Source organism: Streptomyces sp. NPDC042638 (assembly GCF_040647235.1).
Lineage (GTDB): Bacteria > Actinomycetota > Actinomycetes > Streptomycetales > Streptomycetaceae > Streptomyces > Streptomyces rameus.
The window spans coordinates 58,790-116,460 of record NZ_JBEZBT010000005.1; the positions used below are offsets into that span (position 1 = coordinate 58,790).

Sequence of the window (57,671 nt, forward strand, 5' to 3'; positions counted from 1 at the left end):
CGCCCGTCGAGCCGCCGCCGGTGGTGCCCCCCGTCGGGCCCGTGGTGCCGCCGGTCGAGCCACCCGGCGTACCGCCGCTCGGCGAGCCGCTCGATCCCGACGGCTCGGGCGGCTCGGACGGTGAGCCGGAGGGCGAGTGGGGGCCGGACGGGGCGACGCTCTCGGACGGCTGGGCCGTGTCCGCCGGCGGCGGCGGGTCGTCGGCCGTGCCGTACGTGCCGTCGGCCCCCGGCGAGGTCGGCCGGACGGCCGCCGTGCCGGCGCCGCCGTCACCGCCGGTGCCGGTCGGGTCCGCGCCGGAGCCGCCGTCTTCCAGGCCCTGCTCCGCCGAGGGGTTGACCTCGACCTTGCCCGCCGGGTTCCGCTCGCCGTCCGGGCCGGACGCCATGCCGAGCGTGATGACCGTGCCGAGCACGGCGGCGAGCAGCGCGCCGGAGCCGACCGCCACCAGGTTGCGCCGGACCATGCTCCGCAGGCCGCCGCTCCGCGCCCCGGCCCGCGGCAGCTGCTGGGTGACGCGTGCGTCGCCCGCGGGGGCGTACGGCATCGGTGCCGGCTCGTCCTGCCCCACCTCCGGCACTTCCTCCGCCGTCAGCGCCGGCATCCCGGGCGCCTCGCCGGCGCGGTCGGCGAGCAGCGCCAGGGCCCGGCGGCCGGCGACCGCGCCCCGTTTGTCGGCGAGGGCGCCGCGCAGGGCGCCCGACGCCTCCAGCTCGGCACGCGCCCGGTCGAGCTGTCCGGCGCAGAGCGCGAGGATGCCCAACTCGTGGTGGAAATAGGCTTGATCAGACACCTCGCCGGACAGCCGGGAGGCCTCCGCGCCGGACCGCAGGGCCCGCTCCCAGGCACTCCAGTCGAGTCCGGCGGCGAAGGCGGGCGCGGCGGTGCGGGCCAGTCGTACGGCGCCGCTCTCCTCGCCCTCGGCGGGCGGCTCCGTGCGCGGCACCACGGCGGCCAGCGCGGCCAGCACCGCGTCGGCCTCGGCGCACACGCGTTCCGGGGTGACCGAGGGGTGCGCGGCCCACCAGGCGTAGTGCTGGGCCGCGGCGAGGGCGTGCTCGGCGGCGTCGGCGGCGTATCCGGCGGCCTCCAGCTGGGTCAGCACACCGGCCGCGAGCCGGTAGCGGGAGCCGACCGGGGAGACCAGGCCGCAGCCCGCCAGCTCGCCCAGGGCGGCGTCGGCGTGGGTGTCGCCGACCAGCGCGGGCAGGTGCGCCTGGTGGGGTATCTCGCCGCCGAGGGCGACCGCGAAGCGGAGCGCGGCGCGGGCGGAGGGGGTGAGCCGGGAGGCGAGCAGCGGGGCGGGGGCCGCGGCCTCGCCGAGGGGCGGCAGCGCGACGTCCTCCCCCGGCTCCGCGGACACGGCGGCCTCCAGGTCCGCGGGCAGGTCCGCGGCCGGGCGTACGACCTCGAAGACGCCGTACTCGTCCACCGCGCCGGTGCCGGCCCGCAGCCGGTCGCGCTGCCGGAGCAGGGCGCCGGCCTGGACGAAGCGCAGGGGCAGCCCCTCGGACTCGAACCACAGGTCACCGGCCCAGTTGGCCTCATCCTCGGTGAGCACCCGGCCGACGGTGCGCTCCAGGATCTCCACGCCGGCGGCGCGGTCGAGGCCGGCGAGGAAGACCTCCTCCACCTCCGACTCGGCCGAGGGCGCGGGCACGTCGGGGGTGGCGCCGAACAGGAACGCGCACTCGGGGGTGGCGTCGAGCAGTTCGTCCAGGGCGGCGCCGCCGAACTCCAGGTCGTCCAGGACGACCACCGCGCCGATCTCCCGGACGCCGGCCATGAGTTCGTCCTGGTCCGGGCGGTACCGGGGGGCGTCGTGGACGGCGTGGAACAGGTCGTGCAGCAGATCGCCGGGGGCCCGGCGGAAGCCGTTGAGGCGGACGACGCCGTCGGGGGCGAGGTCGAGGCAGTCCTCGGCGACCAGGTCGAGCAGGGCGGTGCGGCCGGAGCCGGCCGGCCCGGTGAGGCGGACCGAGCGGCCGCGGGCGAGGAGGCGGGCCAGGCGCTCGCGTTCGTCCTGGCGTTCCAGCAGGGGCTGTGCGGGCCGTGCGGGGCCCGGCGGCACGGGCGGGTGGGCGGCGCGTCCGGTCTCGGCACGCTCGTCGGCGGTGCGCTTGCGGGGCCTGCCGGGGCGCTCGGCCGGCGGGCAGGGTTCTATCTCGCTGCCGTCGACCGGGTTGACGGTCAGCTGGAGGTCACCGGCGACGAGCTGTGCCATGCGGGCGGGCGCGGGCGAGCCGGTGGCGAAGTCGGAGGTGAGGGATTCCCGGGGCGAGCGTCGGCCGTGCGCCTGGCCGTGCGCCTCGGATCCCGCGGTGATCGGGTCGATCGGGTCCATGGTTCCAGCCCCCCAAAGAGCGTCGTGTGCCCGTGTTCCGGCCCTCCCGGCCTTGTCGCACACGGTGCTGACGCTGCTGGTCCGGGCCCGCTCGGTCGAGGGTTGCGAGGTGGCGGGCGACCGCACCCTAAACCTTCGCTCAGTGTCTCCGACAGGGCGGGGTGCCGTGCGGTCCGAGACGTCACGGTCTCAGGAGGATTGCCCCCGCGCGTTTCGGTGTGCGCCGGCTCCCGCGTCGCCCGGCGCACCGCCGGGTACGCCCTACACGCGGGGCAGCGACTCCACCCCGATGCCGCCCTCGATGGCGAGGATGCGGTGCAGCCGGGTGGCCACCAGCAGGCGCTGCATCTGCGGGGGGACGCCGCGCAGCACCAGGCGGCGCCCGCAGCGGCCGGCCCGCCGGTGGGCACCCATGATCACCCCGAGTCCGGTGGCGTCCCAGGAGTCCAGTTCGGACAGGTCGAGCACCAGGTCGCCGACTCCGGTGTCGACGGCCGAGTGCAGGGCCGTACGGGCGTCCGCCGCGCTGCGGACGTCGAGGCGGCCCCCGACGACCAGCTCGGCGTGGTCGCCCCTGATGTACATATGCGCTCCCCGTTGAGTGCGGTTGGCGTACTCGGTGACGGTGCTGTGCAACGTCTGACTGTGCGGGTGGCGGTGCGGTTGCTGTTTGTAAGCGAACCGATACCGAATTCACCCCTGGGAGTGACACTCCTGGGATGGTCGTGCGTGGACGGGTTGACTCAGTACGTGTAGAAGCCCTGCCCGCTCTTGCGGCCGATGTCACCGGCGTCCACCATCCGGCGCATCAGCTCCGGCGGGGCGAACTTCTCGTCCTGGGTCTCGGTGTAGATGTTGCCGGCGGCGTGCAGCAGGATGTCCACACCGGTGAGGTCGGTGGTGGCGAGCGGGCCCATGGCGTGGCCGAAGCCCAGCTTGCAGGCGACGTCGATGTCCTCGGCGGTCGCGACACCGGACTCGTAGAGCTTGACGGCCTCGACCACGAGGGCGGAGATCAGCCGGGTGGTGACGAAGCCGGCCACGTCGCGGTTGACGACGATGCAGGTCTTGCCGACGGACTCGGCGAACTCCCGCGCGGTGGCGAGGGTTTCGTCGCTGGTCTTGTAGCCGCGCACGAGTTCGACGAGCTGCATCATCGGCACGGGCGAGAAGAAGTGCACACCGACGACCCGTTCGGGGCGCTCGGTGACCGCCGCGATCTTGGTGATCGGGATGGCGGAGGTGTTGGAGGCGAGCACGGCGTCCTCGCGCACGAGCTTGTCGAGCGCGCGGAAGATCTCGTGCTTGACCTCCAGCTTCTCGAAGACGGCCTCCACCACGACGTCCGCGTCCGCGGCGGCGTCCAGGTCGGTGGTCGGGGTGATGCGCGCGAGGGCGGCCTCCGCGTCCTCGGCCGCCAGTCTGCCCTTGCCGACGAACTTGTCGTAGCTGGCCTTGATTCCGTCGGTGCCGCGCCTGAGCGCCTCGTCGGTGACGTCCCGCAGGACGACCTCCCAGCCCGCCTGTGCGGCGACCTGGGCGATGCCCGAACCCATGAGACCGGCCCCGATGACGGCGAGCTTCCGTGCCACTCCGACTCCCTCGAACGCGCTCCAAGTCTGCTTCTCCGGCGGACCCTAGCGCTCCGGCGGCGCTGTGTGAGCGGTTAGTAACGCGTGTCACGGTCTCGGGGCGTGAGACACCGGTCACGTCTCATTTGACGGACTTGGCCGCCCTTGCGCCGGCCGGCCCGGCGGGGCTCCGGCGACGGCGGCGACGGCGTCCGGAGCGGCAATGCCTCGCGCTCGCACGTCGGTTGACGTCCCATGAGCCCGGACCGGCGCGTTCGGGGCGCCACCGGACAGCGTAGTGCAGGACCCTTTCGCCCGGCAGGTCCTCGATGCCGTCGAGGAGGGCGAGTACCTCTCGTGACACTTCGCCCGGTTCGCGGCCCTTGACCATCTCGCGCCCGATGACCGCCATGACCGTGCCGTGGACCCAGCCGATCTGACCAGCCATCAGGTCCGGCAGCTCGTCGCCGCCCGCGGCGCGGGTCTCCTCGCGCGGCGCCCGCGCCAGGTCGGCCTGGACTTCCTGGGTCACCGCCCACACCCGGGAGCGCAGGACGGGCGCCTCCTCGACGACCTTCATGAAGGCGGCGTGTCCGGGGAACAGGCCGACCCGCGGCGAGACGGCCTCCACGTCCTCGCGCGGCTCGTGCAGGACCGCGGCGGCGGCCGGCTCCCCGTCCGGACGGCCCCGGACCCAGCTGGGCCAGCCGGCCGGCCATGCCGGCCGGCCGGTCGAAGAAGACGCCGGGTCAGCGGCTGTGTCGCCCCGGCCGGCGGGGCCGACCCGCGGATCACCGTCCGGGAGGAACTGGTCACCCCGGGGCGGATGTACCGCCTGCCCGGGGCCGAGGCGGTCGCACGGGCCGGGGAACCGGCCCGGGAGCCGGACCTCACCGGTCTCCCGGACCACGGGACCGGCGCGCTCTCGGGCGCTCGGCGCCGCCGGCTCGACATCGCGACGGCCCTCACCCACCGCCCGGGGGCGCTGTTCCCGGACGAGCCGACGACCGGCCTGGACCTGATCACCCACTGCCTGGACGCGGCCCACGCCCTCGCCGACCGCCTGGTGATCGTCGACCGGTCCGCCGCCGTACAGGGCCGCGAGAACACGCTGCCGGCTCGCCCTGCTGCCCGGCCGGGTCCCGCGGGACGCCACGGTGTTCGTCTTCCCGTCCGGGCTGGTGCCGGCCGCGCTCGTGACGGGCCTGCGCGCGCCGCCGGCCGGTGTGCCGGTCGGCCTCGTCTTCGTCGCGCTGCTCACGCTCTCGCCGGCCTCGGTGTCGTACGCGCCGTGTCGACCGGGACTCGGGTGTTCCGGACGGCCGGGACGTAACTACGCTGACCGTATGGTCAATCTGACGCGCATCTACACCAGGACCGGCGACCAGGGCACCACCAGCCTCGGCGACATGAGCCGGGTACCCAAGACGGACCTGAGGATCTCCGCCTACGCGGACGCCAACGAGGCCAACGCGGTGATCGGCACCGCCCTCGCGCTGGGCGGCCTGGAGGCGGAGATCGTCGCGGTCCTCACCCGTGTCCAGAACGACCTGTTCGACGTGGGCGCGGACCTGTCGACACCGGTGGTCGAGAACCCGGAGTTCCCGCCGCTCAGGGTGGAGCAGTTCTACGTCGACCGGCTGGAGGCCGACTGCGACCGCTTCAACGAGCGGCTGGAGAAGCTGCGCTCCTTCATCCTCCCGGGCGGCACCCCGGGTGCGGCCCTCCTCCACCAGGCGTGCACGGTCGTACGCCGGGCCGAGCGCTCCACCTGGGCGGCCCTGGAGGTGCACGGCGAGACGATGAACCCGCTCACCGCGACCTACCTCAACCGCCTCTCGGACCTGCTGTTCATCCTGGCCCGCACCGCCAACGGGGAGGCCGGCGACGTGCTGTGGGTGCCGGGCGGGGAGCGCTAGGGCTCCCCGCCCGGTCAGTCGCCGGTGCGGCCGTCGGCCAGTTCGCGCAGGATGTCGATGTGGCCGTTGTGCCGGGCCGTCTCCTCGATGAGGTGCAGCAGGATCCAGCGGAGGTCGACCGGCTCGGCGTCGCCCCGCCCGCGCCGCGCCTTGGTGTCCAGGGCGTGCGCGGCGATCAGCTCGTTGTGCCGGGCGGTCTCCGCGGCGTACTCGTCGAGCAGCCGGGACAGCGGGAAGTCGACGGCGATGCGCATCTCGCGGTCGGGGTCCTCGTCGGTCCAGGGGCCCTCGTCCTCCTCCCCGAGGAAGACGACCCGGAACCAGTAGTACTCGACCCAGCGCAGATGGTTGACCAGTCCGCTCAGGGTCATCAGCGGCGAGCCGGGGAGCGGCGCCTTGCGGGCGTCCTCGTCCGAGAGTTCCTCGCACTTGGCGCGCGCGGTGGCGCGGACGTAGTCGAGGAAGGTGGTCAGCTGGGTGCGCTCGTCCCAGGCGGGAGGCATGTCTGTACGTGTCATCGACGCGATGGTCTCCCGGCGCCCGCCTCGGTGTCGACCGTATTTCCGTCACCGCCGCCCCCGCCCCCGGGCCGGCGCCCGGGGAAGAGGGTGTAGCTGACGGCGATGACGACGTTGATGCCGATCAGCCACAGCATGCGCTGCTGCCACGCCCGCAGCGAACCGGTGTCGCCGGCACCGCCGACGTACCAGACGGCGCCCTGGAGCAGGACCAGCGCGACAGCCGAGGCGAGGATCCAGCGGCCCGCCACCTTCCACTCGTGGACGGTGCGGGCCGTGCCGTACTTCGGGGGCTTCGCCGGGGGCGGGCCGCCGGCGAAGCGGTGGGCCACCCGGGCGTCGGCCCACTTGACGGTGGAGTGGCCGAGACCGACGGTGAAGCCGATGTAGACGGCGGCGAGGCCGTGCCGCCAGTCGGGCTCGGCGCCGTTCTTCAGGTCGATCGCCGTGACCGTGAACAGCACGATCTCCAGCAGCGGCTCGCACAGCAGCAGCGCCAGGCCGGTGCGCGGCATCCGCAGTCCGTACCGGAAGGCCAGTCCGGCTGCCAGCAGCACCCAGAACGCCACCTCACAGGCGATGATCAGTCCGACGATCACGGTCCGCTCCCCTCGTCCACCCCTCCAGGCTCCCGGCCCGCCGGGCCGGTTTCGTCGTCGGCGCAGACGAACCCGCCGTAAGCGAAAGTCGCAGTCGGCCCCCTCCCCCGGGACCAGGCGGGCCGGCGTGGAGCCGTGTTGGATGGGGGCATGGCCCGTGCCCTTCCCCGCCCGCACCGCGACGACCTGTGGATCGCCGTGGGCGGACTGCTCGGCGGTGTGCTGCTGTGGGCGCTCGGCGTCCGTCCGCGCCTGCCCTCCGACAGCACCGTGCTGTGGGCGGCGCCCTGGGCCCCGCTGCTGCCGCTGGCGGTGACCGCCGCCTGCGAGCCGCTGCGCCGCGTCCGGCCGCGCACCGGCCTGCTGCTCGGCACCGCCGCGCTGGCCCTGGACACGGTGACCCTCGGCAGCATCGTCACGCTGGTGCTCTACACCGACCTGGTGTACGCGGCCGTCCTGTACGGCACCCCGGCAGCGGCGCGTCGCATCCCGTGGATCGCCGGGATGCTGACGGTCCTCAGCGGCGTCGTCCCCGCGGCCCTGCTGCGCGATCCGCAGGGGCTGCTGATCGGGGTGGGCGTCGGGGTCGTCGCACTGGCCCCCGCCAGCACCGGCGCGCTCGTGCGCAACCACCGCGACGCCGCCGAGGCCGCCCGGCTGCGCGCCGACCAGACCGCGCTGCTGGCCGAGATGGACCGCACGCACGCGGTGGCCACGGAACGGACGAGGGTGGCCCGGGAGTTGCACGACATGATCGCCAACCATCTGTCGGCCATCGCCATCCACTCGACGGCCGCCCTGTCCCTGGACGACCCGAAGACCTCCGAGCAGGCGCTGACGGTGATCCGGGAGAACAGCGTGGCGGGGCTGGACGAGATGCGGCGGCTGATCGGCATCCTGCGGGACGGCTCCGGCGACCGGCGGCCCATGGCATCGCCCACTCTCGACGGCCTCGCCGCCCTGGCCGAGGGGTTCCGCGCGGGCGGCCTGGACGTCCGGCTGGACGCCGGGCACGGGCAGGTGCCCGCGCCGGTCGGGCTGGCCGTGTACCGGATCGTGCAGGAGTCGCTGACCAACGCGCTCAAACACGCGGCGGACGGCCCGGTGCTGGTCGGTCTGCGGCAGGACGGCGACTCGCTGTCGGTGCGGGTGACCAGCCCGTACCGGCCCGGTGACCGGCCGCGCGCCCCGGGCTCGGGCGCCGGGCTCACCGGGATGCGCGAGCGGGCCGCACTGCTCGGCGGCCGGTTCGAGGCGGGCGCCGAGGACGGTGCGTGGTGCGTACGTGCCGAACTCCCGCTCACCGGGGGAGATCCCGCATGATCCGTGTCCTGGTCGCCGAGGACCAGTCCGCCGTACGCGCCGGGCTGGTGCTGATCCTGGGCAGCGCGCCGGACATCGAGGTGGTCGGCGAGGCGGAGGACGGCGAGCGGGCGGTGGAACTGGCCCGTGCCCTTCTGCCCGACCTGGTGCTGATGGACGTTCAGATGCCCCGTCTGGACGGGGTGACCGCGACCCGGCGGATCGTCGCCGAGCGGCTCGCGGACGTCCTCGTGCTGACCACCTTCGACCTCGACGCGTACGTGTTCGGGGCGCTGCGGGCGGGGGCGGCCGGGTTCCTGCTCAAGAACACCGAGGCGCGGGATCTGCTGGAGGCGGTGCGGACGGTGGCGCGCGGGGAGGGGATCGTCGCACCGGCCGTGACCCGGCGGCTGATCGCCGAGTTCGCCGCGGCGCCCGCACGGGGGGCGGAGGCCGATCCGGCCGTGCTGGAGAGCCTCACCCGGCGGGAGCGGGAGGTATGGGCCCGGGTCGGCGAGGGGCTGTCGAACGCGGAGATCGCGGCCCTGCTGGACATGGCGGAGGGCACGGTGAAGACGCACGTCAGCCGGTTGCTGGCCAAGCTGGGACTGCGCAGCCGGGTGCAAGCGGCGGTACTGGCCCGGGAGTTGGGGCTGTAGCGAGACGGCATCCAGAGTGGTCCAGACCTATTGACCTGTGGTCCAGACCTTTCTACCCTCGCAGCACCGTGGGGCGTGAAGGCTCAGTCATGCCCCTGACACCTCCAATGACGAGGGAGGCGCAGCATGCGCTTCAGACACAGAGCCGCGGCAGGGTTCGCGACCCTGCTGCTCCCCCTGGCCGGCCTGGCCGGGCTCGAGAATCCCGCCCAGGCCGCGACGTGGGGGTCCCCCCGCTCGAGCGCAGCCGAGAGTGGGGGAGCCACGGCGAGCTTCACCAAGACCAGCGACTGGGGAACCGGCTTCGGTGGTCAGTGGACCGTCAAGAACACCGGCTCCAGCAGCATCAGCTCGTGGACCGTCGAGTGGGACTTCCCCTCCGGCACCTCCGTCACCTCCGCGTGGGACGCGGACGTCACCGGTTCCGGCACCCACTGGACCGCCAAGAACAAGTCCTACAACGGCACCATCGCCCCCGGTGCCTCGGTCTCCTTCGGCTTCAACGGCGCGGGACCCGGCTCCCCGTCCAACTGCAAGCTCAACGGCGACAGCTGCGACGGCACCACGGTCCCGGGTGACGCGGCCCCCTCCGCCCCCGGCACCCCGACCGCCTCCTCCGTCACCGACACCTCGGTCAAGCTCAGCTGGGGCGCGGCCACCGACGACAAGGGCGTCAAGAACTACGACGTCCTGCGCGACGGCACCAAGGTCGCCACGGTCACCACCACCTCGTACACCGACACCGGCCTGACCGCCGGCACCGACTACTCCTACACCGTGCAGGCCCGCGACACCGCCGACCAGACCGGTCCGGCCAGCGGCGCGGTCAAGGTGCACACCACCGGCGGCGGCACCACTCCCCCGCCCACCGGCGACAAGGTCAAGCTCGGCTACTTCACCGAGTGGGGCATCTACGGCCGGAACTACAACGTCAAGAACCTGGTGACGTCCGGCTCCGCCGCCAAGATCACGCACATCAACTACGCCTTCGGCAACGTCACCGGCGGCAAGTGCGCGATCGGCGACTCCTACGCCGACTACGACAAGGCGTTCACCGCCGACCAGTCGGTCAGCGGCGTCGCCGACACCTGGGACCAGCCGCTGCGCGGCAACTTCAACCAGCTGCGCGAGCTGAAGGCCAAGTACCCGAACCTCAAGGTGCTGTGGTCCTTCGGCGGCTGGACCTGGTCCGGCGGCTTCGCGGACGCGGCCAAGAACCCGGCGGCCTTCGCCCAGTCCTGCTACGACCTGGTCGAGGACCCGCGCTGGGCCGACGTCTTCGACGGCATCGACATCGACTGGGAGTACCCCAACGCCTGCGGCCTGACCTGTGACACCAGCGGCGCGGCGGCCTACAAGAACCTGATGTCCGCGCTGCGGGCCAAGTTCGGCTCCGGCAACCTGGTCACCTCCGCCGTCACGGCCGACGGCTCCGCCGGCGGCAAGATCGAGGCCGCCGACTACGCGGGCGCCGCCCAGTACGTCGACTGGTACAACGTGATGACGTACGACTTCTTCGGCGCCTGGGACGCCAAGGGCCCGACCGCCCCCCACTCCCCGCTCACCTCGTACAGCGGCATCCCGAAGGAGGGCTTCACCACCGCCGACGCGCTGGCGAAGTTCAAGGCGATCGGCGTCCCCGCGAAGAAGCTGCTCATCGGCATCGGCTTCTACGGCCGCGGCTGGACCGGCGTCACCCAGGACGCCCCGGGCGGCACCGCCACCGGCCCGGCCGCCGGCACCTACGAGCAGGGCATCGAGGACTACAAGGTCCTGAAGTCGTCCTGCCCGGCCACCGGCACCGTCGCCGGCACCGCGTACGCGCACTGCGGCAGCAACTGGTGGTCCTACGACACCCCCGCCACCATCGCGAGCAAGATGGCCTGGGCCAAGAACCAGGGCCTCGGCGGCGCGTTCTTCTGGGAGTTCAGCGGCGACACCAGCAACGGCGAACTGGTGAACGCCATCAGCAGCAACCTGTAACGACGCTCTGGGAATGTCCGCAGTACGGCACTAGGCAACATTGACGCGCTGACCGGGCGGGGCTGCCTCCAGCCACGCGAGGAATCCGGTCAGCGCGTCTTCGCTCATGGCGAGTTCCAGGCGGGTGCCCCGGTGGGTACAGGCCAGCACCACCGCGTCGGAGAGCAGCGCCAGCTCCTCCTCGCCCTCGGGCAGCCGGCGCCCGTTCACCTCGATCTGCGCGCGCTCCAGGACCCGGCGGGGCCGGAAGGCGTAGGAGAAGACCCGGTACCACTCGATGCGGTCGCCGTTGTAGCGGGCGACGCCGTAGCTCCAGCCCTTGCCGCCCGTGTCCGGTTTCTCGGGTACGTCCCAGCGCAGCGAGCAGTCGAAGGTGCCGCCGGAGCGCTGGATGAGCCTGCGCCGCAGCCCGAACAGGAACAGCCCCACCACGGCGAGCGCGACCACGATTCCGCACACAGTCAGAGCGAGGACCATCGGCACCGACCTCCTCGTCTCCCGGGCAGCTGCGCTGCGCTTGTCACTGAGTAATGAAACCTAAAAAACACCCACATCTGCCTCAGCCGCGACCGGCACCGGATTGCTCCGGGCCGGCCGCGGCTGAGTGACGTCAACGTACAGCGCGGCTGGTTCAGCGCGCCGTCGCAGCGCGCAGTCGGACGTCCGCGCGGCGTTCGGCGGCGGCGTCGCCCTCCGCCTTCGCGCGCTCCAGCTCCCGCTCCGTGCGCTGGACATCGATCTCGTCCGACAGTTCGGCGATCTCGGCCAGCAGGGACAGCTTGTTGTCCGCGAACGAGATGAAACCGCCGTGCACCGCGGCGACGACCGTTCCACCTTCACTCGTACGGATGGTCACCGGGCCCGACTCCAGCACACCGAGCAGCGGCTGGTGACCGGGCATGACGCCGATGTCGCCGGACGTGGTGCGCGCGACGACCAGGGTGGCCTCGCCGGACCAGACCTGGCGGTCGGCGGCGACCAGCTCGACGTGCAGCTCAGCAGCCAAGAGTGGCTCCTCGGGTCACCACCCGGCGGTTCTGCCGGGTGTTGGGGTCAATTCTAGAGGGCGTGGGTGAGGGGGCGGGACGCGCCCGCCCCCTCACGCGAGCACGAGGCTCAGGAGACGCCCAGCTCCTTGGCGTTGGCCTTGAGGTCCTCCAGGCCACCGCACATGAAGAACGCCTGCTCGGGGAAGTGGTCGTACTCGCCGTCGCAGATCGCGTTGAACGCGGCGATCGACTCGTCGAGCGGCACGTCCGACCCGTCCACGCCGGTGAACTGCTTGGCGACGTGGGTGTTCTGGGACAGGAAGCGCTCCACACGACGGGCACGGTGGACGACGAGCTTGTCCTCCTCGCCCAGCTCGTCGATACCGAGGATCGCGATGATGTCCTGGAGGTCCTTGTACTTCTGCAGGATCGTCTTCACGCGCATGGCCGCGTTGTAGTGATCCGCCGAGATGTAGCGCGGGTCCAGGATCCGGGACGTGGAGTCCAGCGGGTCCACGGCCGGGTAGATGCCCTTCTCGGAGATCGGACGGGACAGAACCGTCGTCGCGTCGAGGTGGGCGAAGGTGGTGGCCGGGGCCGGGTCGGTCAGGTCGTCCGCGGGGACGTAGATCGCCTGCATCGAGGTGATCGAGTGACCGCGGGTCGAGGTGATGCGCTCCTGGAGGAGACCCATCTCGTCGGCCAGGTTCGGCTGGTAACCCACCGCGGACGGCATACGGCCGAGCAGCGTGGAGACCTCGGAGCCGGCCTGCGTGAAGCGGAAGATGTTGTCGATGAAGAACAGCACGTCCTGCTTCTGGACGTCACGGAAGTACTCGGCCATGGTGAGGCCGGCCAGCGCGACGCGCAGACGGGTGCCCGGGGGCTCGTCCATCTGACCGAAGACCAGCGCGGTCTTGTCGATGACGCCCGAGTCCGACATCTCCTCGATGAGGTCATTGCCCTCACGGGTGCGCTCACCGACACCGGCGAACACGGAGACACCGTCGTGGTTGTTGGCGACGCGGTAGATCATCTCCTGGATGAGCACCGTCTTGCCGACGCCGGCGCCACCGAACAGGCCGATCTTGCCGCCCTTGACGTACGGGGTGAGCAGGTCGATGACCTTCACGCCCGTCTCGAACATCTCGGTCTTCGACTCGAGCTCGTCGAAGTTCGGGGCCTTGCGGTGGATCGGCCAGCGCTCGCCGTCGTACTGCTCGTCGACGTTCAGCACCTCACCGAGGGTGTTGAACACCTTGCCCTTGGTGAAGTCGCCGACGGGGACGGAGATGGCGGAGCCGGTGTCCGTCACGGCGGCCTGGCGGACCAGACCGTCGGTGGGCTGCATGGAGATGGTGCGGACCAGGCCGTCACCCAGGTGCTGGGCGACCTCCAGGGTCAGCGTCTTCTTCTCGCCCTCGTTCGCCGGGTCGGCGACCTCGACGTGCAGGGCGTTGTAGATCTCCGGCATCGCGTCGACGGGGAACTCCACGTCGACGACCGGGCCGATGACCCGGGCGACGCGGCCCGTAGCCGTCGCGGTCTCAACTGTGGTGGTCATTATCGGTCACTCCCCGCGGTCGCGTCGGCGAGGGCGCTCGCGCCACCGACGATCTCGCTGATTTCCTGGGTGATTTCGGCCTGGCGGGCCGCGTTGGCAAGACGGGAGAGCGTGTTGATCAGCTCGCCCGCGTTGTCGGTGGCCGACTTCATCGCGCGCCGCGTGGCGGCGTGCTTCGAAGCGGCCGACTGGAGCAGCGCGTTGTAGATGCGGCTCTCCACATAGCGCGGCAGCAGGGCGTCGAGGACGTCCTCCGCCGACGGCTCGAAGTCGTACAGCGGGAGGATCTCCCCCTTGGGGGCGGCCTCCTCGGCGACCTCTTCGAGCCGCAGCGGCAGCAGCCGGGCGTCGAGCGCCGTCTGCGTCATCATCGAGACGAACTCGGTGAAGACGATGTGGAGCTCGTCCACACCACCCTCGGCCGTCTCCTTCTCGATGGCCTCGATCAGCGGCGCCGCCACCTTCTTGGCGTCCGCGTACGTCGGCTCGTCGGTGAAGCCCGTCCACGACTCCGCGACCTTGCGCTCACGGAAGTTGTAGTGGGCGACACCGCGCCGGCCGACGATGTACGTGTCGACCTGCTTGCCCTCGCGCTCCAGGCGCTCGGTCAGCTGCTCCGCCGCCTTGATGGCGTTGGAGTTGAAGGCACCGGCCAGACCGCGGTCGCTCGTGAGGAGCAGGACCGCGGCACGGCTCGGGTTCTCCGTCTCCGTGGTGAGCGGGTGCTTGGTGTTCGAACCCGTACCGACCGCCGTGACCGCGCGGGTCAGTTCCTGCGCGTACGGCGTGGAGGCCGCCACCTTGCGCTGCGCCTTGACGACGCGCGAGGCGGCGATCATCTCCATCGCCTTGGTGATCTTCTTGGTCGCGGTGACGGATCGGATGCGACGCTTGTAGACCCGGAGCTGGGCTCCCATGAGTCAGGTCCCTTCCTTACGTCACTTGGCGGCAGCGGCAGGGGTGTCCTCGCCGAGCAGCTTGCCGTCCGACGTCTCGAACTGCTTCTTGAACTCCGCGATCGCGTCCGCGATGGCCGTGAGGGTGTCGTCGGACATCTTGCCGCCCTCCCGGATGGAGGTCATGAGGCCCTGCTCCTTGCGGTGCAGGTACTCCAGCAGCTCCTTCTCGAAGCGGCGGACGTCGGCGACCGGCACGTCGTCCATCTTGCCGGTGGTACCGGCCCAGACGGAGACGACCTGGTCCTCGGTGGACATCGGCTGGTACTGGTCCTGCTTCAGCAGCTCGACCATGCGCTGACCGCGCTCCAGCTGGGACTTCGAGGCGGCGTCCAGGTCGGAACCGAAGGCGGCGAACGCCTCCAGCTCACGGAACTGCGCGAGGTCGACGCGGAGCCGGCCGGAGACCTGCTTCATCGCCTTGTGCTGCGCGGAACCACCGACTCGAGAGACGGAGATACCGACGTTCAGCGCGGGGCGCTGACCGGCGTTGAACAGGTCCGACTCCAGGAAGCACTGGCCGTCGGTGATGGAGATGACGTTGGTCGGGATGAACGCCGAGACGTCGTTGGCCTTGGTCTCGACGATCGGCAGACCGGTCATCGAACCGGCACCCATCTCGTCGGAGAGCTTGGCGCAGCGCTCCAGCAGACGGGAGTGCAGGTAGAAGACGTCACCCGGGTAGGCCTCACGGCCCGGCGGGCGGCGCAGCAGCAGGGACACGGCGCGGTAGGCGTCGGCCTGCTTCGAGAGGTCGTCGAAGATGATGAGGACGTGCTTGCCCTCGTACATCCACTGCTGGCCGATGGCCGAACCGGTGTACGGCGCCAGGTACTTGAAGCCGGCCGGGTCGGACGCCGGGGCGGCGACGATGGTCGTGTACTCCAGGGCGCCGTTCTCCTCCAGCGCGCGGCGCACGCCGGCGATGGTGGAGCCCTTCTGGCCGATGGCGACGTAGATGCAGCGGACCTGCTTCTTCGGGTCGCCCGAGCGCCAGTTGTCGCGCTGGTTGATGATCGTGTCGACGGCCAGGGCGGTCTTGCCGGTCTGGCGGTCACCGATGATCAGCTGGCGCTGACCGCGGCCGATCGGGGTCATCGCGTCGACGGCCTTGTAGCCGGTCTCCATCGGCTCGTGCACCGACTTGCGCTGCATGACCGTGGGGGCCTGCAGCTCGAGGGCGCGGCGGCCGGACGTCTCGATCTCGCCGAGGCCGTCGATCGGGTTGCCGAGCGGGTCGACGACGCGGCCGAGGTAGCCCTCGCCGACCGCGACGGAGAGGACCTCACCGGTGCGGTGCACCGGCTGACCCTCCTCGATGCCGCTGAACTCACCGAGTACGACAGCACCGATCTCGCGCTCTTCCAGGTTCAGCGCGAGACCGAGGGAGCCGTCCTCGAACTTCAGCAGCTCGTTCGCCATGGCCGAGGGCAGGCCCTCGATCTTGGCGATACCGTCGCCGGCGACGGTGACCGTACCGACCTCCTCGCGCGAGGCCGCGTCCGGCTTGTACGACTGGACGAAGTTCTCCAGCGCGTCCCGGATCTCCTCCGGCCGGATCGTGAGCTCCGCCATCTGGGTTCCCTGCTCTCCTTGTTGGGCCCGAAGTTTCACTTGGGGGGATGGGGACTCCCCCCATCAGGAGGTGAATCCTCTGCACGGCCCAACCGGGCCGTCGTAAGTACGTACTGCTTTTCTCGGAATATCGAGTTGCTGCTAGCTCGCCATGCGGCGGGCGGCCTCGTCCAGCCGGTCCGCGATGGAGCCGTTGATGACCTCGTCACCGACCTGCACCCGGACACCGCCGACGACCTCGGGGTCGACGTCGAGGTTGAGGTGCATCCGACGCCCGTAGAGCTTGGCCAGGGCGGCGCCGAGGCGCTCCCGCTGCCCGTCGCTCAGGGGCACTGCCGACGTGACGACGGCGACCATACGGTTCCGGCGCTCGGCGGCGAGCTTGGACAGGGACTCCAGTCCCGCTTCCAGGCTACGTCCGCGCGGCGCGGTCACAAGGCGCGTCACCAGGCGCTCGGTGGCCGGCTTGGCCCGCCCGCCCAGCAGCCGGTGCAGCAGCTCGGACTTGGCCGAGGCGTCGGCGGCACGGTCGGTGAGCGCGGCGCGCAGCTCGGTGCTGGAGGAGACGATCCGGCCGAACCGGAACAGCTCGTCCTCGACGTCGTCGAGGGTGCCCGTCTTCTCCGCGGCCGTCAGGTCGGCGATGTCCGCCAGCTCCTCCAGCGCGTCCACCAGGTCGCGGGGCTGCGACCAGCGGGAGCGCGCGGCACCGGCCACCAGGTCGGCGGTGACGCCGCTGACCTGGCCTCCGATCAGACGCTGGACCAGCTCCGCCTTGGCGTCCGCGGGCTGCGCCGGGTCGGTGAGGACCCGGCGCAGGCCGGCCTCGCGGTCGAGCAGCGCGGTGACGGCCGCCAGCTCGTCGGCGAGCTGCGCGGCATCCACGGACGTGGAGTCCGTCAGCGCGTCGAGACGCTCACGTGCGGCTGCCAGGGCCTCGCGGCTCGCTCCGTTCATCGCGTGGCCTCGGCCTTCTCCTCGAGCTCATCGAGGAAGCGGTCGATCACACGGCTCTGGCGGGCGTGGTCCTCGAGGGACTCGCCGACGAGCTTGCCGGCCAGTTCGGTGGCGAGCTTGCCGACGTCCTGGCGCAGCGCGGCCGCGGCGGCCTTGCGGTCGGCCTCGATCTGGGAGTGACCGGCGGCGACGATCTCCTCGCGCTGCCGCTGGCCCTCGGCCCGCATCTCGGCGATGAGCGCGGCACCCTGCTCCTGAGCCTCCTGGCGCAGGCGCGCGGCCTCGTGCCGGGCCTCGGCGAGCTGGGCCTTGTACTGCTCAAGGACGCTCTGGGCCTCGGTCTGTGCGGCCTCGGCCTTTTCGATACCGCCCTCGATGGCCTCGCGACGCTCTTCCAGAACCTTGTTGATGTTCGGGAGGAGCTTCTTGGCGAGGAAGCCGAAGACGATGACGAAAGCGATCAGGCCGATGACGAGCTCTGGGATCGGCGGGATGAGGGGGTTTTCGGCCTCCTCAGCCGCCAGCTGAACCAGGGGGCTCATATCAGTGCCTTTCGTCTATGTGGTGCGCGGCGGTCGGGTCAGGAGGCCGGGTAGACGAACGGCATGACCAGACCGATCAGGGCGAGCGCCTCACAGAAGGCGAAGCCGAGGATCTGGTTGGCGCGGATCAGGCCGGCCGCCTCGGGCTGGCGGGCGAGGGCCTGCGTGCCGTTACCGAAGATGATGCCGACGCCGACACCCGGGCCGATGGCGGCGAGACCGTAACCGATGGAGCCGAGGTTGCCCTTGATCTGGACGCCGGCGGCAAAGGTTTCGAGAGCGGACATGCCGGTTCTTCCTTCTCTTTCAATGACCGGTGGGGGTTGGCCACCGGATGTCTGGGTGGGAGGTCGGGGGCTCAGTGGTGCTCGGCGAGCGCGCCCTGGATGAAGCTGCAGGTCAGCAGTACGAAGACGTAGGCCTGAACAGCCTGGATGAAGAGCTCGAAGGCCGTCATCACGATGACCATCACGAACGAGACGGCGGAGTAGGCGATGCCGATGCCGTTCAGCATGTACCAGCTGGCGATCGTGAAGAGCAGCAGCAGCGTGTGACCGGCGAACATGTTCGCGAAGAGCCGGACGGCGTGGGTGAAGGGCCGCACGAGCAGGTTCGAGAACAGCTCGATCGTCATCGACAGCGGAAGCACCGCGCCGAGCGACTTGTCGTAGCCGGTGAAGTTCTTGAAGGCGCCGACGAATCCGTGCCGCTTGAAGGTCAGCGAGACCCACAGGATGTAGACGATGGCGGCCAGGGCGGCGGGGTACGAGATGATCGACGTGACGGGGAACTGGGCGACCGGGATGATCGACCAGAGGTTCATCATCCAGACGAAGAAGAACAGCGAGACGACGAGCGGGACGTACTTCTCGCCCTCCTTCTTGCCGATCGTCTCGTAGACCACACCGCGCCGGATGAAGTCGTATCCGCTTTCGGCCACCAGCTGGAGCTTGCCCGGGACGACCTTCGGCTTGGCGAAGGCGGCCCAGAAGAAGCCCACGATGATGATGGAACCGAGCAGCGCCAGCAGCATCGTCTTGTTGAAGTACACGTTGCTGTCCGCGTTGCCGATGAGCGGCTGGAACAGGAACGAGTGCAGGCCCGGAGCCGGGAAGCCGCACCCGTCGAACAGGTGACAGCTCGAGTCGAAAGCGAGCGTCTGCGTCGGGTCAGCACTCACCGCGGGCTCCTTCATCGTGGCGCATAGGTACGGCAACCTCGTTGTGTCGGCGCGGCGCGTGGCCGCGGTTCGGCACGGGACTGGTGTTACGGATGTGGGGGCGGCTGGGGGGCATCGTGCCTCGCGCTTGAGCAGGCGTCAGCTCAGATGCCCGCGCCCGCGATGCCGCAGTTGGCACCGGACGATAGCAGCATCTCTCGTGCGCCTTTATCCCGGCCCTACCTCTCACGACGAATGCCCTGTCTTCTCGGGCTTGTCGCCCTTCGACGAGGCATCGGGCTCGACGTAGAGAATCTTCGCCTTCATGTGGGCACGCGCCTGCGCGGCGATCCACGTCACGGTGGTGACCACGAGCGCGATGGCGAAAGCGCGGGGATTGAACAGCGTCGTGTTCTTGAACAGGGCGACGAAGATGACCAGCAGCAGCAGCTGGGCCGCGTAGAGCATCAGGCCCATCATCTGGAACAGCTGGGGAAAGGATTTGGCGGTGCGCTGGAGCACATAGAGGCCGATCCCCATGAAAGCGATGACCACCAGCGTCCCCACGACGGCCCCGATCGCCCCCTTCCCGCCGGCGACCACACCGCTGACGACGGCGGCGATCGCGCCGACGACAGCCGTGGGCACGGCGGTCTGGGTCAGGATCCGGGCGTCATTGGACGGCATGGCGGCAACTCCGCTTTCACAGGGGGCAGGTGTCGTCATGGACGAGCGTAGTCCCGGGCTGAGTGATCGAGACCTCACACCAATGGACCGTCGCATCACGGTCCTTCGGCTCTATCCGGGGTTCTCGTGAACCGTATCACAAACTATTTGATGAGGTCTTTACCTGCTAGGTGTGCTTGCTGTCACACATGAGAGTGACAGTGCCCGTCTGTGCAAAAACCGAGCCGTCTTGTCTGGTATTGGGGCCTTTGCTCCCCCACGACTTGGCAATGCTCTAGTCAGATTCTTACCTTGCCCGCCTTATCGGCGATCAATGAAACGCGAACGAGCGCCGATCGCGGTCGCTCCGTTGACGCCCGACACACCGGCCGTGACCGGGGCGCGCTCCCCCGCCTCCGAAGCCTCAGAGGGCTCAGAGGGCTCAGCAGCCTCAGACGCCTCGGACGACTCGGAGGCCGCGGTCTGCTCCGCCGCGGCTTCGGGAGTCCCGCGTCGGTACCGCGGCGGCACGAACCGCTGGGCCCACACCGGCACGCGCGGGGTGAAGCGCGGGAGCAGCAGCAGGATCAGCCCGACCGAGCTGAGGAAGACCACGCCCAGCACGATCCACATCGACGCCGAGTTGACGGAGTACGCCAGCGCCCCGAAACCGATCAGCCCCGACCAGAAGTACATGATCAGCACGGCCCGGCTGTGCGAGTGGCCGATCTCCAGCAGGCGGTGGTGCAGGTGGCCGCGGTCGGCGGCGAACGGGGACTGACCGCGCCAGGTGCGGCGGACGATCGCCAGGACCAGGTCGGCGGCGGGCACGGCGATGATCGTCAGCGGCAGCAGCAGGGGGATGTAGACCGGGACCGTCTGGTGGACGGCCGCCTTCTCCGAACCGGTGAACAGGGCCAGCGCGTCCGGGTCCACCTGGCCGGTGATGGAGATCGCGCCCGCCGACAGCACCAGGCCGATCAGCATCGAGCCCGAGTCGCCCATGAAGATCCGCGCCGGGTGCATGTTGTGCGGCAGGAAGCCCAGGCACATGCCCATCAGGATCGCCGCGAAGAGCGTGCCGGGAGCGGCGGCCTCGATGCCGTACGAGTACCAGATCCGGTACGCGTACAGGAAGAACGCGCCGGCCGCGATGCACACCATGCCCGCGGCGAGGCCGTCCAGGCCGTCCACGAAGTTCACGGCGTTGATCGTGATGACCACGAGCGCCACCGTCAGCAGCGTGCCCTGCCACTGGGTCAGGGCGACGTTGCCGACGCCCGGGATGGGCAGCCACAGGATCGTCAGGCCCTGCATGACCATCACGCCTGCGGCGATCATCTGACCGCCCAGCTTGATCAGCGCGTCGATCTCGAACTTGTCGTCCAGGACACCGATCAGCCAGATCAGGGCGGCACCGGAGAGCAGCGCCCGCGGCTCGTTGGACTTGGCGAAGACCTCGTTGAGGTTGGTGAGGTGGTCCGCGACCAGCAGGCCCGAGCACAGGCCGAAGAACATCGCGATGCCGCCGAGGCGCGGAGTGGGCTCCCGGTGCACGTCACGTGCCCGGATCTCCGGCATCGCCCCGGCCACGATCGCGAACTTCCGTACCGGCCCCGTCAGGAGATACGTCACCGCGGCCGTGATGCAGAGCGTCAGGAGGTATTCACGCACGGGCTTCCCCACAGGTCTCGCTGGCCATCACAGCCCCACACCCTAGCGACGGATGCATATGGATGAGGACAGCCGGGTAGCGACGATGGTTCCACGCGGGGCTGTCTCTCTCCGCGTCGCCGTGCTCCCGGCAAGGTCCACAACGGGACACACCAGGCCGTACACACCAGGCTGTACACACCAAGCTGTACACGCCAGGCTGTACGGAACCGCGCCTGTCCCCGCTCACCCGGGATACGGCGGGTACGGGCCGGTGAGTGCGCGCACCTCCTCCCGTGCGGCGGCCGGCTCCGTCCGCCCGCGCAGCACGGCCGCCAGCAGCGCCGCGATCCGCACCATCTCCGCCTCGCCCATGCCCTGCGTCGTCACCGCGGCCGTGCCCAGGCGCAGCCCGCGGCCGTCGCCGTGCGGGAGCACGCAGCAGTCCAGCACCAGGCCGGCCGCGAGGAGCCGGCCGCGCGCGGTACGGCCGTCCACGCCGAGCGGAGCCGGGTCCGCGGTGATCAGGTGGGTGTCCGTGCCGCCGGTGGTGACGACCAGCCCCTCCGCGGCCAGGTGACCGGCCAGTACGCGCGCGTTGGCGACCACCTGGTGGGCGTACACGGTGAAGGCCGGGGTCGCCGCCTCGCCGAACGCGACGGCCTTGGCGGCGATGGTGTGCATCTGGGCGCCGCCCTGGGTGAAGGGGAAGACGGCCCGGTCGACGCGCTCGGCCAGCCCGGCACCGCACAGGATCATCCCGCCGCGCGGGCCGCGCAGCACCTTGTGGGTGGTCGCGCACACGATGTCGGCGTACGGCACCGGGTTCGGCGCCGCTCCCCCGGCGACCAGCCCGATCGGATGGCCGGCGTCGGCGATCAGATAGGCCCCGACCTCGTCGGCGACCTGGCGGAAGAAGGCGTAGTCGATGTGGCGGGGGTAGGCGATCGAGCCGCAGACGATGGCCTTGGGCCGGTGGTTGCGCGCCAGGTGGCGCACCTGGTCGTGGTCGATCAGCCCGGTCTCGGCGTCGACGCCGTAGCCGACGAAGTCGAACCAGCGGCCGGAGAAGTTCGCCGGCGAGCCGTGGGTGAGATGACCGCCGTAGGGCAGACCGAGGGCGAGGACGGTGTCGCCGGGGCGCAGCAGGGCCGCGTAGGCGGCCAGGACGGCCGAGGAGCCGGAGTGCGGCTGGACGTTGGCGTGCTCGGCGCCGAACAGGGCCTTGGCCCGGTCGATCGCGGCGCGCTCGGCGACGTCGACGATCTCGCAGCCGCCGTGGTGCCGGGCGCCCGGGTAGCCCTCTGCGTACTTGTTGGCGAGCGGTGAGCCGAGGGCGGCGAGCACGGCCGGTGAGCAGAAGTTCTCGGCGGCGATCAGCTGGAGCGTCGTGGACTGCCGCGTCAGCTCCCCGAGCAGGAGTTCGGCCATCGCCGGGTCCTGCCGCCGCAGGACATCGGTCTCGTGAGCGGTGGTGACCGACATGACGGGCTCCGGGCGGTCGACGGTGACGTATCCCCAATGTAGGCCCGGGGTACGACGGACGCGCGACCGTTACGGCCGTTTATGTCGGCATATACAGGGCTCAGGTGTGGGCGGGTACGCCCGTCAGCGCGGTGACGACCGGGTCCAGCGCGTCCCGTATCTCGTCGCCGACGGACCGGAAGAAGGGCAGCGGGGCGCCGTACGGGTCGTACACCTCGTCCGCCTCGGCGGTCGGGGCGAGCAGCCAGCCGCGCAGCGCGGCCGCCGCCCGCACGAGTGCCCGGGCCCGCATGACCACACCGTCCTCCAGCGGCGGCAGGGTGGCCGGATCTATCGCCCGGACCAGGCGGGTGAACTCCTTCAGGGTGAAGGTGCGCAGGCCCGCCGAATGGCCCATGGAGATGACCTGGGCACGGTGGTCCCGGGTGGCGGTCAGCACCAGGTCGGCCATGATCACGTGCTCGTCCAGCAGCTCCCGGCCGACGAAGCCGGTGGCGTCCGCGCCGAACTCGCCGAGCACCGTCTCGGCGTTGGCCTCCATGGGCGCGCCCTCGTGTCCCCAGGTGCCCGCGCTCTCCACGACCAGGCCGCCGCCGAGCACGCCGAGCCGCTCCGCGACGAAGTGGCGGGTGAGCCGCTCGGTGATGGGCGAGCGGCACACGTTGCCGGTGCTGACGTGGAGGATGCGGAAGGTGTCGCGGGGAAACCCGAACGTCGTCGTCTCCTCCGCGCTGAAGCCCCCGCCGCCGCCTATGCCACGCATGGGGGCACCCCCTGCTCGAGCGTCGGGAGCCCGGGGGTTTCAGGGGCCGTCAATTCGCCACCTCGAGGTCGGGTACGACCTTGCGCAGCTCCTCCGCGGAGAGCGCGCCGGCGCGCAGCAGCAGCGGCACCTCGCGGGAGACGTCCACGATGGACGAGGGCACGTTGCCGGGGGTGGGGCCGCCGTCGAGGTAGACCGAGACGGAGTCGCCGAGCATCTGCTGGGCGGCGTCGCAGTCCTCCGGCGCCGGGTGGCCGGTGAGGTTGGCCGAGGAGACGGCCATCGGTCCGACCTCGGTGAGCAGCTCGATGGCGACCGGGTGCAGCGGCATGCGCACGGCGACCGTGCCCCGGGTGTCGCCGAGGTCCCACTGGAGGGAGGGCTGGTGCCGGGCGACGAGCGTCAGGGCGCCCGGCCAGAACGCGTCGACCAGCTCCCAGGCCAGCTCGGAGAAGTCCGTGACGAGGCCGTGCAGGGTGTTCGGGGAGCCGATGAGGACGGGGGTGGGCATGTTGCGGCCCCGGCCCTTGGCGGCGAGCAGGTCGGCGACCGCCTCCGAGGAGAACGCGTCGGCGCCGATGCCGTACACCGTGTCGGTCGGCAGCACCACCAGCTCGCCCCGGCGGACGGCGGACGCGGCCTCGCGCAGACCCGTCACGCGGTCGGTCGCGTCGTTGGTGTCGTATCGCCGTGCCATGTCTAACGGGCCTCCTCGTACACGTACTGCGGGGTTGAAGTCAGCGGGGTGGTCACGGCAGCGCCTTGCGGGCGGTGGCGAAGCGTGGCCGGTTGTTGAGGTCGGGGTGGTCGGCCGCGTCGGCCCAGCCCCGCTCCTCGGTGAAGATCCACGGCACCTGGCCGCCCTGGGTGTCGGCGTGCTCGATCACGACGACACCGCCGGGGCGCAGCAGCCGGTGCGCGGTGCGCTCGATGCCCCGGATGAGGTCGAGTCCGTCCTCGCCGGAGAACAGCGCCAGCTCGGGGTCGTAGTCGCGGGCCTCGGGCGCGACGTACTCCCACTCGGTGAGCGGGATGTACGGCGGGTTGGAGATGACCAGGTCGACCTGGCCGTCGAGGTCCGGGAAGGCGGAGAGGGCGTCGCCCTGGCGCAGGTCGACCCGCGAGCCGGCCACGTTCTTCCGCGTCCACACCAGGGCGTCCTCGGACAGCTCCACGGCGTGCACGCGGGAGCGGGGCACCTCCTGGGCGAGGGCGAGGGCGATGGCGCCGGAGCCGGTGCACAGGTCGACGATGCACGGCTCGACGACGTCCATGGCGCGGACCGCGTCTATGGCCCAGCCGACCACGGACTCGGTCTCCGGCCGGGGCACGAACACCCCGGGGCCGACCTGGAGTTCCAGGTAGCGGAAGTAGGCCCGGCCGGTGATGTGCTGCAGCGGCTCGCGCTGCTCGCGCCGGGCGATGACCTCCCAGTACCGGGCGTCGAAGTCGGCGTCCTTCACGGAGTGCAGTGCACCGCGCTTCACGCCGTGCACGAACGCGGCCAGCTCCTCCGCGTCGTTGCGCGGCGAGGGCACGCCGGCGTCGGCGAGCCGCTGGGTGGCCTGGGCCACCTCGGCGAGCAGCAGGTTCACGCGAGTCCTCCGTGTCGTACTCGTGCGTACGTGTGTTACGCGGCGGCGAGCTTCGCCGCCGAGTCGGCGTCGACACAGGCCTGGATCACCGCGTCGAGGTCGCCGTCCAGGACCTGGTCCAGGTTGTACGCCTTGAAGCCGACGCGGTGGTCCGAGATGCGGTTCTCCGGGAAGTTGTAGGTGCGGATCTTCTCGGAGCGGTCGACGGTGCGGACCTGGCTGCGGCGGGCGTCGGCGGCCTCCCTCTCCGCCTCCTCCTGCGCCGCGGCGAGCAGCCTGGAGCGCAGGATACGCATCGCCTGCTCCTTGTTCTGCAGCTGGCTCTTCTCGTTCTGGCAGGAGGCGACGACTCCGGTCGGGATGTGCGTGATGCGCACGGCCGAGTCGGTGGTGTTGACGGACTGGCCGCCCGGACCGGAGGACCGGTAGACGTCGATGCGCAGGTCGTTCTGGTTGATCTCGACGTCTACCTCCTCCGCCTCCGGCGTGACGAGGACGCCGGCCGCCGAGGTGTGGATACGGCCCTGGGACTCGGTCGCCGGCACACGCTGCACGCGGTGCACACCGCCCTCGTACTTCAGCCGGGCCCACACGCCCTGGCCGGGCTCGGTGGCGCCCTGGCCGCCCTTGGTCTTCACGGCGACCTGGACGTCCTTGTAGCCGCCCAGCTCGGACTCGGTGGCGTCGATGATCTCGGTCTTCCAGCCGACGCGCTCGGCGTAGCGCAGGTACATCCGCAGCAGGTCACCGGCGAACAGCGCCGACTCGTCGCCGCCCGCGCCCGCCTTGATCTCCAGGATGACGTCCTTGTCGTCACTCGGGTCGCGCGGGACGAGCAGCAGGCGCAGCTTCTCCGTCAGCTCCTCGCGCTGCTTCTCCAGGACCTTCACCTCGGCGACGAAGTCCGGATCGTCGGCCGCGAACTCACGCGCGGTCTCGATGTCGTCGCCGGTCTGCTTCCAGGAGCGGTACGTGGCGACGATCGGGGTCAGCTCGGCGTAGCGCTTGTTGAGCTTGCGCGCGTTCGCCTGGTCCGCGTGGACCGACGGGTCGGCGAGCTTCTTCTCCAGATCGGCGTGCTCGGCGACGAGTTCCTCGACGGCCTCGAACATCTTGGGCTCCTGTACTGCGGTGAAGGGTAGGGCGGGCGACCAAAAACGCCGGTCCCGGGCACACCCCGGAAGAGGGCGCGACCGTGGACCGGCGAAATGGGGCTCGCTACTTCTTGGAGCCGGCGGCCTTGCCGAAGCGGGCCTCGAAGCGGGCCACACGGCCACCGGTGTCGAGGATCTTCTGCTTGCCCGTGTAGAACGGGTGGCACTCGGAGCAGACCTCGGCCCGGATGGTGCCGGACTCGATGGTGCTGCGGGTGGTGAACGACGCGCCACAGGTGCAGCTGACCTGCGTCTCGACGTACTCGGGGTGGATCTCGCGCTTCAAGGTGTCTCCTAGATTCCGGGAGGGCGCCGGGTCGCCGCCGCGGGATGCGGGAGCGTGAACCGGAGCCGACGTACCAGTCTGCCAGGACTGGGGCCATCCACCCAAACCGGGGGTGCGGTCGTTCTATTCCTGCGGGTGAGCGGGCCCGGCCGCCCCTGGGGCGTGTCCGAATATTCCCGTCGAGGCGGACGGGAATGGTCAGACGGGCCCTAGCTCACCACGCCCTTGGCCTCGCCCGTGGCGGTGCCCTCGGTGGCCGCCTTCGGGATCGGCCTGTCGTTCTTCAGGGCGTCCCAGACCAGCTGCGCCTTGGACTTCTCCAGCAGGACGCGGTTGGGGTTGGCCGGGTCGTACTGGACGGGCATCGTCACCATCTTCATGTGGGACGAGCTGATGCCCTTGAGGCTGCCCGCGAAGTCCATCAGGGAGTTGACCGAGCCGATGTCGGAGTCGGTGGTGACGGCCTTGGTGGCGGTGTCGGCGAGGTCGAACAGCTTCTTGGGGTTCGTGAAGACGCCGACGTGCTTGACCTGGTCGGTCAGCGCCTTGATGAACGCCTGCTGGAGCTGGATGCGGCCCAGGTCGGAGCCGTCGCCCACGCCGTGCCGGGTGCGGACCAGGCCGAGGGCCTGTTCGCCGTCCAGGGTGTGCGGGCCGGCCTTCAGGTTCAGGTGGCTCTGCGGGTCGCGGATGTCCTTCGTCGTGGTGACCTGGACGCCGCCGAGGTCGTCGATGAGCTTCTGGAAGCCCGCGAAGTCGACCTCCAGGTAGTGGTCCATCCGGATGCCGGTGATCGACTCCACGGTCTTCACCGCGCAGGCCGCGCCACCGGTGGAGTAGGCCTCGTTGAACATCACGCCGGACGCGGCGGAGTGCGGGGTGCCCTTGGTGTCGGTGCACCGGGGGCGGTCGACGAGGGTGTCCCGCGGGATCGAGACCACGCTGGCCGCCTTGTGACCCTCGTACACGTGGACGATCATCGCGGTGTCGGAGCGGGCACTGCCGTCGTCCGTGCCGCCGCCGAGCTTCTTGTTCGTGCCCGCACGGGTGTCCGAGCCCAGGACCAGGATGTTCTCGGAGCCGTTGTCGATCTTCGTGGGCCGGTCGCTGCCGAGGGCCTGGTTGATGTCGACGCTGTGCAGGTTGCCGTTGAGCTTGAGGTACACGTACCCGGCACCGACCCCGCCCAGCACGACCACGCCCGCGGCGGTCCAGGCCGTCGCGCGCAGGGCCTTGCGGCCCGTGCTGGGCGCCTTGCGTCGGCGCCCCTTGCCGCTGCGGCGGGGTCCGGTGGTGCCCGGCTCGGTTATCGCGGGCTCCGGCGTGCTCTCGGCGGCCACATCGCTCCCAGGTCTCGGTGGTCGGTCTACCCCCTGCGGTCAGGGTCGGGCGCGGTCGTCACCGCTCCATCGTCGCTCCGACTGGTCAGACGGAGGAACTCGGGAAAGGGTTGCACGACGCAAAGTGCCCGTCGCGTGCAGCGACGGGCACAGTGCGTTGCCGGACGAGTCGGGCGTACCCGGCTCACCTGCGATTTCAGCCGAAGATGTCGTACTGCTGGAAACCCGTCCCGACGGTCTTGGATGTGGCAAAGATCTCGCTCTCTGCGCCGAAAGGCCGCCCCCTGTCACTCCTGTGACAGGGGGCGGCCCTCCTCTGACCTGCGGGCTCAGTCGCCGTTGCCCGGCGTCGGCGTCGTCTTCTGGATCTGCATCAGGAACTCGACGTTCGACTTGGTCTGCTTCATCTTGTCGAGAAGCAGCTCGATCGCCTGCTGCTGGTCCAGCGCGTGCAGCACCCGGCGGAGCTTCCAGACGACGGCCAGCTCCTCGTTGCCGAGCAGGATCTCTTCCTTACGGGTGCCGGACGCGTCCACGTCCACCGCCGGGAAGATGCGCTTGTCGGCGAGCTTGCGGTCGAGCTTGAGCTCCATGTTGCCGGTGCCCTTGAACTCCTCGAAGATCACCTCGTCCATGCGGGACCCGGTGTCCACCAGGGCGGTGGCGAGGATGGTCAGCGAGCCGCCGTCCTCGATGTTGCGCGCCGCACCGAAGAACCGCTTCGGCGGGTACAGCGCGGTCGAGTCGACACCACCGGACAGGATGCGGCCGGAGGCCGGCGCCGCCAGGTTGTAGGCGCGGCCCAGACGCGTGATGGAGTCGAGCAGCACGACCACGTCGTGACCCAGCTCCACCAGGCGCTTGGCGCGCTCGATGGCCAGCTCGGCGACGGTGGTGTGGTCCTCGGCCGGACGGTCGAAGGTCGAGGAGATGACCTCGCCCTTGACCGACCGCTGCATGTCGGTGACCTCTTCCGGACGCTCGTCGACCAGGACGACCATCAGGTGGCACTCGGGGTTGTTGTGCGTGATCGCGTTGGCGATCGCCTGCATGATCATGGTCTTGCCGGTCTTCGGCGGGGCCACGATCAGACCGCGCTGGCCCTTGCCGATCGGCGAGACCAGGTCGATGATGCGGGTGGTGAGCACGCCCGGGTCCGTCTCCAGGCGGAGGCGGTCCTGCGGGTAGAGCGGGGTCAGCTTGTTGAACTCCGGGCGGCCGCGGCCGTGTTCGGGCGCCATGCCGTTGACGGAGTCCAGGCGGACCAGCGCGTTGAACTTCTCGCGGCGCTCGCCCTCCTTCGGCTGACGGACCGCACCGGTGATGTGGTCGCCCTTGCGCAGGCCGTTCTTGCGGACCTGGGCGAGGGAGACGTACACGTCGTTCGGGCCCGGCAGGTAGCCGGAGGTCCGGATGAAGGCGTAGTTGTCGAGGATGTCCAGGATGCCCGCGACGGGGATCAGGACGTCGTCGTCGGCCACCTGCGGCTCGGCGGCGATCTCGTCGCGGCCACGGCGGCCACGGCGGTCGCGGTAGCGGCCACGACGGCCGCGACGGCCGCCCTCGAAGTCGTCGTCGTCCTGCGGGCCGGCGCCCCGGTCCTGACGGCCGCCGCCCTGCTGCTGGCCCTGCTGCTGGCGGTCCTGACGGCCGCCGCCCTGCTGGTCGTCGCCCTTGCCGCGGCGGTCACGGTCCCGGCCGCGCTCGCGGCGGTCGCGGCGGCCACGGCCCTCGCCGTCACCGGCGTCGCCCTTGGCGTCGCCCTGCTGCGACTGCGCGGACGTGTCGGCCTTGGACTCGTTCCTGGCCTCGGCGGCGACGGTCTCGGCGCCGTTCTGGGCCGGGCTGCCGGCATCGGCGGTGGCGCGGCGGCGACGGCGCTCGGTCGGGGCGTCGTCGGCGGGGGCGCCTGCCTGCTCGACCGGAGCCGAAAGCTTGGGGGACGGCTGGCCGGGGATCTCGATCTGCTGCTGGGCCACGGCCTTTTCGGCGGGCGCCTCGGCAGCCTTCTCGGCCTTCTTGCCGTCGTCCTCGCCGGTACGGGCCTTGGAGGTGGCCCGGCGCTTCGGCTTGGTCTCGGCGGCGTCCCCGGCGGGGGCGGACGCTGCCTTGGGGGCGGCTCCCCCGGCGGCCTGCGCCTCCTTGATGACCTCGATCAGCTGGCTCTTGCGCATCCGCGCGGTGCCCCTGATGCCGAGGCCCGAGGCAACCTGCTGCAGCTCGGCCAGCACCATGCCCTCGAGGCCGGTACCACGGCGCCGCCGGGAGCCGGCACCGGTGGCAGGCGCGGAGGCGTCCGTGGCGGGCGCGGCAGCGGTCTCCTCGACACGTGCGCCCATCAGATCGGTGGTGTCGCTCACGAAGGGTCCTTCCCTGGAGCGGACGTCGGCCTGTCTGGCTCGGCGACCGGTTGTGCTGTCCGACTACGGTCCTGTCTTCGGTGAACCGTGCCGGGGCGGTGGTCCGCCAAAGCGGCGGAAGAAATGTGCGGTGATGGCGCTTCCGCGAGTCGTGGCACTCAGTGTCACGCGGCGTGGTAGCACCGGTTCCGGAGCGCCCCCAAGGGGGGTACCCCCACCGGCGGCCCGCTCAGTGCCCGCATACGACGTACTGCCCAGGTACGGCGCAAGGAACACGGAGTGGCGCGGGAGGCTCCCGGAAGAATGTCTGTCCCGGACGGGGACACGAGGCACCTCGCCATGGTGGGGTCGGGTGCAGACTTGAGATTAACACTACCGGATCCAACAAACATTCCCCCTCTCCAAATCCGGCAACCGTGTGTCAGGTCGCAAGCGGCAGCACGCTCGCTCCCTGAACGTCCAGGTCCAGCCGGTTGGCGGCCCAGCCCTGACCCGCGAGGTGAGAGACCTTGTCGGCGCTCTCGGTGTCGGCGAGGGCCATGACGGTGGGGCCCGCGCCCGAGATCACGGCCGGGATGCCGTCGGCGCGCAGCCGCTCCACCAGCGCGGCGCTCTCCGGCATGGCCGGGGCGCGGTACTCCTGGTGGAGTCGGTCCTCGGTGGCGGGCAGCAGCAGTTCGGGGCGCCTGGTCAGGGCCTCGACCAGCAGGGCGGCGCGGCCCGCGTTGGCGGCGGCGTCGACGTGCGGCACCGTGCGCGGGAGCAGACCGCGCGCGGTCTCGGTCAGGACCGGCTTCCCGGGGACGAAAACCACCGGAACGATGGAATCGTGCGGCTCCATCCTGATGGCGCGGGCGGTGCCGGCCTCCATCCAGGAGAGGGTGAAGCCGCCGAGCAGACAGGCGGCCACGTTGTCCGGGTGCCCCTCGATCTCGTTGGCCAGCTCCAGCAGCGCGGCGTCGTCCATACGGGTCTCGCCGCCTATGGTCACGGCGCGGGCGGCGACGATGCCGGCGCAGATCGCCGCGGAGGAGGAGCCCAGGCCCCGGCCGTGCGGGATGCGGTTGGCGCAGACGATCTCCAGGCCGCGGGGCTGCCCGCCCAGCAGGTCGAAGGCGGTGCGCAGGGAGCGCACGAGGAGGTGGCTCTCGTCACGCGGGAGGGTCTCGCTGCCCTCGCCCGCGATGTCGATGTGCAGCCCGGAGTCGGCCACCCGGACGACCACGTCGTCGTAGAGCCCCAGCGCGAGGCCCAGGGCGTCGAAACCCGGGCCGAGGTTGGCGCTGGTGGCGGGAACGCGCACCCGGACGGCGGCGGCGCGGAAGGCGGGACCGGCCATCGCTCGAAGACTCTCCTTGAGCTGCGTGACGGTCGAACGGCGCTCGAGGGATCCGATGGCCGTTCGGTGGACTGCCGATGACTGACGTGCGAAGACCCGTCGGGCCGCGGAGACGGCGCGGCCTCGTGCCATACGCGAGGGCATATGCGGTAGGCGGGTTCGCTACAGCCTATCGAAGGAAGGTTCAGTGGCGACATAGGGCGCACAGGAGGCGCACGATGCGTGTCGTAAGCCCCCTGTGCACCGCGTCAGAGACGCACCGGAACCGGGGCGCTCAGGCGAGGCCGAGGCGCTCGGCGGCGGTGGCCGCGTCGACCGGCACGGTGACCGGCTGCGGGGCGCCGGCGACGGCCCAGTCGGGGTCCTTCAGGCCGTTGCCGGTGACCGTGCACACGATGCGCTGGCCCGGGTCGACCTTGCCCTGCTCGGCGGCCTTGAGCAGACCGGCCACGGAGGCGGCGGAGGCGGGCTCGACGAAGACACCCTCCTGCGCGGCCAACAGGCGGTAGGCGCGCAGGATCTCACGGTCCGTCACCTCGTCGATGACGCCGCCGGACTCGTCCCGCGCGGCCAGGGCGTAACTCCAGGAGGCGGGGTTGCCGATGCGGATGGCGGTGGCGATGGTCGACGGGTCCTTGACGACCTCACCGCGCACGATCGGGGCGCTGCCGGACGCCTGGAAGCCCCACATGCGCGGCGTCCCGGCGGCGACGCCGTCGGCGGCGTACTCCTTGTAGCCCTTCCAGTAAGCGGTGATGTTGCCCGCGTTGCCGACCGGGAGGACGTGGATGTCCGGCGCGTCGCCGAGCATGTCCACGATCTCGAAGGCGGCCGTCTTCTGGCCCTCGATGCGCACCGGGTTGACCGAATTCACGAGCGCCACGGGGTAGTTCTCGCTCAGTGCCCGCGCGAGGGTGAGGCAGTCGTCGAAGTTGCCGTCGACCTGGAGGATCTTCGCGCCGTGCACAAGGGCCTGGCCCATCTTGCCGAGGGCGATCTTGCCCTGGGGCACCAGCACGGCCGACACCATGCCCGCCCGCACCGCGTAGGCGGCGGCGGAGGCAGAGGTGTTGCCCGTGGAGGCACAGATGACGGCCTTCGCCCCCTCCTCCTTGGCCTTGCTGATGGCCATGGTCATACCGCGGTCCTTGAAGGACCCGGTGGGGTTGGCACCCTCCACCTTCAGGTGGACCTCGCAGCCCGTGCGCTCGGAGAGCACCTGCGCGGGCACGAGGGGCGTGCCGCCCTCGCGGAGCGTCACGACCGGCGTGGTGTCCGATACCGGCAGCCGGTCCCGGTACTCCTCGATGATTCCGCGCCACTGGTGGGTCATTGCTGGTTACTCTCCTTCAACCCGCATGATGCTGGCGACACCCCGCACGGTGTCGAGCTTGCGCAGTGCCTCGACGGTCCCGGTGAGAGAGGCGTCGGAGGCCCGGTGGGTGACGACGACGAGGGAGGCCTCGCCGTCCTTGCCCTGCTGCCGAACGGTGTCGATCGACACCCCGTGCTCGGCGAAGACGGTCGCGACCTGGGCGAGCACACCCGGTTTGTCCGCGACGTCCAGACTGATGTGGTAGCGCGTGACGACGTCGCCCATCGGGGAGACGGTCAGGTCGGCGTAGGCCGACTCGCCGGGCCCGGTGGCGCCGTTCAGCCGGTTGCGGCAGACCGCGACGAGGTCGCCGAGGACGGCGGAGGCGGTGGGCGAACCACCGGCGCCGGGCCCGTAGAACATCAGCTGTCCGGCGGCGTCGCTCTCCACGAACACGGCGTTGTACGCGCCGCGCACGGAGGCGAGCGGGTGCGTGAGCGGAATCATCGCGGGATGCACGCGCGCGGTGACCGACGACCCGTCCTTGGACCGCTCGCAGATGGCGAGCAGCTTGATGGTGCAGCCCATCTCCTTGGCGGAGCGGAAGTCGGCGGCGGTGACCTCGGCCATGCCCTCGCGGTACACGTCGTCCAGCCGCACGCGCGTGTGGAAGGCGATTCCGGCGAGGATGGCGGCCTTGGCGGCGGCGTCGAAACCCTCGACGTCGGCGGTCGGGTCGGCCTCGGCGTACCCGAGGGCGGTCGCCTCGTCCAGGGCCTCCTGGTAGCCGGCCCCCGTGGAGTCCATCTTGTCGAGGATGAAGTTGGTGGTGCCGTTGACGATGCCGAGCACCCGGTTGACCTTGTCACCGGCGAGCGACTCGCGCAGCGGCCGGATCAGCGGGATGGCGCCGGCGACGGCGGCCTCGTAGTAGAGGTCCCTGCCGTGCTCCCCGGCGGCGGCGTGCAGGGCGGCACCGTCCTGGGCGAGCAGGGCCTTGTTGGCGGAGACCACGGAGGCGCCGTGCTCGAAGGCGGTGGTGATGAGCGTCCGGGCGGGCTCGATCCCCCCGATGACCTCCACCACCACGTCGATGTCGCCGCGTTTGACGAGGGCGGTGGCATCGGTGGTGACGAGCGCGGGGTCGATGCCCTCGCGCTCCTTGCCGGTACGCCGTACGGCCACGCCGGCGAGCTCGACCGGGGCCCCGATCCGGGCGGCGAGGTCGTCGGCGTGCGTCGTCATGATGCGCGCCACCTCTGAGCCGACCACTCCACAGCCCAGCAGCGCCACCTTCAGCGGACGCGTACGCATCATCCGACCTCGTTTCCTCATACCGTCTACGGTTGGACCAGTCTCACTCACCGGACGGGAGTTTCTACCCTTCGTCCGGATCGTGAGACATCTATTTCATTTGTACGGGACTGGCAGACCGGAGATCTTCCGGCCCGCGCGGCGTCACCCGACGTCGAGACGCAGGAGGTCCTCCTCCGTCTCACGCCGGACGATGACCCGGGCCGCCCCGCCCTCCACGGCGACGACGGGCGGGCGGAGCACATGGTTGTAGTTGCTGGCCATCGACCGGCAGTACGCACCGGTGGCCGGCACCGCGATCAGGTCGCCCGGCGCCAGGTCGGCCGGCAGGAACGCGTCCTTCACCACGATGTCCCCGCTCTCGCAGTGCTTGCCGACGACCCGGGCGAGCGTCGGCGCGGCGTCGGAGGCGCGGGAGACGAGCGCGACGCTGTACTCCGCGTCGTACAGCGCGGTCCGGATGTTGTCCGACATGCCGCCGTCGACGGAGACGTACGTCCGCAGCCCCTCCAGCGGCTTGACGGTACCGACCTCGTACAGGGTGAACGCGGTCGGCCCGACGATGGCCCGCCCCGGCTCCACGGAGATCCGCGGGGTCCGCAGCCGCGCGTTCTCGCACTCCCGCGTGACGATCTCGGTGAGCGCCTTGGCGATCTCGTGCGGCTCACGGGGATCGTCGTCACTCGTGTACGCGATACCGAGCCCACCGCCGAGATCGATCTCGGGCAGCTCGACCCCGTGCTCGTCCCTGATGTCCCTGAGCAGCCCGACCACCCGGTGGGCGGCGACCTCGAAGCCCGACATGTCGAAGATCTGCGACCCGATGTGCGAGTGGATCCCGATCAGCTCGAGCCCGTCCAGCTGGAGCGCCCGCCGTACGGCTTCGGCGGCCTGCCCCCCGGCGAGCGGGATCCCGAACTTCTGGTCCTCGTGGGCGGTGGCGATGAACTCGTGCGTGTGCGCCTCCACACCCACGGTGATCCGGATCTGGACCTTCTGCCGCTTTCCCAGCGACTGCGCCGCGTGGGCGACCCGCACGATCTCCTGGAAGGAGTCGACGACGATCCGCCCCACACCCGCGCTTATGGCGCGGTGGATCTCCTCGCCGGACTTGTTGTTGCCGTGGAAGGCGATGCGCTCGGCGGGCATCCCGGCGGACAGCGCGGTGGCCAGCTCCCCGCCGGAACACACGTCCAGGTTGAGCCCCTCCTCGTCCAGCCACCGCACGACGGCCCGGGACAGGAACGCCTTCCCGGCGTAGAAGACGTCGGCGTCCGGACCGAACGCGGTACGCCAGGCACGGGCCCGGGCCCGGAAGTCGGCCTCGTCGAGGATGTAGGCGGGCGTGCCGAACTCCTCGGCGAGACGGGTGACGGGAATCCCCCCGACGCTGACCACACCGTCGTCGGCGCGCGTGACGGTCTGGGCCCACACCTTGCGGTCAAGGACGTTGAGGTCGGCGGGCGGCGCGGAGTAGTGCCCCTCGGGCAGGACATCGGCGTGGCGGGGCCCTGCGGGGTGGGCGGAACGGCTCATGACGTGACTCTCAGACTCTCTGTCTCTCTCCGGAGCGCATCCTCATCGGGCGCCTCAGAGGTGTTCGGGTGCGTCGATACCGAGCAGGGACAGGCCGCCGGCCAGCACCGTCCCGGCGGCTTCGGCAAGGGCCAGCCGGGCCCGGTGGGCGGCCGAGGGTTTCTCCTCGCCGACGGGAAGCACGAAGGGCAACAGCGGCAGCACGGCATCGGCAACGGTGACCAGATGCCGGGCAAGCCGGTCCGGGGCACGACGGGTGGCGGCCACGGCGAGGATGCGGGGGTGGGCGGCGAGGGCGGGGAGGAGGGGGTGGGTGGGGGTGGAGGCCGGGGTGGGGGCCGTGGGGGTGGCGGTGCGGTACCGGTCCGGGGTGGGGGTGCGGTCCGGGGCGGGGGGCGGGGTGATCGGGGTGATGCCGGGGGCGTGCGCGTGGGGGGCGGCGCCGGGGGTGGTGGCGTCGTCGGCGGCGGCGTCCGGGACGAGGGCGACGCCGGTCACGTGCACGTGAGGGACGGCGCCGGGGGTGGCGGGCTCCGGGTAAGGGCCACCGCCGGAGCCGGCGTCGGTACCGCCGCCGGGGATACCGCCGGTGGGGGCCCCGGTGCCGCGGTCGGCGGTGAGGGGGCCGGGCTCGGCAGCGAGGGGACCCGGCTCAGCGGTGAGGGGGCCGGACTGGACGGTCAGGGGACCGGACTCGGCGGTGAGGGGGCCGGGTTCGCCGGTGAGGGGGCCGGGTTCGCCGGTGAGGGGACCGGGCTCGGCGGTGAAGCCGAGGTGGGCGGCGTTGCGGCTGAGGGAACGGATGCGGGCGTGCGCGTACCGCACTCGGAAGAGCGGATTGCCCTCCCGCTGGACCAGGTGATCGGCGGTGATCCGGGGCCGGTCGTGCGGGGCCGGGTGGAGCAGGGCCCACTGGGCGGCGTCGGGCCCGAGCGGTGCGGGGTCCTCCGGGGCGGGCACGGGCCGCAGGTTGACAGGCTCGCCGTGCTCGACGGTGGCACGGCCGCCCTGGGTCCCCACGATGCGTACGACGGCGTCGGCGACGACCTCGGCCCGCACCTCGTACGGCACGCGCAGCGCGACGACCTGCCCCGCGAGGGCGTCGCCGTACCCGTACCGGGCGCCCTTCTCCCTGATCTCCCGCACCAGCCCGACGAGGGGATCGGCCTGAGCGTCGAGGCTGATGTTGAGGAACCCGGGCCCGGTGACGACGACGTCCCGGATGCCGGCGGCCTCGGCGAGGCGGGGCCGCAGGATCTCGGCGACGCGCAGGGGCGGCTGCCCGGCGGACCGGGCGAGCTGCAGGGCGATGGTGGTGGCGAGGTCCCCGCATCCGCCGGGCCCCGGCTCGGTCACCACGGCCCGGTCGGGAACGGTCACACTCAGCTCCCCGTCGTCGACAGCACGACGCACCGCGTGCAACACGGTGCGGGAGAGCTCGACGGGGGTCACGGGACAAGCGTAGGGGAGGAGGGGGGTGGGTACGCGAGCCGGTTACGCCTGTTCACTTGCCGTACGCACCGGCCTGCCCGGCGAGCGACATCCCACCCGAAACACGGCCGGGGCGCCGTCACTGCCCCGACAGCCCGCCACGCCCCTCGACCGGGCCGACCCCGGCCGAACTACCGCGCCCGGCGAAGCCGTCGTGCCCGGGGAAACCGTCATGGGCGGGGAGGTCGTCATGACCAGGGAAGTCCGCATGCCCCTGCCCGGAAGACTGGGAAGAACCGGACTGGGAAAGCCCGGAAGACTCGGAAGGCCCGGCGGAGACCCCATGCCCGGGGAAGCGTCCATGAAGGGGAGACTCCTCGCCCCCGTCGATCTCCGCGACAGCCTCCCCGTCACCACCCCCACCCCGATCTCCGCCACCATCACCGTCTCCCCCACGGCCCTCTCCCCCGGACCCGTCTCCCCCGCCGCCCTCGTGCCCGGTCTTCCGCTCGATGAGGTCCTTGACAAGCCGTACGAGCTCGGAGGGTTCGAAGGGCTTGGCGAGAAAGGCGTCGACGCCGACGTCCAGGCCGGTCTCGACCTCGAACTGCGTACACGCGCTGATGATGGCGAGAGGCAGGTGCTGCGTACGGGGATCGGCCCGGAGCCGGGCAGCGGTACGCAGCCCGTCCAGCCGGGGCATGACGACGTCGAGCGTCACGACGTCGGGCCGCACCTGGTGCACCACGTCCAGACACTCGGCACCATCGGCCGCGGTCACGACCTCCAGCCCTTCAAGCTCGAGGTTGACCCTGATCAGTTGCCGGATGACCTTGTTGTCGTCCACAACAAGCACCCGGCCCGAGGCGCCTGGCACAAGTCGAGAGTAGGTCCGGACCGGCCACCGCGTCCGGGTTTTCCCCACTTCCACCCCGTACAGGGCACCCGCCCACCCTCTCCGGCGAAACGGGTTCCTGATCACCCCCGCGGACCTGCTAATGTTCTACCCGTCGCCGCGAGCGAGAAGCTCAACGCCCGACACGCCCCCGTAGCTCAGGGGATAGAGCAACGGCCTCCGGAGCCGTGTGCGCAGGTTCGAATCCTGCCGGGGGCACCTTGGATCAGGTGCCCAAAGACCCCGACACCAGCGGAAACGCTGAGGCCGGGGTCTTCGCGTATGTGCAGGCGTGTGCGGCCCGAAGCGGCCGTACGACGGGGTCTGTGGACGAGGCGTGGACGGGATCTTGAGGCGTCTGCCCAGGTCAGCTCCGGCAAACGGCGAGGCCCCGGGACAAGTCCAGGGGCCTGAGGGTCGGTTCATCGGCGGTGCCCGGCAGTAGCCGATCTCGGTCGGCTGACCGTCGCGGTAGAGCACAGTGCAGTGGCCGCGCCTTGAGGGCAAAAAACAGTCCCCAGTAGTACTGCTCGTGTCCTGAACCTTCAGTCGTCACTGTTGCTCGGTATCGCGCCGGCTTGCTGGGGGCCTGAACCACATCCTGTCCAAGTCACCAGCCGGCTAGACGTCCTCATCGACTTTGCAACTCTTTCGGTGTTATGGCCTACTAACCACGATGTACACCAGATGCCATAAGTCAATAGCCTTTCGATAAGTTTGGAAGGAAACCTCTCCCTTGGGCGCGGTCACAGCCCGGCGTGCCAGTCCCGCTCCAGATCGCCTGGGTCGAATACGCTGCGAAGACGTCCGACCTGGCGGCCTCGACAACGCGGATGCGCGGGAATGCCGCCCGGTATCGGCTCTTCACGTAGGTCGGGGCGGCGCAGCTGTCGGATGCGGAAGGGGTGTGGCATGAGATCCCCGAGCGTGCTCCTACGGGAGATCACCGACGACAACCGCGATGCCGTCCGTGCCCTCCGCGTCCGACGTGACCAGAAGCAGTTCGTCGCCTCCGTGTCCCACTCCCTCAAGGAGGCGGCGAAGAAACCGGAGGCCAACCCCTGGTACCGCGCCGTGTACCGCGGCGATGAGCCAGTCGGCTTCGTGATGCTGTCGTGGAAACCGCCGGCTGGTCTTTACAAGGGGCGACACTTCCTCTGGCGCCTCCTCGTCGACAAGCGGTATCAGGGGCGAGGGATCGGCCGAGAGGCGCTCACGCAGGTTGCCACCCTGGTTCGCGCGGACGGCGCCACCGAGCTGCTGACCAGCTACGAGCCCGGCGACGGCGAGCCGTGGCCCTTCTACCAGAAGTTCGGGTTCGAGCCCACCGGGGAGATCGACGAGGGCGAGATCGTTCTGCGACTCACCTTCCCCGCTCGGTGAGCTGTTTACGGAATCACGGACAGTTTTGACCTGCGGTGGTCACACGACGAGAGGCTGGTGACCACCTGGAAGTCGATGCCCACCATCTCCATGTCCGCCCCAAGTGACCGTTACCCCGCATCTGGCCATTCCTTCGGAGACTTCGGCGGTTCCGGGTCCGCCTGCCGGTATCGGCAAATGAACCCGGGAGACCGCCAGGAGAAGGCCCCCAGCGCAATCTCTGATCACTCGTACTCGCGCAACAACCCCTCGACTCCGATTGACGACCTCCTGTCGACCGTCGACCCACGTGACGTAGCGACTCAGCAGGGCCTCGACACTCGACCCCACCCCGGCTCAGAAGAGTGCATGCGCGCTGGACGGCCCGGTGCTGCTGATCGCTCGCGGTGACTGTGCGCGCGGACCACTTCAGAAATCCGAGGGGCGACGTCAACTGGCTTGGCATATGCCAGTACGTTGGCCAACGCCGTAGAGAGTGGCTATGTCATCGCTCTATCAACCAGGAGACTCCGTGCCCATACGCCGCCTTGCAGCCACTGCCGTGATGGCGGTAGCAGCAACCGTCGTAGTGACCGCGCCAGCAGAGGCGGCCACCAAGTCCACTGCCACCATCACATCCTCGTCACTGTCCACGTCGGTCGGGGGAACGGTGAGCCTGGGCGGACACATCTACCCGTCGACCGGCCGTGCCTACCAGTGGCAGGAGCTCGTTTCCGGGCACTGGGTGAAGGTCGCTTCCGGGAAGACCAACTCCCATGGCGATGCCTACTTCAGCCAGAAGAACACCACCGCCGGACGTCACTCCGCTCGCCTGTTCGCGCTGAAAACCTCGAGGTACGCCTCGGCAACCTCCCGCCCCGTCTCGTGGACCGCATATGCGAAGACCACGGCTACCGCGCGTCTCAGTGCGCCGACAGTCGAGCTGGCGGCGCCGGCCACCCTGACCGTCACCCTCTCTCCTGCCGCGGTCAGGCCGGTCACCCTGCAACGCTACTCCGGCGGTACCTGGAAGACCGTCGTGAACGCCACTACCTCGTCCGGCGGGAAGCACGCCTTCTCCCTGGACACCTCATCCCGCGGCACGACCTCCTATCGAGTCGTGGCTCCCGCCGCGGGCTACGCGCGTGCAGCCACTAGCGCGACGGTCAAGCAGACCGTCACCGGGCCGTTCACCGCCCCGTACGTATTCGGCATCGACACCGCCAACGCGGCCCGCGTCGTGGCGTACTCCCCCTCCGGAGGAGCGACCCGCACTCTGTACACCGCCTCCGGCTATAGCACGACCATCAAGGCCCACGCCGCAGGCCCCGACGGCACCATGCTGTGGAGCGAACAGAGGCAGGACCACTCGTGGCAGGTCAAAGCCAAACGCCCCGGGCAGGCAGTGCGCACGCTGGCCACAGTTCCGTCCACCAGCAGCGTCACCGAGGTTGCGCTCAACCACAACGCTACCTGGGCAGCCTGGGGAACCGTGCCGTTCGCCAGTCCCTACCAGGGCAGCAACACCCAGACCATCCACGTGCAGAACCTGACGGGCACAGCGCCGGCGAAGGCCTTCACCGGCCAGCAGGATGGAGACGCCTTCGTCAACATCGTCTTCCTGCCGACGCCCGTGAACGCCGGCTCGGTCGGCCACCTGGTGACCGCCCGTGTCATCGGTGCTTACGGCGGCGTGGGCCGCGTCTTCTACAACCCGGACACCGCAGCGGCGACCTACCCGACGCTCCCGGACAGCGCGAACACCCTCAACGGGTGGGGCATGGAACCGGAGAACCTGCCAGTCCCGGACCCTGCAGGTGATGAAGTAGCGGTCTACGGAGGCAACACAAGCAATGAGGCACCGAACGGGCAGTGGATCTACCACCTGGACACCGGCGCCCTGACCCCCAACAGCGCCATTGCAGACTATGTCGGTACCCCGGGGAACCCATGGGACCCCAGCCGCGTAGCGGACCTGGCAGTGTTGTCAGCCTCCCCGGACGGCACCCGTATCGCCCACTACGCCCCGCAGCCCGACAATTCCCTGCACACCGTCGTCACCGACGCTGACGGGTTCAGCAACGCACACGACTACGGCGCGATCGGGGTCAACGGCCCCGTGCCGACGTGGTACGACAACGACCACATCTGGACGGCAGCGTCGAGCTACAACGACACACCTGCGGGCGGGTGGGAAGGCACCTGGGACGACTATCAGCGGGCGCTCTACAACCTCTCCACCGCCAAGCGTGAGTGGGTCAGCCCTGACAGTGGCCGGGTCACCTCGGATGGTGCGCGCGCCCCTTGGTGGGGATACACCATGAACGCGCTCTGATCCCCCACCCAGGCACCGACGCCGCAGGTTGCCGAGGAGAGCGGCGAGGAGTGACGGACCGGGCAATCCTCCTCCCTCATGAGGCGCCACCGCCCGATGTCGGCTGCAGAAGAGTGGGTTCCGGCCCCAACAGGTCCCGTCTGGCCTGATGTTCACGGCGGTATCGGCTCTCGTACTTGTCGGAGGCCCCGCATGCGCCACGCTCTCCGTACCGCCATAACAGGGGTGGTGACCGCTGCCACCGTTCCTGGTCTGCGGCACCGCCCAGGCCACGCCTCCGGGACCGGGGGTCACCGCCCGCGTGATCCGTCAGACCACCGTCGGTGTCCGCGGCCTCAATCATGAGAGGGAAGTCCAACACGGAGCCCGTGCCGCCGGTGAAGATGTACTCGTGCCACTCCGGGTCGCGCCACATTTCCTCGACGGCCCGCCCCTCGAAGCCGTGGTTGTCCCGCGCCAACTCGTCTTCCTGCTTCTGCCGGAACGCGGCCACCAGATCACGCTGATACGGGCCGGTATGAGTTCATGCGTTGCCACCCATACCCTTCCCCTCTCCACTCGAACTGCATGTTCAAGAGCGGAGCGTAAGAGACGGCACTGACAGGGCACCCCGCCCCGACGACGGTCAGGCCCTGGAAACCACCCACAGGCCCCGCAGGGAAGGCCGGCACCTCACTGAGACGCACCGAATCAGGCATTGCTCCAAGCTTGGCGATGGCGAGCAACGCTATACACCTGCTCCACCTGGTCGGTCGTGAGCGCGCCTGAGAGGGGAGCGAGTGCAGATAGCCGGCGCTCCTGGTACACCCGGACATCGAGCTGCGTAGCGACCACCTCCAGCTCGGTGACGCCGACGAAGACGAGCACCGGCTCCACCGGCACCGGGAAGTCGCAATAGCGTTCAAGCACTCGGGCGACCCTCTTGGCCTCCGCCCGGCTCTTGCGTGCATAGGGTGCCGGTTTCCCGTGATCGACTTTCACGGAATCGTCCCCGACCCACACGGCCCTCTTGTCGTGGTGCTTCGTATTGATGCTGAACACTCCACCAGGCCCGACCATTAAGTGATCGATATCCACTTTGTTGGCCAAGGGGATGGAGTGCAGGACGCGCCAGCCGTGGCGCCCTAGGCGGTTCAACTCGGCTCCCACTCGCCGCTCCCCCGCCAACCCCTTGCGCCAGGATTCCCATTCCGAGGGCCGCCGCAGAAGCCGTGAGACGACTCGCTCCATCAGCCCCGGGCCGGATTCGGTGAGCAGATCACGCAACGCCTGCCCGGGAGGGTTGACGGCCAGGTCGTCGGCCGGCGTCAGAGGCGGCAGTGTGGGACGCGCCTGAACCTCCGACGCCCTGTTAGGAGGGACAGGCTCGGTGAGGTTCTGTAAGTGCTTCGTGAGCACGGCGATCACGTCGTCGCGGCACTCAGCCCGCAAGACCGTGATGTCTCCCGTCCTGACGTCCGCCCAACCGACCGCGGTGCCATCGGGCAGGTTGGCGTACAGACGATCATGCCCGTACCGCTTCCAGCGCGTGACGTGCAGTTCCATGAACCCCCCCTGTGCTCACGCTTTTCGTCCTTGCCGCATATGGACTCAACGGCGTCCACCTCGACAGGATCCCGGCGTAGCGTCCAGTTGTCCGCGCCGTATTGAGTCGAGGTGTGAGGGCGACCGGCTGTCCGTCCCGACGCTGCGGTGCTTCGCTCAGTCGTCCTAGGTGGCCGAAGTGCTCGGGGCTTGCCCCTTCCCCAGGAGGGGCGGGCTTCCTCACGTTCCGGCAACAATGACACACAGGTCCCGCACGGCTGTCACAGTATCCTCACCAACTCCTGCCACTCATGAGGGGAATCGTGCGCCGCACCATCTCGGCAATCGCTCTGCTCTCCTGTTCGCCTCTCGCCGCCTGCGCGTCTCCTCACGAGCCTTCTACCGTGCCTGGGGCCCGATCGGCCTCCTTGACGCCGTCAGCCACGAGCAGCCCAGCGTCGGCGGCAGCAGGTGCCGGTGGTGGCGTCTGCACGATTTACCTGTACGGGCACGCCGCCCGTGCCGAGGTGCACAGCAGCGGGGAATCCAATCCGGCGGCCGAGTGCAGCAGGCTCGCTTCATCCTTGTCCACAGGCGGAGACTTCTGGACAACGCAAGCCGTTGCCGTGCAAGGTCTCGTACCGGAGGTGTGCGCTGTACAGAAGAACGACGTCATCGTCGTGGTCCGCGACACCAACGGCCAGATATTCGGGCAGAGCGTGTGTAGCACCTTCCTCCAAGGCGGTTGGACTGAAGACGCGCAGGCGGAGCGAATCGCGCAGCAGCAGGACCAGACGACGGTTCGTGCAAGCGCTCAGGCCAGTGCACAAGCGGCGGACCAGCAAACAGCGCAGGACGCGCTCACAACGCTTCAGGACTCCAACAGTTCCTTCAACAACGCCAAATCGGTTCGCGGCGACGTCACGACAGCCGATAAGGACCTCGCGCAGGAACGGCAAGACGCCAAGGAGGGAAACGGTGACGACTGCTACAACGTCGAGAACGTAGTCGGCTACGACGCCGAGAACGTCGTCGGGTACGACGTCACAACCACGGCCAGCTATGACGTAGATCAAGAGAAGCAGGGGATCACGGGGCTGCGGTCTCAGATCACCGCTCTCAAGAACGCTCAGACCGCCCTCACCGCTGACGGGCTACCCACACTGCCCGGTGCCAACGCCGCCATCGCTACAGCGGAAGCGCACATCACGACTGCGATCACCACCACGAACAAGGCTATCGATCACTTGAACGCCGACATGCAGACTGCGTACAGCATCGCCAACGCCCTCGGCACCGGCGACTGCGCCAACGCAGGCCCCGGTAAAGCGCCGGCGGGGCTCTCGCACATCTCGTGACTGCGCCGGCAGTACCGAGTCCAACGAAGGGCAAGCGGCACGGCTCCGCTCGCTACTTCGGATCGCCACAAGTAGGGCTCAAAATGAGGGAGGCCCCAGGCGACATACCTGAGGCCTCTCAGTGTGGTGCAGGTGGTCTCACTCGTACTCGCGAAGCAGGTCCTCGATATGCCGGTTGGCGACATCCTGACGTCCATCAAGGCACTTTGCGTACCGCGTCAGCAGTGGAATCCACTCCTGCATTGGGCCACGTCGACAGAGCCGAGTGCCGAAGGTCGTACGGCCTACTCGCGAGCGGCGAGGCCGCGACAGCCGGCGGTAGCGCCAGGAGTCGAGCCTCCTGCCACACGCGGTAGTAGGTCGAGGACGGGACTACCGAACCCTTCTCACTGAAGAAGAGCCGCCCCGCCCGGCACCGGGACCTCAGTCCGGTGCACATGCAGTTCCTGGGTGAGGTGTTCACCCTCATCCTTCACTGGCTGGTGAGCGGCCGTCAGGCGGACCTAGTAGAGGTGACGGCGCGACGGGTGCCGTGCGCGCTGCTGGCGACCAAGCGATACGGCGTCCCACAAGAATGCTTAGGCCTTGGAGAAACATATGCGCTCGCCGTCCTTGCGGCGCGCGAGGTCGGAGCAGGGCGGGCCGGTCACGGAAATTCGGGCGGATAGAGCCGCACGGTGTCCGGGGATGCCGTCGTCCACCTATTTCCGTCTCCCGTACGTGGCACAGCGTCGACAGCAGCGTGTACCGCACCGGCCCGGCCGCAGACTGCAGGTCCGAGGGGTACGGAGCATCTACGTCTACGGGATCATCCGCACCGCTCGCCTGGAGGTGACGTGCGGATCGGGCCACGCCCACGGCTCGGCCAGCGCTCCCTCGCCCTCCAGGCCATAGCGCTCGTACTCCTCCGCTACCGCTGGCCGCAGCCTAGCCAGATACTCGAGGGCGACGGTATATCCGCTGTCAGCGACAGTGCAGTACAGCCGTTCGGCCTCCTCCAGGTCCCCTGCCTCCTCTCGCATCTGCGCAACTTCCATCACGCCGTTGAGGTCCCCGCTGTCGGCGGCGGCACGGGCGAGTCGTTCAGCCTCCTCCCGGTTCCCGACCTTCCGTATCAGCGCCAGAAACACCAGGCCCGCGGTGTTTCCGTTGTGGGCGGCGGCACGGGCGAGCCGCTCGGCTTCCTCCCGGTCCCCCGCCTCCTCTCGCATCCGGAGCAGAGACAGCACAGTGGAGGTGTTGCCGCTGTCGGCGGCGGCGCGGTACAGCCGTTCGGCTTCCTCCCGATCTCCGGCCTTCTCCCGCATCTGGCCCAGATACACCAGGGCCGAGGCGTCTCCGCTGTCGGCGGCGGCGCGGTACAGCCGTTCGACTTCCTTCCAATCCTCGGCCGCCCTCGGACTGCGAGCCAGTGACAGCAGTGCCGAGGTGTCTCCCCTGTCGGCGGCGGCGCGGGCGAGCCGCTCGGCTTCCTCCCGGTTCCCGTTCTCCTCCCGCCTCCGCGCCAGTTCCACGAGGGCCGAGGTGTTTCCGTTGTGGGCGGCGGCGCGGGCGAGCCGCTCGGCTTCCTCCTGGTTCCCGGTCTCCTCCCGCCTCCGCGCCAGTTCCACCAGGATGGAGGCGTCTCCGCTGTCGGCGGCGACGCGGTACAGCCGTTCGGCCTCCTCCCTGTCTCCGCCCACCTCCCGCATCCGTGCTGCAGCCAGCAGGGCGTCGGTGTCTCCGCTGTCGGCGGCGGCGCGGTACAACCGTTCGGCTTCCTGCCTATCGTCGGCCGCCTCCCGCCCTCGCGCCAATGCCAGCAGGGCGGAAGAGTCCCCCATGTCGGCGGCGGTGCGGGCGAGCCGTTCGGCTTCCTCCCAGTTCCCACTCTCCTCCCGCCACCGCACCAACTGCCGCAGAGCCTCCGTGTCTCCGCCGCCGGCGGCGGCGCGGTACAGTCGCTCGGCTTCCTCCCGGCCCCCGGCCCCCTCTCGTAACCGCGCCAGCGCCAGGAACTTCAGGGCGGAGGTGCTGCCGTTGTCAGCGGCAGCGTGGGCGAGCCGCTCGGCTTCCTCCCGGTCCCCCGCCCTCTCGCGCATCTCTGCCAGTGTCACCAGAGCGACGGTGTCTCCGCCGTCGGCGGCGACGCGGTACAGCCGTTCGGCGCCCTCCCGGTCTCCGGCCGCCTCCCGCATCCCCGCCAGACTCACGAGGGCGGACAGGTCCCCCTTGTCGGCGGCGGCGCAGTAGAACTGTGCAGCGTGACGGTACCGGGACCGTCTCTTGGCAGCGACGGCGAGGCGGGTAAGGTCCGCCGGGGCGGTGATGTGGTCGGCGGCGGCGTCCCAGAAGGAAGCGGGTGGGCAGAGGCTCTGACGAGTGCGGCGGCCGTGCTGTTGAAGGTAGTCGGCGAGACGGAACACGCCGGGCAGCGCGCCCATTCCTGAGGGGCGGGGAACATCCTGTAGCGGCCTGGTGATCCGCTTGATGAGCTTCCGGGCGTGGGCGAGGCCCTCGTTGAACCAGGTGTCAGGATCGACGGCGGAGCGTTGATCGTCGGTGAGGTAGCCGGATGCCGCATCGTGAAGGAAGTCCCGCGGCACCGGCACCGTGACCTGGAGGCGGTGGAGGTCCATGGCCGCGCTGATTAGTGCCTTGCCGTAGATGCCGCGCGTGCCGACCGAGCGCTCGTAGTGGGTGACCAGGTCGGGTCCAGCGGCCAGGGCCTGGGTGAGGTCAGCGCCTCCGGCTTCCAGGGCCGCGGCCAGGGACGCATCGTGGTCGGCGGCACGGCGGACGGCGTCCAGGGCATCGGCGAAGGAGTCGGGAAGGTGGATGTAGTGGGCCTGGGCCAGCAGCGCCCGGGCCTGCCGGTGGGGATCGTCCGCGCCCGGGGTGGGGGCGTCGGTGAGATCCTCGTTGTAGTTCGGCCACAGGGTGGCGATCACGAGGAAGGGACCGTCGGCATCCAGACGGCGCAACAGTGCGGCCGCCACGGCCTCACCCGACGGCCCTGTCAAGTAGTCCTGGGCTTCGTTCAGCCACAGGACGCTGCGCGGCCCGAGGGCGTCCGCGGCCAGCGCAGCCAGTAGACCGTCGGCATCGGCGGGAAGGAGTAGCTGGAAGTCGTCCGGCACAGTCTGCTGAAGGGCTTCAGCGGCGGTGCGTGTCTTACCGGTGCACGACTCGCCGCACACCATCACCAGCAGCGAAGCCTCCCCTGCCACAGCGCCAGCCAGTCGTGCACGCAGTTGGGCGTCGTGGGGGCGGGGCACATAGGTCGGGACGACGAATCCGGCATCGTCAAGATCGGTGTGATGTCCCGGGATCGCCTTGTGCACCCCTAGCCGCTGTAAGGACCAGGACCGTACCGGGCGGGGACGGTCCTTCAACGCCGCCTGACGGGCACGCCGTTCCTCTTCCTCCAAGGCCTTGTGGGCCTTCTGCCGTTCCACGCCCTCCCGATCCGCCTGGATCCGAAGACGGTGCTCGGCCTCCCAACTGCGTCTCCAGCGCTCCTCGGCCAGCAGATCGGCGACCGTCTCATCCGAGCCCCCGCCTGCCGAATCCTGAAGACAGCCTCTACCTGAGGCCACTGCCCTGATCTGCCGCAGAACCGACAGCAATGGTTCCACCTGCTGCGGCAACTGATTCGCACCCAGCCACTTTCCAACAGTGTCCGGCGAAACTCCGGGCCCTCGGGACAATGCCCTGTACGACGGCTGCCCACCCAGCTTGTCCATCCTGAGCTTCGCCACTCGCCGCAGGTCCTCAAAGAAATCCGGCGTCCTGTTCATTGCCCCGCCCCGTGTGTCCCCATGTCCGGAACGGACAGCACCGGACACCGAAACTCTAGGCCTGCCACCTGCAAGCCGGCAGCAGATTCGTCCAATATGACGGCAGACAGCAGCCGGACACCCCTGTGGACAGGGAGCGTTCTACCCATCCGGTCCGCACAGCAGGCAGACCACTCACTCAAGGAGACAACCGCGATGTCCACGCTTCAGGTGCTGACGCTGTTTCTGGCGCTGTCCATGGCCCTGCACGTCGGCTGCGGCGCCGCCTTCACCGCTTGGCGTGCAGGCACCCACCCCGGCACCGCCCTACTGATCGGTGGCAGCGCCACCGGCGCAGCCTGCTCACTATTTCTGGCCGCCGTCAGCGCCTACCACTGACCACCGTCCGGGCCTCGGACACCGCCGGCCTCTTCCAGCTCACATGTCATGGCCTGCAGCTCGTGGCGCAGTTGCCGCAGGCACGCTCGTCCGTGTCCAGGCCAAGGTCGACCATCCCGGTCTCACTGCAGGAAGTCGGCCTCACTGGCACCGGCGAGGCGCGCGTGGGTTTCTGCCACTACATCGACGTACGGCGCGGTGACCCTGGTTCGGTGTCGGTGATCGACCGCCACAGGACGGCCGATTCAGCGATGGCATCCCTCGCCTCCTCCCGTCGTGAGTTCGCGACCAGCCGGGTCCTGGCACGACGGTGGGCGGCCAGGCCACGGCTCAGGGAGACCGCCCGGGCGGTAGCGCTCACGGCCTCCGCGTGCCGTCCGGCCTCGCTCAGCCGCAGGCCGTGGTGGGCGAGTGCGTCGACCAAGACCGGCTCGCCTACCGCGGCATCGGCCGCGGCCACCTGCTCGGACACCGCCAGGGCCTCCGCCGAGACGTCGATGGACTCCGTGCGCGCCGATGAACTCAGGGCCAGGAGCAGACCAACGCCGATCAGCGCCAGAGTCAGCACCCTGCCGTGGGCGGCATCGGCGTCCGCCAGGTCGCGGGCGATACCGACGGCCTCGCGGACGTGTGCCACGCCCTCGGTCGCCCTGTCCCCTTCCACGAGGTGCGTGTCCAGACCGGAGTGGGCCAGGACGCGGACGACGTCGCGTTCGCCGGTGACGAGCTGGGCGTCCGCGACGGCCCTTCGCAAGATCTCCTGGGCTTCGCGCCGGCCGGCATCGCGCTCTTCGGAGGCAACGCTTTCCTGTCCGTGTTGGTCCTCCTGGCCACTGTCATCTCCGGCAAGCCTGTCCTGCCCGCATCACACGACACCGACATCTACTTCACTGCCCTGGGCATCATCCTCAACGTCGTTTACCGCCGGGCTAGCCACCATAGCCACCTGATCGGCCCTCCCCGGCCATTGACAAACTCGCGGTGGAGACTCCCAGGCGGTCTCCAGGGTCAGGCCTCGCTCGTTTCCTTGGCATCCAGGGCATCCAGGGCATCGGCGACGGCCGCGAACTCTTCGAGGGCAGCGGTGAGATCGTCGACGATCTCGCGGGCGATCACGTCGGGAGCGGGCAGATTGTCGAGGTCCTCAAGAGACTCGTCCCGAAGCCAGAGGATGTCGAGGTTCACCTTGTCCCGAGCGATCAGCTCGTCATAGGGGAACGACTTGAACCGCTCGGACTCGACACGGTCCTCTCGGGGCTGACCTGGTTTTGCGGACTGCACGAAGTCGTCCAGGTCCCCCCTCGTCAAGGGGTTCTTCTTGGGGGTGAAGCGCTTGTTCGTTCGCAGGTCGTACACCCACGTCCTGGCTGTCCACGGGGCCTCGCTGGCCGGCTTCTTGTCGAAGAACAGTACGTTCGCCTTCACGCCCTGCGCATAAAACACCCCGGTGGGCAGGCGCAGGACCGTGTGGAGGTCGAAGTCGGTAAGCAGACGCCGGCGCAGTTTCTCTCCGGCCCCGCCCTCGAACAGCACGTTGTCCGGCAGCACCACCGCGGCCCGGCCGTTGATGTCCAGGATGGTCATGATGTGCTGCAGGAAGTTGAGCTGCTTGTTGCTCGTGGTGACCGCGAAGTCGCTGCGCTCGATCTCCCGGTCCTCGCGGGCCTCCCTGCCGTCGGCGCCCACCATCGTGATCGAGGACTTCGTGCCGAAGGGCGGGTTGGCCAGCACCACGGACCAGCGCTGACCAGGGTCGTCGAGCAGAGCATCCTTGACCTCGACGAGCGACTCGCCCCTGGCGTCGCCCATGCCGTGCAGCAGCAGGTTCATGGCGGCCAGGCGTGCGGTGCCGTCCACGATCTCCACGCCGTGCACGAACGACGCCTTCAGGTGCTGACGCTGCTCGGGGTTCATGTGGGCGGCATCCTTGGAGGCGTACTCGTACGCACCCAACAGGAACCCACCAGTGCCGCAGGCGGGATCGACCACCGTGTCCTCCACGGACGGCCGCACGACGTCGACCATCGCGGAGATGACCGACCGCGGGGTGAAGTACTGGCCCGCCCCGGAACCCTTGTCGCTGGCGCCCTTCGACAGGAGGGACTCGTAGGCGTCGCCGTTGATGTCACCGCCGCTCGACCAGGTCTCGCTGTTGATCAGGTCGTGGATCAGCCGCTTGAGGATCGCCGGGTCCTGCACGCGGTTCTGAGCCTTGCGGAAGATCGTGCCCAGCATGCCCGGCTGGCGGCCCAGCCCCTGCAGGATCAGCGTGTACTGGGTCTCCAGAGCCGCACCCTCGGTGTCGAGCAGCCGCTGCCAGGAGTACTCCTCGGGGACGATCCGCTCAGGCTTGAGCGGCCGGTTGGCACGCTCGTGCGCCATCTTCAGGAACAGCAGGTAGGTCAGCTGCTCGGTGTACTCCAGCACGCCTACTCCGGCGTCCCGCAGCACTCCCGCGTACGTCCACAGCTTGTCGACCAGCCGACGAGTGTCCGACACGTTGTTTCCTTCCCAGCCCAAGGCATACGCCCTGCGAGATGCATAGATTTCCGAGCCGGTCAGCCAGTGCTGCCGGACTCCCCGGTGCTGCCGGACTCCCCGGTGCTGCCGGACTCCCAGGAGCCGTAGGTGACGTTGTCGTCGGTGAGCCAGTTGATCCGCCCGTTCATGGACACCCGTCCAGCGATGACCGCTCCGGCGGCTGAAGGCGAGCCGAACACGACGTCACGGGTCAGGCGCGCGGTCCCGTCCGTGCCGACGGCGATCGATCCGTCCGCGACCAGGTCACGGTGCTGTCCCTGACGGACCTTGTACTGCTTGGCCGACGAAGCCTTGTAACCGTCGCGGTCCGGCATCTGCGCAGCCACTTCAGAGCCGGCCAGGACCGTGAACTCGCCATCGATCACCTGAGCCTGGGCACCTGGCATCTGCACCAGGCGGAACACCGGGGAGACCTCCACCGCACGGTCTGGCTCGGACTCGGCGACCGGTAGCGGGCCGCCGGGCCCGGCGGGAGCGGTCCACGCGGCGGAGGGAGCACCGGCAGGCGGGCGGGTGGCCCTGCCGCGCAGCACGTCGACGCCCAGGACGGGCAGCAGGATCTCCAGCTGACGGACGAACTCCTCCATGTCCGAAGCGTCCGCCTCGGGCAGGTCCGCACCGCCGGTGGGCTCGTTGCCGTTCTCCAGCGGCACGCGGCCGATCGCCTTGGCCATGCCGATGAGCTTGGACTCCAGCCAGCGCACGTGCGCACTGGTCAGGTTGGAGTCCTTCGAGGTGATGACCACGACCTCCGACCAGAAGTCCTTGTTCTGGTCATGAGTGCTCAGCCTCTTGGCGACGTTGTCCGACTGCCCTATGTACGCCTTGGTCTTCCCGGTCTCCTCGTCCTCACCCAACGGGATGTAGACACCGGTTTTCCGGGCCTCCCGGCGCTCCCGGATGCGGCCCAGGTCCTTGCGGGCGCCCTTGAGGAGCTGCCCGGTCCACGTCATGATCTCCGCGGTCGTCAGACCACCGACCTTGCCGTCCACCAGGAACACGCGTACCTGCTTGCCCGCCATCAGGACAGCACACCCGCAAGAGCCTCGGTCTCGACGGTGTCAGAGGCGATCGCTTCGGCCCCCTCGGACTCGGAGGCGGCGGCCCCGGTCAGGCGGCCGGTGAAAGCGGCGTCCAGGAGCGAACGGCGCAGCGACGAAGCCTTGCGCTGGGCTACCGAGATCTCCGCCTCGAGTTTCTTGACCGCGGTCAGCTTCATGTCGGCAATCTCTACGATGCGCGACTGCTCTTCCATCGGCGGCACCGGGAACTCGATCTTCTTCAGCCTGGCGCCGGACAGGTGAGCGATGTTCGTCGTGATCCGGGATTCCCGGGCGAAGCGGCCGGCATGCATGTGGCGACGGAACACCAGGAGCGCGAACTCGGGAAGTACGTCTTCGCGAGCCTTGAACCGTAGGAGACTGTTGGTGAAAGCAACATCCCTTGGGACGCCACGGTAGATGGCTGGACGGCCGAGCCACTCGGGGCTCTGCCCCTCGTTGAGGAGGACGTCACCGGGGTGGAGGCGGAAGCGCTCGAAAGTCTCCTCGGGCCAGTGCATCTCCATCAGAGAGCTGGTGTCGATACGGTCCTCGAAAACGTTGGCGACACGAAGATAGGGCCTCATATTCGGGCCTGAATGCCAGTCGGGATGACGTTGGCGACCGAGCTCGACGGTGCCCGCTTTCCCCACGGTTGACGACTCCCAGTGCGCTGGGTAGTCCCCGTCGTCGGGAATGAGGTCGAGCAGCACGGCCTTGGCCAGGACACGGGCGCGACGATGGGAGGCGCCGAGGTAGTCAACGCCCGCGTCCAGGCGGGAGAGGTGGTCTTCCAGCACGTCGACGATCCGCGCTTCGGCGGTTTCACCGAAGCGCGGAACCCTGAACTCCTTGATGCTCCTCAGGTTCACGTGCGGCAGCTGGGTTCCGGTGGCTGAACCCTTGAGGTGCTGCTGGAACTCACAGCTGCTGAGCCAGTGGTAGAGGTAGGTGCCGTTGACCGAGTGTGGGCGAATGCGGGCGACCCGCTGGACGAGCAGCGCGGGGAGGTCGGCGGGGCGAGCCCGGGCGAGCTTGAGACCGGAGGAGATGAGCGGGCGGTCCATCCCGAGGATGAGATCCCCCTCTTGGACCGCCAGGCGCTCATAACCTGGAAGCATCGACTCCGGCCAGGTCTTCGTCCGCGCCCAGCGCAGGGCCCCGGGTGCGATGTTGTCGCCTCGCAGGAGCCGGATTCCTTCGCCTGGTCCACCGAAGTGGGCGCTCTTGAAGGCGGGACCGGAATCGACCGCTGCGACCTCACCGACGGTCTGGAAGGCGGGCGTCACGCGGTCAGCTCCTTGTTCAGAGCCTCCAGGAGGGTGCCGGCCTGATCACCCAGATCACGAATCGCACCGTCGATGCCGCCCCGCTCGTCGAACGGGGCGCCGTCGAGCTGGTCGACGTCGATTCCGGCCGAGGAGGCGATCACGTTCGCCATGTTGTCCAGCCACCACTTCTGTGTCTCGGTGAAGACGATGCCGGCCTGCTCCTGCTGCCGTAGCCAGCCCTGGTACCGCTCGTGGACTTTGTCCGCGTACGGCACCAGCTCGTCGTCACCCGTAAGGGTAAAGCGCAGCAGTGACACCAGGTCCGTGACCTGAGCCTTTACGTTCGGCCGTACCCGGCCCTTCTCCACCTGCTCGTACGCCTCCCAGAGCCGCTGGGGAGTCCACTGGTGCGGCGGACGGGCTATCCGGTCGGCCAGCTCCTTGATCTGGGCGAACGTGCTCCCGGCCGGCTGGGTGCCGGATTCCTGGCCGTGCTGCAGGACTTGGATCGCGGAGATCTCGCTGCGGTGCTCGTCCAGGTATGCGCGCCAGTCCGTGACGATCTCACGGGCCTTGTTCTCCGCGCCGACGCCGTAGGCCTCGAGCAGGGTGTCGGGGTTGGTGTCGTCGATGATCTGGTCGTGCTGGCGGCGCAGCTCCATGATGCGCGTACGCAGCTCCGGATTGGAGGCCAGCGGGGTGATGGCCCTCTCGAGCAGGTCGTCGAGCTCCTGTTGCGGGTCCGCGCCTTCGCCGGCAGCGGCGACGGCTTCGGCCTGGTGCTCGGGGTCGCAGGCCTCGACCAGTTTCCTCACGATGTTCTCGAGGGGCTGGCCGGCGACCTTGTCGAGCTCGGCCCTCTCGGCAGCGGTGACCTGGAGCTCCAGGGCTGCCAGGCGGGAGGCCAGGGTCGCGGTCTCGTCTTCGGTGATCGTGAGGTTTCCGACCTTACTGAGGAGCTTTTCGAGGCTTATGCCCTTTTTGCGCATCAGTGGCGGATCCACGAAGTCGTGCTCGGTGACGCCGATGGCGTCGACGATGACGAACCTCGTCTTCTCCCTTGCGACCGGGCTCGTCCGGGAGTCGGGGGTGACGGCCTGGAAGTCGGGCTTGGGCATGGTGCGCGCTCCGCGGCCCTTCATCTGCTCGAAGTACTGCGCCGAGCGGACATCGCGCATGAAGAAGACGCACTCCAGTGGCTTGACGTCGGTGCCGGTGGCGATCATGTCCACCGTGACCGCGATCCGTAGCCTCGCGGAGGAGCGGAAGGCCTGCAGATGGCCTTCGGGGTCCTTGGCCTGGTAGGTGATTTTCGCCGCGAACTCGTTGCCCTTGCCGAAGACCTGCCGTACCTGTGTGACGACCTCCTCGGCGTGAGCGTCGTCCTTGCAGAAGATCAGTGTCTTGGGGACCGTGGTGCGGCCGGGGAAGATCTCGGTGAACAGCCGGTCGCGGAATGCCTCCAGGACAGTGCGGATCTGGTTTGGATTCTGCACGGCCCGGTCCAGCTGATTCTTTTTGTACTCGATGTCCTCGTCGATGGCCTCGATACGCTGGATGCGGGTGCGCCGGTCGATCTTGGGCACGAACGTGCCGGCCTCGATCTTCGCGCCGTTCTCCGAGACTTCCGTCTTGATGCGGTAGATGTCGAAGTCCACGTTCACGCAGTCGGCCACCGATTCGGTGTACGTGTACTGCGAGACAAGGTTCTGGCGGAAGAAAGCGAACGTCTGCTTGCCCGGCGTGGCCGTCAGTCCCAGGATGTGGGCGTCGAAGTACTCCAGGACGCCCTTCCACACTCCGTAGATGGAGCGGTGGGCCTCGTCCACGATCACCAGGTCGAACGACTCCGGCGGCATGTCATGGTTGTAGGCGATCTCCACCGGCTTGTCCGGCACGAAGCTGTCCAGCGCCGGGTCGTCGCCCTCGGGGACGTCCTTGCCGCGCAGCACGGAATAGACACGCTGGATCGTGGAGATCACGACATTCGAAGACTCCAGCATTCCCAGACCGGTCAGGCGCTGGACCGAGTACAGTTCGGTGAACTTCCGGCGGTCGTCCGGCGTCTCGTAGTTACTGAACTCAGCAGCGGTCTGCTTGGCCAGGTTGTTGCGGTCCACCAGGAACAGCACCCGCTTGAATCCTGCGTGCTTGAGCAGTCGGTAGGACAGGGTCACCGCGGTGTACGTCTTGCCCGCACCGGTGGCCATCTGGATCAGTGACCGGTCTGCACGCTGAGCGGCCAGAGATGCCTCGGTTTTGGAGATCGCTTCGGTCTGCGCGGGGCGGAGCCGCTCCCCGTTCAGCGGCGGCATGCGTCGTATCTTCGCCCGCCAGGTCGGGAAGTCAGGATTCTCCTGGGCCTCCCGGATTACGCGTGCGAGTGTGGCCGGCCTGGGGAAGTTGAAGATCTTCCGGGCACGCGGCTCAGGGTCGTAACCGTTGGTGAAATGAGTCTCCGAACCGGAGGCCTCGAACACGAACGGGATACGATCACCCACCGTGTGCGCACGCTTGCGATGCTCCGGCGGCAAGCCGGTGGCGTACATCGCCGACTGCCACTCGACGCCGGACAGGGTGGTCCCCTGCGGCTTTGCTTCGATGACGCCGACGACCTTCTTTTCGACGTACAGCAAGTAGTCCACCCGACCGTGGCCCGGCGCCATGACGACTTCACGCACCGCGACACCGTGCACACCGAGCTCACCGGCGAAGAGGTTCATCTCCTTGCGGCTCTGCACTGCCCAGCCTGCGGCGGTCAGTTGCTGGTCGACAAGAGCCCGAGCGCGGGCCTCCGCCGGGAGACGAGAATCGTGATCATTGCTGTTCATCGCTTCCTCAGTGTCGGTAGCGGGACGTTGCCAACGCGGTGGAACTCTGACGGTCTGCTCAGACCGAGGGCCGTCTGCGCGGTACTCGTGGCGCGTCCACGCGCGCCGGCCCTGGTCAGAGGGTTGATCGAGAGAACTCGTACACGGACGCCAACGGGCGGGCAGCCGGCCTGCTCGAGGCCCTGATGCGAGGCGCCGGGAACCACCTCAGCCTGGGCGGCTCGGTGCACCACGCCATGGGCCGGCGGCACGGCGACGCAGTCACGCGTCAGGCCGGACATCGCCTCTACCGCGGCCGGGCCGCCCTCAACCAGCGTGAACACACTGCACAGTAAAGTGCCGCCTCTTGCCAACGCCCCTGATCCCCCGTCAAGAAGCACCCGATCGCCAGGGAAGATGTCTTCGCGCTGACGGTGCGGGGATATTACAACAGCTTCACACTTGAACGACCTCGCCTGGCTCGACTGAACCCCGAGAGGGACGGCCCGGAAAATGCGGGCAAGCGCTGGTCAGGGTCCGTCCGTTTGCCAGGTGGTCTTCGGCGGTCCCGGGTCTGCTCCGGGAGGCCGGGGAGTGTCGGGGAGGGGTGGGCCGGGGGCTTGACCCTCCCCGAGCGGTGTCAGGACGACGGGTTGAGGGTCACCTCGGCCGAGTTGTTCTTGGTGCGCGGGTCGAAGGTGAAGGACGTGCCGAAGTCGGGGCGGGCGGTGACGTGGCCCGTCGCGTCAGGGACGACGCGGTCGATGCGGAGCCGGAAGGGGAAGCTGACCTTCAGGTCCGGCTTCGCCCACATCGGCAGGGTGCAGGCGTAGTGACCGATGGCCGGGTCATCGCCCTGCTTCCAGGCGGTACGGCAGGTGTCGGGCACCGACGTGGCCGTGGTGCCCTCGGGGAGGTAGTAGTCGATCACGGCGACCGGGTCGCCGGAGCTGACGTTGCCGACCCAGGCCGGCCCGCGGTTGGCGAAGCGGAAGGCGGTGGTGACGGTGTCGCCGGCCGCGCCGCTCACCGTGGTGCCGCGCACCGCGAAGTCGGCGGTGTTGTGCGCGGTGATCTGCCAGGAACGGCCGTTGTCCGAGCCGTCGAGGTCGGCGGCGCCGGTGGGCTCGACCTCGTAGTCGAACCGCTCGTACAACGCGTGCCCGGTGACGGCGAGCCGCAACGGCTCCGGCAGCTCAACGGTGGCGCCCGGCGCGACGGCGGTGTCGAAGGAGCAGGTCACGGACGTCATGGGCGTGTAGTCGCCGTTGTCGTCCGGCCCGGTGTAGGTGCACTGCGGGTAGCGGGTGGTGATGTCGAGGCCATAGGTCGCCCACATTTTCACGCTGAAGCCGGTGGCGGTCTCGTTGCCGGTGTTGGTGACGGAGAACGGCACGCTGAGGCTGCTGCCGGGTGCGACGTCGGTGACGTTCTGCGGGGCGCTGAGGCCGAGGTCCGGGCCGGAGCCGACGGTGACGAAGGTCTCCGCGGAGCCCTGCGGGGC

46 protein-coding genes, 1 tRNA gene and 5 pseudogenes (1 of these 52 cut by a window edge) are annotated in these 57,671 nt (G+C 69.6%); 12 read left to right on the forward strand and 40 right to left on the reverse strand.

Going from position 1 to position 57,671, the window contains the following annotated elements; all coding sequences use genetic code 11:
• From AB0B40_RS06225 to AB0B40_RS06240, 4 genes are all read right to left on the reverse strand, one after another.
• Positions 1-2,344, reverse strand: a 2,344-nt coding sequence (locus AB0B40_RS06225) for an ATP-binding protein (protein ID WP_362263220.1), incomplete at its 3' end; no start/stop codon positions are given.
• Positions 2,345-2,605: 261 nt separating this feature from the next.
• A complete protein-coding gene (locus tag AB0B40_RS06230) occupies positions 2,606-2,929 on the reverse strand; it encodes an STAS domain-containing protein (protein ID WP_030656141.1) in 324 nt (107 codons plus the stop codon).
• A gap of 158 nt (positions 2,930-3,087) precedes the next feature.
• Positions 3,088-3,936, reverse strand: coding sequence for a 3-hydroxyacyl-CoA dehydrogenase family protein (locus tag AB0B40_RS06235; RefSeq protein ID WP_345056129.1), 849 nt, complete (start codon positions 3,934-3,936; stop codon positions 3,088-3,090).
• 121 nt (positions 3,937-4,057) lie between these two features.
• Positions 4,058-4,495 carry a hypothetical protein gene (locus AB0B40_RS06240; protein WP_362263223.1) on the reverse strand — a complete coding sequence of 146 codons (438 nt, stop codon included), beginning with the start codon at positions 4,493-4,495 and terminating at the stop codon, positions 4,058-4,060.
• A gap of 162 nt (positions 4,496-4,657) precedes the next feature.
• Here AB0B40_RS06240 and AB0B40_RS06245 point away from each other — a divergent pair.
• The 3 genes and pseudogenes from AB0B40_RS06245 to AB0B40_RS06255 form a co-directional block, all read left to right on the forward strand.
• Positions 4,658-4,993, forward strand: a pseudogene (locus AB0B40_RS06245) (ABC transporter ATP-binding protein); the annotation flags it as partial.
• Positions 4,994-5,033: 40 nt separating this feature from the next.
• Positions 5,034-5,204: pseudogene (locus tag AB0B40_RS06250) on the forward strand (ABC transporter permease); the annotation flags it as partial.
• Between the two features lie 57 nt (positions 5,205-5,261).
• Positions 5,262-5,834: a cob(I)yrinic acid a,c-diamide adenosyltransferase gene (locus tag AB0B40_RS06255; RefSeq protein ID WP_345056133.1), complete on the forward strand. Its 573-nt coding sequence runs from the start codon at positions 5,262-5,264 to the stop codon at positions 5,832-5,834.
• A 14-nt stretch (positions 5,835-5,848) separates the two neighbouring features.
• Here the strand turns inward: AB0B40_RS06255 and AB0B40_RS06260 are convergent, their stop codons facing one another.
• Both AB0B40_RS06260 and AB0B40_RS06265 read right to left on the reverse strand, forming a co-directional pair.
• On the reverse strand, positions 5,849-6,352 hold the full coding sequence (locus AB0B40_RS06260; RefSeq protein WP_345056134.1) for a DinB family protein: 504 nt from the start codon (positions 6,350-6,352) through the stop codon (positions 5,849-5,851).
• Positions 6,349-6,951, reverse strand: a complete 603-nt coding sequence (locus tag AB0B40_RS06265; protein ID WP_345056135.1) for a hypothetical protein — start codon at positions 6,949-6,951, stop codon at positions 6,349-6,351. The genes AB0B40_RS06260 and AB0B40_RS06265 overlap by 4 nt, the downstream gene beginning before the upstream one ends.
• A gap of 150 nt (positions 6,952-7,101) precedes the next feature.
• On the opposite strand from AB0B40_RS06265, the gene AB0B40_RS06270 reads away from it, so the two are divergent.
• The 3 genes from AB0B40_RS06270 to AB0B40_RS06280 all read left to right on the forward strand — a co-directional run bounded on the left by AB0B40_RS06270 (position 7,102) and on the right by AB0B40_RS06280 (position 10,895).
• Positions 7,102-8,274: a histidine kinase gene (locus AB0B40_RS06270; protein WP_345056136.1), complete on the forward strand. Its 1,173-nt coding sequence runs from the start codon at positions 7,102-7,104 to the stop codon at positions 8,272-8,274.
• Positions 8,271-8,912: a response regulator transcription factor gene (locus AB0B40_RS06275; protein WP_345056137.1), complete on the forward strand. Its 642-nt coding sequence runs from the start codon at positions 8,271-8,273 to the stop codon at positions 8,910-8,912. The genes AB0B40_RS06270 and AB0B40_RS06275 overlap by 4 nt, the downstream gene beginning before the upstream one ends.
• A 126-nt stretch (positions 8,913-9,038) precedes the next feature.
• A complete protein-coding gene (locus tag AB0B40_RS06280; RefSeq protein ID WP_362263228.1) occupies positions 9,039-10,895 on the forward strand; it encodes a glycoside hydrolase family 18 chitinase in 1,857 nt (618 codons plus the stop codon).
• A 30-nt stretch (positions 10,896-10,925) separates the two neighbouring features.
• Here the strand turns inward: AB0B40_RS06280 and AB0B40_RS06285 are convergent, their stop codons facing one another.
• The 25 genes and pseudogenes from AB0B40_RS06285 to AB0B40_RS06405 all read right to left on the reverse strand — a co-directional run.
• Entirely contained in the window at positions 10,926-11,372 is a 447-nt protein-coding gene (locus AB0B40_RS06285) for a DUF2550 domain-containing protein (protein ID WP_345056141.1), read from the reverse strand.
• Between the two features lie 154 nt (positions 11,373-11,526).
• Positions 11,527-11,901, reverse strand: a complete 375-nt coding sequence (locus AB0B40_RS06290; RefSeq protein ID WP_030610105.1) for a F0F1 ATP synthase subunit epsilon — start codon at positions 11,899-11,901, stop codon at positions 11,527-11,529.
• 110 nt (positions 11,902-12,011) lie between these two features.
• Positions 12,012-13,448, reverse strand: coding sequence for a F0F1 ATP synthase subunit beta (atpD, locus tag AB0B40_RS06295; RefSeq protein WP_345056144.1), 1,437 nt, complete (start codon positions 13,446-13,448; stop codon positions 12,012-12,014).
• Positions 13,448-14,365: a F0F1 ATP synthase subunit gamma gene (locus tag AB0B40_RS06300; protein WP_345056145.1), complete on the reverse strand. Its 918-nt coding sequence runs from the start codon at positions 14,363-14,365 to the stop codon at positions 13,448-13,450. The genes atpD and AB0B40_RS06300 overlap by 1 nt, the downstream gene beginning before the upstream one ends.
• A gap of 21 nt (positions 14,366-14,386) precedes the next feature.
• On the reverse strand, positions 14,387-15,979 hold the full coding sequence (gene atpA, locus AB0B40_RS06305) for a F0F1 ATP synthase subunit alpha (RefSeq protein ID WP_345056146.1): 1,593 nt from the start codon (positions 15,977-15,979) through the stop codon (positions 14,387-14,389).
• Positions 15,980-16,120: 141 nt separating this feature from the next.
• The gene (locus AB0B40_RS06310; protein WP_345056147.1) at positions 16,121-16,936 is read right to left on the reverse strand and encodes a F0F1 ATP synthase subunit delta; all 816 of its coding nucleotides are present in this window, start codon (positions 16,934-16,936) and stop codon (positions 16,121-16,123) included.
• Positions 16,933-17,478: a F0F1 ATP synthase subunit B gene (locus AB0B40_RS06315; protein ID WP_345056148.1), complete on the reverse strand. Its 546-nt coding sequence runs from the start codon at positions 17,476-17,478 to the stop codon at positions 16,933-16,935. The genes AB0B40_RS06310 and AB0B40_RS06315 overlap by 4 nt, the downstream gene beginning before the upstream one ends.
• Positions 17,479-17,516: 38 nt before the next feature.
• The gene (locus AB0B40_RS06320; protein ID WP_345056149.1) at positions 17,517-17,765 is read right to left on the reverse strand and encodes a F0F1 ATP synthase subunit C; all 249 of its coding nucleotides are present in this window, start codon (positions 17,763-17,765) and stop codon (positions 17,517-17,519) included.
• A gap of 71 nt (positions 17,766-17,836) precedes the next feature.
• A complete protein-coding gene (gene atpB / locus AB0B40_RS06325) occupies positions 17,837-18,673 on the reverse strand; it encodes a F0F1 ATP synthase subunit A (protein WP_345056150.1) in 837 nt (278 codons plus the stop codon).
• A 210-nt stretch (positions 18,674-18,883) separates the two neighbouring features.
• On the reverse strand, positions 18,884-19,324 hold the full coding sequence (locus AB0B40_RS06330) for a hypothetical protein (RefSeq protein ID WP_345056151.1): 441 nt from the start codon (positions 19,322-19,324) through the stop codon (positions 18,884-18,886).
• 300 nt (positions 19,325-19,624) lie between these two features.
• A complete protein-coding gene (locus AB0B40_RS06335) occupies positions 19,625-20,977 on the reverse strand; it encodes an MraY family glycosyltransferase (protein WP_345056152.1) in 1,353 nt (450 codons plus the stop codon).
• 225 nt (positions 20,978-21,202) lie between these two features.
• Positions 21,203-22,441 carry a serine hydroxymethyltransferase gene (glyA, locus tag AB0B40_RS06340; RefSeq protein WP_345056153.1) on the reverse strand — a complete coding sequence of 413 codons (1,239 nt, stop codon included), beginning with the start codon at positions 22,439-22,441 and terminating at the stop codon, positions 21,203-21,205.
• 100 nt (positions 22,442-22,541) lie between these two features.
• Positions 22,542-23,204 carry a protein-tyrosine-phosphatase gene (locus AB0B40_RS06345; protein ID WP_345056154.1) on the reverse strand — a complete coding sequence of 221 codons (663 nt, stop codon included), beginning with the start codon at positions 23,202-23,204 and terminating at the stop codon, positions 22,542-22,544.
• Positions 23,205-23,253: 49 nt separating this feature from the next.
• Positions 23,254-23,901 (reverse strand): L-threonylcarbamoyladenylate synthase, encoded by a 648-nt coding sequence (locus tag AB0B40_RS06350; RefSeq protein WP_345056155.1) that lies wholly within the window; start codon positions 23,899-23,901, stop codon positions 23,254-23,256.
• 52 nt (positions 23,902-23,953) lie between these two features.
• On the reverse strand, positions 23,954-24,799 hold the full coding sequence (prmC, locus tag AB0B40_RS06355) for a peptide chain release factor N(5)-glutamine methyltransferase (RefSeq protein ID WP_345056156.1): 846 nt from the start codon (positions 24,797-24,799) through the stop codon (positions 23,954-23,956).
• A gap of 35 nt (positions 24,800-24,834) precedes the next feature.
• Positions 24,835-25,911, reverse strand: a complete 1,077-nt coding sequence (gene prfA, locus AB0B40_RS06360) for a peptide chain release factor 1 (RefSeq protein WP_345056157.1) — start codon at positions 25,909-25,911, stop codon at positions 24,835-24,837.
• 106 nt (positions 25,912-26,017) lie between these two features.
• A complete protein-coding gene (gene rpmE / locus AB0B40_RS06365; protein WP_345056158.1) occupies positions 26,018-26,239 on the reverse strand; it encodes a 50S ribosomal protein L31 in 222 nt (73 codons plus the stop codon).
• A 209-nt stretch (positions 26,240-26,448) separates the two neighbouring features.
• Positions 26,449-27,579, reverse strand: a complete 1,131-nt coding sequence (locus AB0B40_RS06370) for an LCP family protein (RefSeq protein ID WP_345056159.1) — start codon at positions 27,577-27,579, stop codon at positions 26,449-26,451.
• Between the two features lie 329 nt (positions 27,580-27,908).
• Positions 27,909-29,939: a transcription termination factor Rho gene (rho, locus tag AB0B40_RS06375; RefSeq protein ID WP_345056160.1), complete on the reverse strand. Its 2,031-nt coding sequence runs from the start codon at positions 29,937-29,939 to the stop codon at positions 27,909-27,911.
• Positions 29,940-30,360: 421 nt separating this feature from the next.
• Positions 30,361-31,278 (reverse strand): homoserine kinase, encoded by a 918-nt coding sequence (thrB, locus tag AB0B40_RS06380; protein ID WP_345056161.1) that lies wholly within the window; start codon positions 31,276-31,278, stop codon positions 30,361-30,363.
• Between the two features lie 274 nt (positions 31,279-31,552).
• On the reverse strand, positions 31,553-32,611 hold the full coding sequence (gene thrC / locus AB0B40_RS06385; RefSeq protein ID WP_362263240.1) for a threonine synthase: 1,059 nt from the start codon (positions 32,609-32,611) through the stop codon (positions 31,553-31,555).
• A 6-nt stretch (positions 32,612-32,617) separates the two neighbouring features.
• Positions 32,618-33,910, reverse strand: a complete 1,293-nt coding sequence (locus AB0B40_RS06390) for a homoserine dehydrogenase (protein ID WP_362263242.1) — start codon at positions 33,908-33,910, stop codon at positions 32,618-32,620.
• 141 nt (positions 33,911-34,051) lie between these two features.
• Positions 34,052-35,443 carry a diaminopimelate decarboxylase gene (gene lysA / locus AB0B40_RS06395; RefSeq protein WP_345056164.1) on the reverse strand — a complete coding sequence of 464 codons (1,392 nt, stop codon included), beginning with the start codon at positions 35,441-35,443 and terminating at the stop codon, positions 34,052-34,054.
• Between the two features lie 54 nt (positions 35,444-35,497).
• On the reverse strand, positions 35,498-36,895 hold the full coding sequence (nrtL, locus tag AB0B40_RS06400; protein ID WP_362263245.1) for an ArgS-related anticodon-binding protein NrtL: 1,398 nt from the start codon (positions 36,893-36,895) through the stop codon (positions 35,498-35,500).
• Between the two features lie 484 nt (positions 36,896-37,379).
• A pseudogene (locus AB0B40_RS06405) lies at positions 37,380-37,751 on the reverse strand (response regulator); the annotation flags it as partial.
• Positions 37,752-37,916: 165 nt separating this feature from the next.
• Between AB0B40_RS06405 and AB0B40_RS06410 the strand changes: the two are divergent.
• The 4 genes and pseudogenes from AB0B40_RS06410 to AB0B40_RS06425 form a co-directional block, all read left to right on the forward strand.
• Positions 37,917-37,988 (forward strand) — tRNA-Arg (locus AB0B40_RS06410).
• Between the two features lie 693 nt (positions 37,989-38,681).
• The gene (locus AB0B40_RS06415; RefSeq protein WP_362263248.1) at positions 38,682-39,152 is read left to right on the forward strand and encodes a GNAT family N-acetyltransferase; all 471 of its coding nucleotides are present in this window, start codon (positions 38,682-38,684) and stop codon (positions 39,150-39,152) included.
• Positions 39,153-39,663: 511 nt separating this feature from the next.
• Entirely contained in the window at positions 39,664-41,466 is a 1,803-nt protein-coding gene (locus tag AB0B40_RS06420) for a hypothetical protein (protein WP_345060715.1), read from the forward strand.
• A gap of 192 nt (positions 41,467-41,658) precedes the next feature.
• Positions 41,659-41,791 (forward strand): annotated as a pseudogene (locus AB0B40_RS06425) (cupin domain-containing protein); the annotation flags it as partial.
• 365 nt (positions 41,792-42,156) lie between these two features.
• On the opposite strand, the gene AB0B40_RS06430 reads toward AB0B40_RS06425, so the two are convergent.
• On the reverse strand, positions 42,157-43,011 hold the full coding sequence (locus AB0B40_RS06430; RefSeq protein WP_362263251.1) for a nuclease-related domain-containing protein: 855 nt from the start codon (positions 43,009-43,011) through the stop codon (positions 42,157-42,159).
• A 302-nt stretch (positions 43,012-43,313) separates the two neighbouring features.
• Here AB0B40_RS06430 and AB0B40_RS06435 point away from each other — a divergent pair, with 302 nt between their 5' ends.
• Entirely contained in the window at positions 43,314-44,348 is a 1,035-nt protein-coding gene (locus AB0B40_RS06435; protein WP_362263254.1) for a hypothetical protein, read from the forward strand.
• A 138-nt stretch (positions 44,349-44,486) separates the two neighbouring features.
• Here AB0B40_RS06435 and AB0B40_RS06440 read toward each other — a convergent pair.
• Together AB0B40_RS06440 and AB0B40_RS06445 are read right to left on the reverse strand one after the other, a co-directional pair.
• A pseudogene (locus AB0B40_RS06440) lies at positions 44,487-44,754 on the reverse strand (site-specific integrase); the annotation flags it as partial.
• A gap of 394 nt (positions 44,755-45,148) precedes the next feature.
• Positions 45,149-48,127, reverse strand: coding sequence for a tetratricopeptide repeat protein (locus tag AB0B40_RS06445; RefSeq protein ID WP_362263256.1), 2,979 nt, complete (start codon positions 48,125-48,127; stop codon positions 45,149-45,151).
• Between the two features lie 195 nt (positions 48,128-48,322).
• On the opposite strand from AB0B40_RS06445, the gene AB0B40_RS06450 reads away from it, so the two are divergent.
• Positions 48,323-48,505, forward strand: coding sequence for a hypothetical protein (locus AB0B40_RS06450; RefSeq protein WP_345060723.1), 183 nt, complete (start codon positions 48,323-48,325; stop codon positions 48,503-48,505).
• Positions 48,506-48,683: 178 nt separating this feature from the next.
• Here the strand turns inward: AB0B40_RS06450 and AB0B40_RS06455 are convergent, their stop codons facing one another.
• The 6 genes from AB0B40_RS06455 to AB0B40_RS06480 form a co-directional block, all read right to left on the reverse strand.
• Complete coding sequence (locus AB0B40_RS06455; RefSeq protein WP_362263259.1) at positions 48,684-49,259, reverse strand: hypothetical protein; 576 nt, start codon at positions 49,257-49,259, stop codon at positions 48,684-48,686.
• A 254-nt stretch (positions 49,260-49,513) separates the two neighbouring features.
• Entirely contained in the window at positions 49,514-51,004 is a 1,491-nt protein-coding gene (locus AB0B40_RS06460) for a class I SAM-dependent DNA methyltransferase (protein ID WP_345060727.1), read from the reverse strand.
• A 59-nt stretch (positions 51,005-51,063) separates the two neighbouring features.
• A complete protein-coding gene (locus AB0B40_RS06465; RefSeq protein WP_362263262.1) occupies positions 51,064-52,068 on the reverse strand; it encodes a GIY-YIG nuclease family protein in 1,005 nt (334 codons plus the stop codon).
• On the reverse strand, positions 52,068-53,375 hold the full coding sequence (locus AB0B40_RS06470) for a restriction endonuclease subunit S (protein ID WP_362263265.1): 1,308 nt from the start codon (positions 53,373-53,375) through the stop codon (positions 52,068-52,070). The genes AB0B40_RS06465 and AB0B40_RS06470 overlap by 1 nt, the downstream gene beginning before the upstream one ends.
• Positions 53,372-56,188, reverse strand: a complete 2,817-nt coding sequence (locus AB0B40_RS06475; RefSeq protein WP_362263268.1) for a DEAD/DEAH box helicase family protein — start codon at positions 56,186-56,188, stop codon at positions 53,372-53,374. Before AB0B40_RS06475 ends, AB0B40_RS06470 begins: the two co-directional genes overlap by 4 nt.
• A gap of 619 nt (positions 56,189-56,807) precedes the next feature.
• On the reverse strand, positions 56,808-57,671 hold the 3' portion of the coding sequence (locus tag AB0B40_RS06480) for a hypothetical protein (protein ID WP_362263271.1). Its footprint extends 483 nt past the window's final position; the window shows 864 of its 1,347 coding nt (coding positions 484-1,347); its start codon lies off the right edge, out of view; it ends in the stop codon at positions 56,808-56,810.

Excerpts from the sequence above, each read along its gene's own strand:
- atpA (WP_345056146.1), bottom strand. The coding sequence starts at position 15,979 with ATGGCGGAGCTCACGATCCGGCCGGAGGAGATCCGGGACGCGCTGGAG.
- AB0B40_RS06275 (WP_345056137.1), top strand. The coding sequence starts at position 8,271 with ATGATCCGTGTCCTGGTCGCCGAGGACCAGTCCGCCGTACGCGCCGGG.
- AB0B40_RS06445 (WP_362263256.1), bottom strand. The coding sequence starts at position 48,127 with ATGAACAGGACGCCGGATTTCTTTGAGGACCTGCGGCGAGTGGCGAAG.
- AB0B40_RS06475 (WP_362263268.1), bottom strand. The coding sequence starts at position 56,188 with ATGAACAGCAATGATCACGATTCTCGTCTCCCGGCGGAGGCCCGCGCT.
- atpD (WP_345056144.1), bottom strand. The coding sequence starts at position 13,448 with ATGACCACCACAGTTGAGACCGCGACGGCTACGGGCCGCGTCGCCCGG.
- thrC (WP_362263240.1), bottom strand. The coding sequence starts at position 32,611 with ATGACCCACCAGTGGCGCGGAATCATCGAGGAGTACCGGGACCGGCTG.
- AB0B40_RS06320 (WP_345056149.1), bottom strand. The coding sequence starts at position 17,765 with ATGTCCGCTCTCGAAACCTTTGCCGCCGGCGTCCAGATCAAGGGCAAC.
- AB0B40_RS06255 (WP_345056133.1), top strand. The coding sequence starts at position 5,262 with ATGGTCAATCTGACGCGCATCTACACCAGGACCGGCGACCAGGGCACC.
- AB0B40_RS06465 (WP_362263262.1), bottom strand. The coding sequence starts at position 52,068 with ATGGCGGGCAAGCAGGTACGCGTGTTCCTGGTGGACGGCAAGGTCGGT.
- AB0B40_RS06315 (WP_345056148.1), bottom strand. The coding sequence starts at position 17,478 with ATGAGCCCCCTGGTTCAGCTGGCGGCTGAGGAGGCCGAAAACCCCCTC.
- AB0B40_RS06240 (WP_362263223.1), bottom strand. The coding sequence starts at position 4,495 with ATGAAGGTCGTCGAGGAGGCGCCCGTCCTGCGCTCCCGGGTGTGGGCG.
- atpB (WP_345056150.1), bottom strand. The coding sequence starts at position 18,673 with ATGAAGGAGCCCGCGGTGAGTGCTGACCCGACGCAGACGCTCGCTTTC.
- thrB (WP_345056161.1), bottom strand. The coding sequence starts at position 31,278 with ATGGCCGGTCCCGCCTTCCGCGCCGCCGCCGTCCGGGTGCGCGTTCCC.
- glyA (WP_345056153.1), bottom strand. The coding sequence starts at position 22,441 with ATGTCGGTCACCACCGCTCACGAGACCGATGTCCTGCGGCGGCAGGAC.
- AB0B40_RS06280 (WP_362263228.1), top strand. The coding sequence starts at position 9,039 with ATGCGCTTCAGACACAGAGCCGCGGCAGGGTTCGCGACCCTGCTGCTC.
- AB0B40_RS06415 (WP_362263248.1), top strand. The coding sequence starts at position 38,682 with ATGAGATCCCCGAGCGTGCTCCTACGGGAGATCACCGACGACAACCGC.
- AB0B40_RS06285 (WP_345056141.1), bottom strand. The coding sequence starts at position 11,372 with ATGGTCCTCGCTCTGACTGTGTGCGGAATCGTGGTCGCGCTCGCCGTG.
- AB0B40_RS06330 (WP_345056151.1), bottom strand. The coding sequence starts at position 19,324 with ATGCCGTCCAATGACGCCCGGATCCTGACCCAGACCGCCGTGCCCACG.
- AB0B40_RS06430 (WP_362263251.1), bottom strand. The coding sequence starts at position 43,011 with ATGGAACTGCACGTCACGCGCTGGAAGCGGTACGGGCATGATCGTCTG.
- AB0B40_RS06270 (WP_345056136.1), top strand. The coding sequence starts at position 7,102 with ATGGCCCGTGCCCTTCCCCGCCCGCACCGCGACGACCTGTGGATCGCC.
- AB0B40_RS06310 (WP_345056147.1), bottom strand. The coding sequence starts at position 16,936 with ATGAACGGAGCGAGCCGCGAGGCCCTGGCAGCCGCACGTGAGCGTCTC.
- AB0B40_RS06345 (WP_345056154.1), bottom strand. The coding sequence starts at position 23,204 with ATGCGTGGCATAGGCGGCGGCGGGGGCTTCAGCGCGGAGGAGACGACG.
- AB0B40_RS06260 (WP_345056134.1), bottom strand. The coding sequence starts at position 6,352 with ATGACACGTACAGACATGCCTCCCGCCTGGGACGAGCGCACCCAGCTG.
- AB0B40_RS06300 (WP_345056145.1), bottom strand. The coding sequence starts at position 14,365 with ATGGGAGCCCAGCTCCGGGTCTACAAGCGTCGCATCCGATCCGTCACC.
- AB0B40_RS06230 (WP_030656141.1), bottom strand. The coding sequence starts at position 2,929 with ATGTACATCAGGGGCGACCACGCCGAGCTGGTCGTCGGGGGCCGCCTC.
- AB0B40_RS06390 (WP_362263242.1), bottom strand. The coding sequence starts at position 33,910 with ATGATGCGTACGCGTCCGCTGAAGGTGGCGCTGCTGGGCTGTGGAGTG.
- AB0B40_RS06450 (WP_345060723.1), top strand. The coding sequence starts at position 48,323 with ATGTCCACGCTTCAGGTGCTGACGCTGTTTCTGGCGCTGTCCATGGCC.
- AB0B40_RS06350 (WP_345056155.1), bottom strand. The coding sequence starts at position 23,901 with ATGGCACGGCGATACGACACCAACGACGCGACCGACCGCGTGACGGGT.
- prfA (WP_345056157.1), bottom strand. The coding sequence starts at position 25,911 with ATGTTCGAGGCCGTCGAGGAACTCGTCGCCGAGCACGCCGATCTGGAG.
- lysA (WP_345056164.1), bottom strand. The coding sequence starts at position 35,443 with ATGAGCCGTTCCGCCCACCCCGCAGGGCCCCGCCACGCCGATGTCCTG.